47 protein-coding genes and 1 pseudogene (1 of these 48 only partly in view) are annotated in these 57,671 nt (G+C 65.1%); 23 read left to right on the forward strand and 25 right to left on the reverse strand.

The window, feature by feature from the left end:
• The first annotated feature begins 147 nt into the window (after window positions 1–147).
• The 3 genes from rpmB (at window position 148) to nadB (ending at window position 2,313) form a co-directional block, all read left to right on the forward strand.
• A complete protein-coding gene (rpmB, locus tag ACN22W_RS13930; RefSeq protein WP_004186391.1) occupies window positions 148–381 on the forward strand; it encodes a 50S ribosomal protein L28 in 234 nt (77 codons plus the stop codon).
• A gap of 17 nt (window positions 382–398) precedes the next feature.
• The gene (rpmG, locus tag ACN22W_RS13935; RefSeq protein WP_006478046.1) at window positions 399–566 is read left to right on the forward strand and encodes a 50S ribosomal protein L33; all 168 of its coding nucleotides are present in this window, start codon (window positions 399–401) and stop codon (window positions 564–566) included.
• A 160-nt stretch (window positions 567–726) separates the two neighbouring features.
• The gene (gene nadB, locus ACN22W_RS13940) at window positions 727–2,313 is read left to right on the forward strand and encodes an L-aspartate oxidase (RefSeq protein ID WP_129512780.1); all 1,587 of its coding nucleotides are present in this window, start codon (window positions 727–729) and stop codon (window positions 2,311–2,313) included.
• Window positions 2,314–2,410: 97 nt separating this feature from the next.
• On the opposite strand, the gene nadC is transcribed toward nadB, so the two are convergent.
• The 6 genes from nadC to purN form a co-directional block, all read right to left on the reverse strand.
• Window positions 2,411–3,361, reverse strand: a complete 951-nt coding sequence (gene nadC, locus ACN22W_RS13945; RefSeq protein WP_419685051.1) for a carboxylating nicotinate-nucleotide diphosphorylase — start codon at window positions 3,359–3,361, stop codon at window positions 2,411–2,413.
• Window positions 3,361–4,497: a quinolinate synthase NadA gene (gene nadA / locus ACN22W_RS13950; protein WP_419685053.1), complete on the reverse strand. Its 1,137-nt coding sequence runs from the start codon at window positions 4,495–4,497 to the stop codon at window positions 3,361–3,363. The genes nadC and nadA overlap by 1 nt, the downstream gene beginning before the upstream one ends.
• A gap of 211 nt (window positions 4,498–4,708) precedes the next feature.
• Complete coding sequence (locus tag ACN22W_RS13955) at window positions 4,709–5,905, reverse strand: acyl-CoA desaturase (RefSeq protein ID WP_048250301.1); 1,197 nt, start codon at window positions 5,903–5,905, stop codon at window positions 4,709–4,711.
• 216 nt (window positions 5,906–6,121) lie between these two features.
• Window positions 6,122–7,519, reverse strand: coding sequence for a mechanosensitive ion channel family protein (locus ACN22W_RS13960; protein ID WP_419685055.1), 1,398 nt, complete (start codon window positions 7,517–7,519; stop codon window positions 6,122–6,124).
• A gap of 18 nt (window positions 7,520–7,537) precedes the next feature.
• Window positions 7,538–8,800 (reverse strand): RsmB/NOP family class I SAM-dependent RNA methyltransferase, encoded by a 1,263-nt coding sequence (locus ACN22W_RS13965; protein ID WP_343493587.1) that lies wholly within the window; start codon window positions 8,798–8,800, stop codon window positions 7,538–7,540.
• Window positions 8,797–9,459 carry a phosphoribosylglycinamide formyltransferase gene (gene purN / locus ACN22W_RS13970; RefSeq protein ID WP_419685058.1) on the reverse strand — a complete coding sequence of 221 codons (663 nt, stop codon included), beginning with the start codon at window positions 9,457–9,459 and terminating at the stop codon, window positions 8,797–8,799. Before purN ends, ACN22W_RS13965 begins: the two co-directional genes overlap by 4 nt.
• Window positions 9,460–9,581: 122 nt before the next feature.
• On the opposite strand from purN, the gene ACN22W_RS13975 reads away from it, so the two are divergent.
• The 5 genes from ACN22W_RS13975 to dut all read left to right on the forward strand — a co-directional run bounded on the left by ACN22W_RS13975 (window position 9,582) and on the right by dut (window position 15,799).
• Window positions 9,582–10,574 carry a bifunctional riboflavin kinase/FAD synthetase gene (locus ACN22W_RS13975; protein ID WP_129512786.1) on the forward strand — a complete coding sequence of 331 codons (993 nt, stop codon included), beginning with the start codon at window positions 9,582–9,584 and terminating at the stop codon, window positions 10,572–10,574.
• Window positions 10,575–10,677: 103 nt separating this feature from the next.
• Entirely contained in the window at window positions 10,678–13,515 is a 2,838-nt protein-coding gene (gene ileS / locus ACN22W_RS13980) for an isoleucine--tRNA ligase (RefSeq protein WP_419685060.1), read from the forward strand.
• 2 nt (window positions 13,516–13,517) lie between these two features.
• Window positions 13,518–14,018, forward strand: a complete 501-nt coding sequence (lspA, locus tag ACN22W_RS13985; RefSeq protein WP_047898830.1) for a signal peptidase II — start codon at window positions 13,518–13,520, stop codon at window positions 14,016–14,018.
• A 67-nt stretch (window positions 14,019–14,085) separates the two neighbouring features.
• Window positions 14,086–15,297 (forward strand): bifunctional phosphopantothenoylcysteine decarboxylase/phosphopantothenate--cysteine ligase CoaBC, encoded by a 1,212-nt coding sequence (coaBC, locus tag ACN22W_RS13990; protein ID WP_343493584.1) that lies wholly within the window; start codon window positions 14,086–14,088, stop codon window positions 15,295–15,297.
• A gap of 55 nt (window positions 15,298–15,352) precedes the next feature.
• Window positions 15,353–15,799: a dUTP diphosphatase gene (gene dut / locus ACN22W_RS13995; protein WP_419685063.1), complete on the forward strand. Its 447-nt coding sequence runs from the start codon at window positions 15,353–15,355 to the stop codon at window positions 15,797–15,799.
• 54 nt (window positions 15,800–15,853) lie between these two features.
• Here dut and ACN22W_RS14000 read toward each other — a convergent pair whose 3' ends face one another.
• The 4 genes from ACN22W_RS14000 to clpS all read right to left on the reverse strand — a co-directional run bounded on the left by ACN22W_RS14000 (window position 15,854) and on the right by clpS (window position 20,875).
• Window positions 15,854–16,624, reverse strand: a complete 771-nt coding sequence (locus ACN22W_RS14000) for a hypothetical protein (RefSeq protein ID WP_412023165.1) — start codon at window positions 16,622–16,624, stop codon at window positions 15,854–15,856.
• Window positions 16,625–16,780: 156 nt separating this feature from the next.
• On the reverse strand, window positions 16,781–18,160 hold the full coding sequence (locus ACN22W_RS14005) for an amino acid permease (RefSeq protein ID WP_419685065.1): 1,380 nt from the start codon (window positions 18,158–18,160) through the stop codon (window positions 16,781–16,783).
• A gap of 103 nt (window positions 18,161–18,263) precedes the next feature.
• Window positions 18,264–20,564 (reverse strand): ATP-dependent Clp protease ATP-binding subunit ClpA, encoded by a 2,301-nt coding sequence (gene clpA, locus ACN22W_RS14010; RefSeq protein WP_034178825.1) that lies wholly within the window; start codon window positions 20,562–20,564, stop codon window positions 18,264–18,266.
• The gene (clpS, locus tag ACN22W_RS14015) at window positions 20,561–20,875 is read right to left on the reverse strand and encodes an ATP-dependent Clp protease adapter ClpS (protein ID WP_006398529.1); all 315 of its coding nucleotides are present in this window, start codon (window positions 20,873–20,875) and stop codon (window positions 20,561–20,563) included. The genes clpA and clpS overlap by 4 nt, the downstream gene beginning before the upstream one ends.
• Before the next feature lie 289 nt (window positions 20,876–21,164).
• On the opposite strand from clpS, the gene ACN22W_RS14020 reads away from it, so the two are divergent.
• Both ACN22W_RS14020 and ACN22W_RS14025 read left to right on the forward strand, forming a co-directional pair.
• On the forward strand, window positions 21,165–21,332 hold the full coding sequence (locus ACN22W_RS14020) for a hypothetical protein (RefSeq protein WP_164991967.1): 168 nt from the start codon (window positions 21,165–21,167) through the stop codon (window positions 21,330–21,332).
• Window positions 21,333–21,419: 87 nt separating this feature from the next.
• Entirely contained in the window at window positions 21,420–21,623 is a 204-nt protein-coding gene (locus ACN22W_RS14025; protein ID WP_006478030.1) for a cold-shock protein, read from the forward strand.
• A 181-nt stretch (window positions 21,624–21,804) separates the two neighbouring features.
• Here ACN22W_RS14025 and ACN22W_RS14030 read toward each other — a convergent pair whose 3' ends face one another.
• Window positions 21,805–23,412, reverse strand: coding sequence for a multicopper oxidase family protein (locus ACN22W_RS14030; RefSeq protein WP_419685070.1), 1,608 nt, complete (start codon window positions 23,410–23,412; stop codon window positions 21,805–21,807).
• A gap of 668 nt (window positions 23,413–24,080) precedes the next feature.
• Between ACN22W_RS14030 and ACN22W_RS14035 the strand changes: the two genes are divergently transcribed.
• Entirely contained in the window at window positions 24,081–24,305 is a 225-nt protein-coding gene (locus ACN22W_RS14035; protein ID WP_006490888.1) for a hypothetical protein, read from the forward strand.
• A gap of 123 nt (window positions 24,306–24,428) precedes the next feature.
• On the opposite strand, the gene ACN22W_RS14040 is transcribed toward ACN22W_RS14035, so the two are convergent.
• Together ACN22W_RS14040 and icd are read right to left on the reverse strand one after the other, a co-directional pair.
• Window positions 24,429–26,657: an NADP-dependent isocitrate dehydrogenase gene (locus ACN22W_RS14040; protein WP_419685073.1), complete on the reverse strand. Its 2,229-nt coding sequence runs from the start codon at window positions 26,655–26,657 to the stop codon at window positions 24,429–24,431.
• A gap of 279 nt (window positions 26,658–26,936) precedes the next feature.
• On the reverse strand, window positions 26,937–28,193 hold the full coding sequence (gene icd, locus ACN22W_RS14045) for an NADP-dependent isocitrate dehydrogenase (RefSeq protein WP_174390882.1): 1,257 nt from the start codon (window positions 28,191–28,193) through the stop codon (window positions 26,937–26,939).
• A gap of 276 nt (window positions 28,194–28,469) precedes the next feature.
• On the opposite strand from icd, the gene ACN22W_RS14050 reads away from it, so the two are divergent.
• The 6 genes from ACN22W_RS14050 (at window position 28,470) to ACN22W_RS14075 (ending at window position 35,962) form a co-directional block, all read left to right on the forward strand.
• Entirely contained in the window at window positions 28,470–29,048 is a 579-nt protein-coding gene (locus tag ACN22W_RS14050) for a pseudouridine synthase (RefSeq protein ID WP_419685075.1), read from the forward strand.
• A 280-nt stretch (window positions 29,049–29,328) separates the two neighbouring features.
• Window positions 29,329–29,547 carry a hypothetical protein gene (locus ACN22W_RS14055; protein ID WP_129512795.1) on the forward strand — a complete coding sequence of 73 codons (219 nt, stop codon included), beginning with the start codon at window positions 29,329–29,331 and terminating at the stop codon, window positions 29,545–29,547.
• A 159-nt stretch (window positions 29,548–29,706) separates the two neighbouring features.
• A complete protein-coding gene (locus ACN22W_RS14060; protein WP_129512796.1) occupies window positions 29,707–30,207 on the forward strand; it encodes a DUF192 domain-containing protein in 501 nt (166 codons plus the stop codon).
• 220 nt (window positions 30,208–30,427) lie between these two features.
• Complete coding sequence (fusA, locus tag ACN22W_RS14065) at window positions 30,428–32,539, forward strand: elongation factor G (protein ID WP_129512797.1); 2,112 nt, start codon at window positions 30,428–30,430, stop codon at window positions 32,537–32,539.
• A gap of 167 nt (window positions 32,540–32,706) precedes the next feature.
• Window positions 32,707–33,717 (forward strand): HoxN/HupN/NixA family nickel/cobalt transporter, encoded by a 1,011-nt coding sequence (locus ACN22W_RS14070; RefSeq protein WP_419685077.1) that lies wholly within the window; start codon window positions 32,707–32,709, stop codon window positions 33,715–33,717.
• 289 nt (window positions 33,718–34,006) lie between these two features.
• On the forward strand, window positions 34,007–35,962 hold the full coding sequence (locus ACN22W_RS14075) for a hypothetical protein (protein WP_419687425.1): 1,956 nt from the start codon (window positions 34,007–34,009) through the stop codon (window positions 35,960–35,962).
• Window positions 35,963–35,989: 27 nt separating this feature from the next.
• Here the strand turns inward: ACN22W_RS14075 and ACN22W_RS14080 are convergent, their stop codons facing one another.
• Window positions 35,990–36,835, reverse strand: coding sequence for an aldo/keto reductase (locus ACN22W_RS14080; RefSeq protein ID WP_419685078.1), 846 nt, complete (start codon window positions 36,833–36,835; stop codon window positions 35,990–35,992).
• 166 nt (window positions 36,836–37,001) lie between these two features.
• Here ACN22W_RS14080 and ACN22W_RS14085 point away from each other — a divergent pair, with 166 nt between their 5' ends.
• Window positions 37,002–37,748 carry a GntR family transcriptional regulator gene (locus tag ACN22W_RS14085; RefSeq protein WP_047898842.1) on the forward strand — a complete coding sequence of 249 codons (747 nt, stop codon included), beginning with the start codon at window positions 37,002–37,004 and terminating at the stop codon, window positions 37,746–37,748.
• Window positions 37,749–37,769: 21 nt separating this feature from the next.
• Here ACN22W_RS14085 and ACN22W_RS14090 read toward each other — a convergent pair whose 3' ends face one another.
• Window positions 37,770–39,161, reverse strand: a complete 1,392-nt coding sequence (locus ACN22W_RS14090; RefSeq protein ID WP_419685079.1) for a CoA transferase — start codon at window positions 39,159–39,161, stop codon at window positions 37,770–37,772.
• 140 nt (window positions 39,162–39,301) lie between these two features.
• Here ACN22W_RS14090 and ACN22W_RS14095 point away from each other — a divergent pair, with 140 nt between their 5' ends.
• Window positions 39,302–40,534 (forward strand): citrate/2-methylcitrate synthase, encoded by a 1,233-nt coding sequence (locus ACN22W_RS14095; protein ID WP_419685081.1) that lies wholly within the window; start codon window positions 39,302–39,304, stop codon window positions 40,532–40,534.
• Here the strand turns inward: ACN22W_RS14095 and ACN22W_RS14100 are convergent.
• The gene (locus ACN22W_RS14100; protein ID WP_193098909.1) at window positions 40,507–40,830 is read right to left on the reverse strand and encodes a DUF2917 domain-containing protein; all 324 of its coding nucleotides are present in this window, start codon (window positions 40,828–40,830) and stop codon (window positions 40,507–40,509) included. The two genes, ACN22W_RS14095 and ACN22W_RS14100, sit on opposite strands and share 28 nt — an antisense overlap.
• Window positions 40,831–41,049: 219 nt before the next feature.
• On the opposite strand from ACN22W_RS14100, the gene mdtD reads away from it, so the two are divergent.
• Window positions 41,050–42,486 carry a multidrug transporter subunit MdtD gene (gene mdtD, locus ACN22W_RS14105; RefSeq protein ID WP_419685083.1) on the forward strand — a complete coding sequence of 479 codons (1,437 nt, stop codon included), beginning with the start codon at window positions 41,050–41,052 and terminating at the stop codon, window positions 42,484–42,486.
• A gap of 179 nt (window positions 42,487–42,665) precedes the next feature.
• Window positions 42,666–43,940: an EAL domain-containing protein gene (locus tag ACN22W_RS14110; RefSeq protein WP_129512804.1), complete on the forward strand. Its 1,275-nt coding sequence runs from the start codon at window positions 42,666–42,668 to the stop codon at window positions 43,938–43,940.
• A gap of 19 nt (window positions 43,941–43,959) precedes the next feature.
• On the opposite strand, the gene ACN22W_RS14115 is transcribed toward ACN22W_RS14110, so the two are convergent.
• The 3 genes from ACN22W_RS14115 to ACN22W_RS14125 form a co-directional block, all read right to left on the reverse strand.
• Window positions 43,960–44,565: a class I SAM-dependent methyltransferase gene (locus tag ACN22W_RS14115; RefSeq protein ID WP_343494837.1), complete on the reverse strand. Its 606-nt coding sequence runs from the start codon at window positions 44,563–44,565 to the stop codon at window positions 43,960–43,962.
• A gap of 108 nt (window positions 44,566–44,673) precedes the next feature.
• A complete protein-coding gene (locus tag ACN22W_RS14120) occupies window positions 44,674–45,720 on the reverse strand; it encodes a 2-dehydropantoate 2-reductase (RefSeq protein ID WP_419685085.1) in 1,047 nt (348 codons plus the stop codon).
• The gene (locus ACN22W_RS14125) at window positions 45,713–46,237 is read right to left on the reverse strand and encodes a DUF962 domain-containing protein (RefSeq protein ID WP_419685087.1); all 525 of its coding nucleotides are present in this window, start codon (window positions 46,235–46,237) and stop codon (window positions 45,713–45,715) included. The genes ACN22W_RS14120 and ACN22W_RS14125 overlap by 8 nt, the downstream gene beginning before the upstream one ends.
• Before the next feature lie 81 nt (window positions 46,238–46,318).
• Here ACN22W_RS14125 and ACN22W_RS14130 point away from each other — a divergent pair, with 81 nt between their 5' ends.
• Together ACN22W_RS14130 and chrA are read left to right on the forward strand one after the other, a co-directional pair.
• Window positions 46,319–47,026 carry a Crp/Fnr family transcriptional regulator gene (locus tag ACN22W_RS14130; RefSeq protein ID WP_419685089.1) on the forward strand — a complete coding sequence of 236 codons (708 nt, stop codon included), beginning with the start codon at window positions 46,319–46,321 and terminating at the stop codon, window positions 47,024–47,026.
• A gap of 87 nt (window positions 47,027–47,113) precedes the next feature.
• Window positions 47,114–48,325 carry a chromate efflux transporter gene (chrA, locus tag ACN22W_RS14135; protein WP_419685091.1) on the forward strand — a complete coding sequence of 404 codons (1,212 nt, stop codon included), beginning with the start codon at window positions 47,114–47,116 and terminating at the stop codon, window positions 48,323–48,325.
• 419 nt (window positions 48,326–48,744) lie between these two features.
• Here chrA and ACN22W_RS14140 read toward each other — a convergent pair whose 3' ends face one another.
• From ACN22W_RS14140 to ACN22W_RS14165, 6 genes and pseudogenes are all read right to left on the reverse strand, one after another.
• Entirely contained in the window at window positions 48,745–51,714 is a 2,970-nt protein-coding gene (locus tag ACN22W_RS14140) for an NACHT domain-containing protein (protein ID WP_419685093.1), read from the reverse strand.
• A gap of 362 nt (window positions 51,715–52,076) precedes the next feature.
• The gene (locus ACN22W_RS14145) at window positions 52,077–54,290 is read right to left on the reverse strand and encodes a hypothetical protein (RefSeq protein WP_419687437.1); all 2,214 of its coding nucleotides are present in this window, start codon (window positions 54,288–54,290) and stop codon (window positions 52,077–52,079) included.
• A 162-nt stretch (window positions 54,291–54,452) separates the two neighbouring features.
• Window positions 54,453–54,701: pseudogene (locus ACN22W_RS14150) on the reverse strand (hypothetical protein); the annotation flags it as partial.
• A gap of 10 nt (window positions 54,702–54,711) precedes the next feature.
• On the reverse strand, window positions 54,712–55,740 hold the full coding sequence (locus ACN22W_RS14155; protein WP_419685095.1) for a hypothetical protein: 1,029 nt from the start codon (window positions 55,738–55,740) through the stop codon (window positions 54,712–54,714).
• Complete coding sequence (locus ACN22W_RS14160; protein WP_419685097.1) at window positions 55,737–56,792, reverse strand: TRAFAC clade GTPase domain-containing protein; 1,056 nt, start codon at window positions 56,790–56,792, stop codon at window positions 55,737–55,739. Before ACN22W_RS14160 ends, ACN22W_RS14155 begins: the two co-directional genes overlap by 4 nt.
• Window positions 56,789–57,671 carry the 3' portion of a GTPase-associated system all-helical protein GASH gene (locus tag ACN22W_RS14165; protein ID WP_419685099.1) on the reverse strand. Its footprint extends 146 nt past the window's final position, so 883 of the gene's 1,029 nt are visible here — the last part of the coding sequence; the start codon falls outside the window, past its right edge; the stop codon is at window positions 56,789–56,791. The genes ACN22W_RS14160 and ACN22W_RS14165 overlap by 4 nt, the downstream gene beginning before the upstream one ends.

The raw sequence follows: 57,671 nt of genomic DNA on the forward strand, positions 1-57,671 counted from the left end.
CTGTATTTTTTCCAACCAGTTCTAGCCATCGAAGGGCCTTGTCTGTAAGGGCTACGGCGTTCTGAGTGCAGCCATGGATCACGTGGCGGTGCGATGGAACCTTCACCGGCGATCGAACCCCGAATTTAGCGTATTAGGAGTGCTCTCATGGCACGCGTATGCCAAGTAACTGGGAAAGCGCCGATGAGCGGCAACAACGTTTCCCACGCCAACAACAAGACCAAGCGTCGCTTCCTGCCGAACCTGCAAAACCGCCGGTTCTGGGTGGAGAGCGAAAACCGCTGGGTGCGCCTGCGCGTCTCGAACGCCGGCCTGCGCCTGATCGACAAGAACGGCATCGATTCCGTGCTCGCTGACCTGCGCGCACGCGGCGAAGCCTAAGCCCAAGGAGCACAATCATGGCAAAAGGCGCACGCGACAAGATCAAGCTCGAGTCGACCGCTGGCACGGGTCACTTCTACACGACCACGAAGAACAAGCGCAACATGCCGGAAAAGATGGCGATCAAGAAGTTCGATCCCGTCGTCCGCAAGCATGTGGAATACAAAGAAACCAAGATCAAGTAATCTCCGGTTTCTGCCAGCCTGACGGCGAAAGAAAAGCCCCGCACATGCGGGGCTTTTTGTTTTGCGCGCACGCTCGAGCCCGACGCGGTATGCTCTCCCCTTTCCGCGGCCACGGCCGCCGGAACGCACAAGATCAAAAGCGTAATGATGGAGATGCAGCATGAAATTCGACGTGGCGATCGTCGGCAGCGGCCTGGCAGGGCTGTCGGTCGCACTCAATCTGGCCAGCACGCGACGCGTCGCGCTGATCGCGAAACGTTCGATGATGGAGGGCGCAAGCGATAACGCGCAGGGCGGCATCGCGGCCGTCCTCGATTCGGCGGACAGCATCGAGAACCACGTCGACGACACGCTGGTCGCCGGCGGCGGCCTGTGCGACGAAGGCGCGACGCGCTACATCGTCGAACACGGCCGCGAAGCGATCGAATGGCTGATCTCGCAAGGCGTGCCGTTCACGAAGGACGACGCGGCCGAGCTCGGTTTTCATCTGACGCGCGAAGGCGGCCACAGTCACCGCCGGATCATCCACGCGGCCGACGCGACCGGCCATGCGGTGCTCGCGACGCTGTCGGAGCGCGCGCGCCAGCATCCGAACATCACGTTCTTCGAAAACCATCACGCGATCGACCTGATCACGTCGGACCGGCTCGGCCTGCCTGGCCGCCGCTGTCACGGCCTGTATGCACTCGACGTCGACAACGACCGCACGATCACGATCGAGGCGCCGCATACGGTGCTCGCGACGGGCGGCGCCGGCAAGGTCTACCTGTACACGACGAACCCCGACACGGCGACCGGCGACGGCATCGCGATGGCGTGGCGCGCGGGCTGCCGCGTGTCGAACATGGAATTCATCCAGTTCCACCCGACCTGCCTGTTCCATCCGTATGCGAAATCGTTCCTGATTTCCGAGGCCGTGCGCGGCGAAGGCGGCCTGCTGAAGCTGCCGGACGGCACGCGCTTCATGCCCGCGCACGATGCGCGCGCCGAGCTTGCGCCGCGCGACATCGTCGCGCGCGCGATCGACTTCGAGATCAAGAAGCGCGGGATCGACTGCGTGTATCTCGACATCAGCCATCAGCCGGAAGCGTTCCTGCGCGAACACTTCCCGACGATCCACGCGCGCTGCCTCGAATTCGGCATCGACATCGCGAAGCAGCCAATCCCCGTCGTGCCGGCCGCGCACTACACGTGCGGCGGCGTCGTGACCGATCTCGCCGGGCGCACCGATCTCGCGGGCCTGTATGCGGTCGGCGAAACGTCGTACACGGGGCTGCACGGCGCGAACCGGCTCGCGAGCAACTCGCTGCTCGAATGTCTCGTGATCGGCCGCGCGGCGGCCGAGGCGATCGAGGCGGCCGGCTTCGATACCGAAACGCCGGCCACGCTGCCCGCGTGGGACGAAAGCCGTGTGTCGGATGCGGACGAGGAAGTCGTCGTCGCGCACAACTGGGACGAGCTGCGCCGCCTGATGTGGAACTACGTCGGCATCGTGCGTACCGACAAGCGCCTCGAACGCGCCAAGCACCGGCTGTCGCTGCTGCGCGACGAGATCCACGAGTACTACGCGAACTTCCGCGTGACGCGCGACCTGCTCGAACTGCGCAATCTCGTCGACGTCGCGACGCTGATCGTGAAGAGTGCGCACTCGCGCCGCGAAAGCCGCGGATTGCACTACAGCCGCGACTGGCCGCACACGCTGCCGAAGGCGCTGCCGAGCGTGCTCACGCCGCGCGCGCGTCGCTGAGCGGCCCGCCCCGCCCTTCCCGGCTGCGGCCGCACAAGAAAAAAGCCGTTGGCGTTTGCGCGCCAACGGCTTTTTTGTCTGATCGTTTAACGCGCGGTCAGTCGACGATTCGCATCGAATAGTCCGTCGCGCGCACGTCCTTCGTCAGCGCGCCGATCGAGATGCGATCGACGCCCGTCTCCGCGAACGCGCGCACCGTATCGAAATTGACGCCGCCGGACACTTCGAGCACGGCCTTGCCATCCGTCACGCGCACGGCTTCACGCATCATGTCGAGCGTGAAGTTGTCGAGCAGCACCGACTGCGCGCGATGCGCGAGCGCCGTGTCGAGCTGCGCAAGCGTCTCGACCTCGACCTGCACGGGCACGCCCGACTGCAGCGCGAACGCCGCGTCGAGTGCCTCGCCGACGCCGCCCGCCGCTGCGATGTGGTTCTCCTTGATCAGGATGCCGTCGTACAACGCGAGACGCTGGTTCTCGCCGCCGCCGACGCGCACCGCGTATTTCTGCGCGAGCCGCAGGCCCGGCAGCGTCTTGCGCGTATCGAGGATCTTCGCGCGCGTGCCTTCGACGCGATCGACGTAACGGCGCGTCGCGGTCGCGACGCCCGACAGCAGCTGCAGGAAGTTCAGCCCGTTGCGCTCGGCCGTCAGCAGCGCGCGCGCCGGCCCCTCGAGTTCGCAGACGGTCGAATCGGGCATCATCCGGTCGCCTTCCCGATAGCGCCATTGCACGACGATCGCCGGATCGATCCGGCCGATCACGGCCTCGAACCACGGCACGCCGCACAGCACGGCTTCCTCGCGCACGATGATGCGCGCGCGGCGACGCCCGCCGGCCGGCACGAGCCGCCCGGTCTGGTCGCCGGTGCCGACGTCTTCCGCGATCGCATCGGCTACATTGCGCGCGATCGCGTCCTCGAATGCCGCGCCGTATTGGTCGCGGACGATGTCGAACAGCGGGGATACCGCGCTCGTCGTGCCCCGCTCAAGGACGGCGGCCGCCCCCTCGGCGGACAGTGAACGAATGTGAGCGTGCGGGCCGTTCATTACGCCGCCCCCACGTTCGCGAACAGTTGCTGGTCGCGCTGCAGATCGCCACTCGCCTGCACGCGCTTTTTCTGCGCGGCCGCGAAATCGAGCATCCGGTCGATCGGCAGACGCGCGCGCTCGCCGATCGCGGGGTCGACGAAGATCTCGTTGTGACCGCGTTCGAGCACGTCAGCAAGGTTCGCAAGACCGTTCATCGCCATCCACGGGCAGTGCGCGCAGCTCTTGCAGGTCGCGCTGTTGCCGGCCGTCGGCGCCGCGATGAACGTCTTGCCGGGCGCTGCGAGCTGCATCTTGTGCAGGATGCCGAGATCGGTCGCGACGATGAAACGCGTCGCGTCGAACTTGACGGCCGCGTCGATCAGTTGCGTGGTCGAGCCGACGACATCGGCCTGCGCGACGACATTTTCCGGCGATTCGGGATGGACGAGCACCTTCGCGTCCGGATATTCGGCGCGCAGCAGATCGAGCTCGATACCCTTGAACTCGTCGTGCACGAGGCACGAGCCCTGCCACAGCAGCATGTCCGCGCCGGTTTTCTTCTGAATATAGCTGCCGAGATGGCGATCGGGTGCCCAGATGATCTTCTCGCCGCGCGCGTGCAGGTCGGCAACGATCTCGAGGCCGATCGACGACGTGACCATCCAGTCCGCGCGCGCTTTCACGGCTGCGCTGGTGTTCGCGTAGACGACCACCGTGCGGTCGGGATGCGCATCGCAAAACGCCGAGAATTCGTCGACCGGACAGCCGAGGTCGAGCGAACAGGTCGCGTCGATATCGGGCATCAGGATCCGCTTGTTCGGACTCAGGATCTTCGCGGTTTCGCCCATGAAGCGCACGCCGGCGACGACCAGCGTCTGCGCGTCGTGATCGCGGCCGAAACGGGCCATTTCGAGCGAATCGGCAACGCAGCCGCCCGTTTCGTCGGCCAGCTCCTGCAATTCGGCATCCACGTAGTAGTGCGCGACCAGCACGGCCTTTTCACGCACGAGCAACGCCTTGATGCGCGCCTTCAGCGCGGCGCGCTCCTCGGGGGACGGCGTATCGGGTACTTTTGCCCATGCCTGTCCGACACCGCAGACCGCGCCTGCCGCGATCGGACGGTCGTACTCGACGGGTTTGATCGTCGATTGCATCTCCATATCTCCTGTCGGCGGGAGTGGGTGCTCCAGCACTTGCTCCCCCGCCCAATGCTTCGCGGTCGACCGACGTGAGCGCTTCAGCACTGACTCCGGATCCATGCAAAGCTCAACCCTGCCGACGGCCACCTCGAAAACCGCCGGCTCAAATGAAAAAACCCCGCCAACGCGGGGTTTGTGACGTCCTTAGATTCTAATCGATTTCGAATCAGGCGTAGCGACGCAGGCGTGTCGCGAATTCCTGCAGCGCCTTGATGCCGCTTTGTTCTGCGCGATGGCACCAATCCTGCAATTGCGCGAGAAGCTGTTCGCGCGACGCGGTCGAGCGATCCCAGATTGCGGCGAGATCCTGGCGCAACTGGAAGTACGTGTGCAGCTTCTGGCTGTTCGCGAAGATCTCCGGCAGCAGCTTCTTCTGCGGCTCGTCGAGGCCGTCGGCGTCCTTGTGGAACCACTTGCGCGCGCCGCGCATCAGTTGATACTTCTCGCTCGAACCAAGTTCCTTCAGGTGCGCGAGCTCCTGGGCGTACGCACGCTTCACGGCCTTGCCGTAGCGCGCCATCACTTCGTAGCGGTTCGACAGCACGGCCTGCAGCGTTTCCTGGTCGAGCACCGTCTTCGGCTTGTTCAGGCGCGGCGTCGGTGCGACCTTCTTCACCTTCGCGAGACCGAATGCCGACATGATGCGGATGTACATCCAGCCGATGTCGAACTCGTACCACTTGTTCGACAGCTTCGCCGACGTCGCGAACGTGTGGTGGTTGTTGTGCAGCTCTTCGCCGCCGATCACGATGCCCCACGGGAACAGGTTCGTGCTCGCGTCGGCCGAGTTGAAGTTGCGATAACCCCAGAAGTGACCGAAGCCGTTGACGACGCCAGCCGCCCAGAACGGAATCCAGACCATCTGCACGGCCCACACGGTCAGACCGAGCACGCCGAACAGCGCGACGTCGATCACCATCATGATGCTGATGCCGAGGATCGGGTACTTCGAGTAGAGATTGCGTTCGATCCAGTCGCTCGGCGTGCCGTGGCCGAACTTGCGCATCGTCTCTTCGTTCTTCGCTTCCGCGCGATACAGCTCGGCGCCTTCGAGGAACACCTTCCAGATGCCGCGCGTCTGCGGGCTGTGCGGATCTTCCTCGGTCTCGCACTTCGCGTGGTGCTTGCGGTGAATCGCGGCCCACTGGCCCGTCAGCATGCCGGTCGTCATCCACAGCCAGAGGCGGAAGAAGTGGCTCGCGATCGGATGCAGCTCCAGCGCGCGGTGCGCCTGGCAGCGGTGCAGGTAGACCGTCACGCCGATGATCGTGACGTGCGTGACGGCAAGCGCGAACAGCGCAACCTGCCACCACGAGAAATGCAGGAGCCCGTGGGAAAGAAAATCGAGCAGGGAATTCAACAAGGCAGTTACCTGTGATGAGATGAGTGCGACGCCGGCTCGCGCAGGCGTCAGAAAAATGAAAGCATACCGCGTATAGACCTGAATTTTACTTCAACCGTTCCAAGTCTTTGTAAAAAATGAATATTTTCTTGCCCTGACGCAACAACGGCAGTCCAGAGGCGGACTTGGAATGGCCCGCGATCCGGTTCCGACCGCGGGGTCGGTACGATTGCGCGCCTACGCGGCCGGCGCACGCCCGTCCGCCACGCCGTTGCCGGCCGCCGGATCGCCGGCCGCCGCATCCTGCGGGGCCGCGGCACCTGCCGCGGGAAAGCCGTCCGGCAACCCGACGACGCGCACTTCGCGCTGCGGAAACGGAATCGAGATCCCGTGCTCGCTGAACAGCCGCCAGATGTTGCGGTTCACGGTCGAACGCACGCCCGACGTGCCTTTCGCCGAATCCTCGATCCAGAAGCCGAGTTCCAGGTCGATCCCGTCCGCGCCGAAGCTCACCAGATACGGGGTCGGCGCGGGCTCGGCCAGCACGCGCGGCACGCCCTTCGCGGCATCGGCGAGCAACGCGAGCGCGTGCTCGACATCGCTCGTGTACGCGACCTGCACCGCGACCTTCGCATAACCGCGCGTCAGGTACGACGACTGGTTCTGCACGACGTCGGTGATCAGCTTCTCGTTCGGGATCAGCGTCTCGTTGCCGTCGAGGCCGCGCACGACCGTGTAGCGCGTGCGGATCTGCGTGACGACGCCCTGCAGCCCGCCGACGCTGATCGCATCGCCGAGCCGCAGCGAGCGGTCGAGCAGGATGATGAAGCCCGACACGTAGTTGCTCGCGATCTTCTGCAGCCCGAAGCCGAGGCCGACACCCACCGCGCCGCCGAACACGCCGAGCACCGTCACGTCGATGCCGACGAGCGACAGCCCGATCAGGATCGCCGCGAACACGAGCAGCGCGCGGCCGACCCGCGACAGCACGACCTTCAGGTTCGCATCGAGCGTGCTCGCACGCGTGAGGCGATCCTCGAGCACCGAGCCGAGCCACATCGCGACCATCAGCGTCACGCAGACCCACAGCGCGCCGGAGATCAGCGACAGCAGCGTCAGGTGCGCATTGGCGACGCGGAACTGCACGCTGTCGAGCCAGCCGAGCACGTCGCGCTGGATGCCGAGCACGGTCAGCACCATCGCGGCCCACACGACGGTCGACACGATCTTCTCGACGATCGACAGCCACGCATGCGTGTGGCCATCGCGCGCGAACACGCGCCGTGCGAAGAAGAACAGCACGTAGATCAGCCCGATGCCGAACAACGGCACCAGGGCGAGCGACAGCAGCGACGTCGACATGAACGGGTCGAACGCGAGCTGCGCGACGCCCGCGAAGACGCCCCCGAACAACGGGAACAACGCGCGCTTCAGGCTTTGCGCGCCCGCGCCGGGCGCGCGTCCGGCCGCCCGGCGGCGCGCATCGATCCGGCCGTGCACGAAGCGTGCGGCCACCCACGCGAAACACAGCGCGCCGACGAGGATCGCCGCCTGCCAGATCATCACCGGCTGGTGGAAATCGCGAATCACCGACGCCAGCCGGTGCGACAGCAGGCGGCTTTGCAGATTCTCCATCGTCCGTCCGGCCTGTCGTTACTGCGCGCGGCGTTCGAGCACCGCGGCGAAGAAGCCGTCGGTCGCGTGACGATGCGGCCACAGCGACAGGTAGTCGCCGGTCTCGAGCTCGATGCGCTGGTCGGCCAGCACCTTCTGCGCCGGCACCAGCACGAACTCGGGATGGTCGGCCAGGAACTGTTCGACGATGCGCTCGTTCTCGGCGTCGAGCACGCTGCAGGTCGCATAGACGAGCCGGCCGCCCTTCTTCACGAGGCGCGCGGCGCTCGCGAGGATCGACGCCTGCTTCGGCGTCAACTCGTCGATCGCGGTGCGCGACTGGCGCCACTTCAGGTCCGGATTGCGGCGCAGCGTGCCGAGGCCGCTGCACGGCGCGTCGACCAGCACGCGGTCGATCTTGCCGGCGAGCCGCTTGATCTTCGCATCATGCTCGCTGTCGATCAGCACCGGGTTCACGTTCGACAGCCCGCTGCGCGCGAGGCGCGGCTTCAGCTTCGCGAGGCGCTTTTCCGACACGTCGAACGCGTAGAGGCGCCCGGTCGAGCGCATCATCGCGCCCAGCGCGAGCGTCTTGCCGCCGGCGCCCGCGCAGAAATCGACGACCATCTCGCCACGGCGCGGCGCGACGAGCGAGCACAGCAGCTGGCTGCCTTCGTCCTGCACCTCGATCTGGCCTTCCTCGAACAGCTTCAGGCGCGTCAGCGCCGGCTTGCCGACGACGCGCACGCCGAACGGCGCGAACGGCATCGCGCCCGCATCGATACCGTTCGCACGCAGCGCGTCGATCACCTGGTCGCGGGTCGCCTTCTGCGCGTTGGCACGCAGGTCGAGCGGCGCCGGGTAGTTCAGCGCGGCGGCGAGCTGCGCGAGTTCCTCGGCGTCGAATCGGGCCGACAGCGCCTGGTGGATCCAGTCGGGCAGGTTCGTGCGCACGCGCACCGGCAGGCTCGCCGGATCGATCTTCGACACGTGCTCGAGCCACGCGGACTCGGTGTCGGACAAAAACGGCCTCAGCGCGTTACGGCCGGCCGTCTGCATCAGGCCGAGCAGCGTGAGACGCCGCGCGGGCGTGCCCGTGCCGCTCTCGGCCAGGTGCGAAAACTCCATCTTGCGGCGCAGCACCGCGAAGACGGCCTCGGCGATCACGCCGCGCTCGGCATGCCCGAGCTTCGGGTGCGCGCGGAAGAACCGGCTCGTCGTCGCGTCGGCGGGGCCGGCGAACTTCAGCACCTCGGCCAGCAAGGTCTCGGTCTGGCCAATCAGGAATCCGTGCAGCTTCATACACCCTCACTCGTTTCGGTATGCGGTTGATCCGCGAAAATCCAGCGTGCTTCTTCCGGCGCCACGACGGCACGGCCGTTCTCGAGGCGCAAGCGCCCCTCGACGAACCAGCGCACCGCGCGCGGATACAACACGTGCTCGACCGTCAGCACGCGCTGCGCCAGCGCGGCCGCGTCGTCGCCCGCGCGCACGGGCACCGCGCCCTGCGCGACGATCGCGCCGCTGTCGAGTTCGGGAATCACGAAGTGAACGGTCACGCCGTGCAGCGCGACGCCCGCGTCGAGCGCCTGCTGGTGCGTGTGAATGCCCTTGAAGCTCGGCAGCAGCGACGGGTGGACATTCAGCAGCCGACCTTCATATCGTCTGACGAATGCCGACGTGAGGATGCGCATGAAGCCCGCGAGGACGACGAGATCGGGTGCGAAACGGTCGATCTCCGCGGCAAGCGCCGCGTCGAAGCTGTCGCGGCTATCGAAGGAACGGTGGTCGACCACCGCGGTCGCCACCCCGTGCGACGCGGCAAAAGCCAGGCCGGCCGCATCGGGCCGGTTGGCGATCACGGCGGCAACCTCGGCCGGCCAGCATTCCTGCGCGCACGCGCGGACAATGGCCTCCATGTTGCTGCCGCGACCGGAAATCAGGATCACGAGTTTTTTCATCCGCGAATTTTACCATTCGCCCCCGCGTTTCCCGCCTTCTCGGCCGCCGGCCCGCCCGAACGTTTATAATCTTCTGCTTTGCGGCATCCCACCGCCCATTCCCCGACGCTGCATCCGCTATCGTGAAAGTCTTCCGCGGCCTGCCCAACGCCGAGAGCCGCGCCCCGTGCGCGCTGACGATCGGCAACTTCGACGGTGTCCATCGCGGCCACCAGGCCCTGCTCGCGCGCGTGCGCGCGGCAGCGGACGCGCGCGGCCTGCCCGTGTGCGTGATGACTTTCGAGCCGCACCCGCGCGAATTCTTCAACCCGGCCGGCGCGCCGCCGCGCATCGCGATGCTGCGCGACAAGCTCGAGGCGCTGCGTGAACACGGTGTCGACCGCGTCGTCGTCGAGCACTTCAACCACACGTTCGCCAGCCAGTCGCCCGAAGCGTTCGTCGAACGCACGCTCGTCGGCGGGCTGCACACGCGCTGGATGATGGTCGGCGACGATTTCTGCTACGGCGCGAAACGCGCGGGCACCTTCGACACGCTGAAGGCCGCCGGCGAGCAGCACGGCTTCGAGGTCGAGCAGATGGGCACGGTGGCCGGCAGCGACGGCACGCGCATCTCGAGCTCGGGTGTACGCACCGCGCTCGCGGCGGGCGATCTCGACGGCGCCGCGCAGGCGCTCGGCCACGGTTATGCGATCAGCGGGCACGTCGCGCACGGGCTCAAGCTCGGCCGCGACCTCGGCTTCCCGACGCTGAACCTGCCGATCGCGCACAAGCGGCCGGCACTTGCGGGCATCTTCGTCGTGCAGGTGCACGGCCTCGGTCCCGACCCGCTGCCGGGCGTCGCGAGCCTCGGCCTGCGCCCGACCGTCGACGATTCAGGCCGCGTGCTGCTCGAGGTCCACCTGCTCGACTGGCACGGCGATGCGTACGGCAAGCTCATCCGCGTCGAATTCCTGAAGAAGCTGCGCGACGAGGCGAAGTTCGACGATCTCGAGGCGCTGTCGCGCGCGATCGCACTGGACGTCGCGAATGCGCGCGCGTATTTCGTCGAGCGCGACCGTGCGCCGGGCAGCCGCGCGACGGGCTTCGCGACGTCGGCAACCGACCGAATTAGCTGATCCGGACGGCGGCGCCCCGCGCGCCGCACCCTCGCGCCGCTCACTCGCGCGCATCCCCGATTCACGACGCTCGCGCGTCTCCCGATTTGATAGCGATCCCATCATGAGCAACAAGAAAGCCGATTCGAAACCGCAGGCCAAGTATCCGGTCAACCTGCTCGACACGCCGTTCCCGATGCGCGGCGACCTGCCCAAGCGCGAGCCGCAGTGGGTCAAGGAATGGGAAGAGCGCGGCCTCTACGACAAGATCCGCGCGGCCAGCAAGGGCCGGCCGAAGTTCATCCTGCACGACGGCCCCCCGTATGCGAACGGCGACATCCACCTCGGCCACGCCGTCAACAAGATCCTGAAGGACATCGTCGTCAAGTCGCGCAACATGGCCGGCTTCGACGCGCCGTACGTGCCGGGCTGGGACTGCCACGGGATGCCGATCGAGATCCAGATCGAGAAGCAGTTCGGCAAGTCGCTGCCGGCGGCCGAAGTGATGAGCAAGGCGCGCGCGTACGCGACCGAGCAGATCGAGAAACAGAAGGTCGGCTTCAAGCGCCTCGGCGTGCTCGGCGACTGGGCCAACCCGTACAAGACGATGAACTTCGTCAACGAGGCGGAAGAGCTTCGCGCGCTCGGCAAGATCATCGAGAAGGGTTACGTGTATCGCGGGCTGAAGCCGGTGAACTGGTGCTTCGACTGCGGCTCGGCGCTCGCGGAAGCGGAAGTCGAGTACAAGGACCGCACCGACCCGACGATCGACGTGATGTTCGCGTTCGCGGAACCGGAAAAGACCGCGCAGGCGTTCGGCCTGCCGGCGCTGCCGCGCGCCGAAGGCGGCATCGTGATCTGGACCACCACGCCGTGGACGATCCCGGCAAACCAGGCGCTGAACCTCCATCCGGAAATCGTCTACGCGCTGGTCGACACCGAGCGCGGGCTGCTGATCATCGCGGAAGAGCGCGTCGCCGCGTGCATGGAAGAATTCAAGCTGACGGGCCGCGTCGTCGCGACCGCGCCCGGCGTGAAGCTCGCGAACCTGCGTTTCCACCACCCGCTCGCATCGGCCCACCCCGGCTACAAGCGCACCGCGCCCGTCTACCTCGGCGACTACGTGACGACCGACACCGGTACCGGCGTCGTGCACTCGTCGCCCGCGTACGGCATCGAGGACTTCATGTCCTGCAAGGCGCACGGGATGACCGATTCCGACTTCATCAACCCGGTGATGGGCGACGGTCGTTATATCGAATCGCTGCCGCTGTTCGGCGGCCTGTCGATCTGGGATGCGAACCCGAAGATCGTGGAAGCGCTGAACGCGGCCGGCTCGCTGCTGCGCAGCGAGAAGTACACGCACAGCTACATGCACTGCTGGCGCCACAAGACGCCTATCATCTACCGCGCGACGTCGCAGTGGTTCGCCGGCATGGACGTGACGCCGCGCGACGGCAGCAAGACGCTGCGCGAAACGGCGCTCGAAGGCATCGACGCGACCGCGTTCTACCCGTCGTGGGGCAAGCAGCGCCTGTTCAGCATGATCGCGAACCGTCCCGACTGGACGCTGTCGCGCCAGCGCCAGTGGGGCGTGCCGATGGCGTTCTTCGTGCACAAGGAAACCGGCGAGCTGCATCCGCGCACGCTCGAACTGCTCGAGGAAGTCGCGAAGCGCGTCGAGCAGTCGGGCATCGAGGCATGGCAGACGCTCGATCCGCGCGAGCTGCTCGGCGACGACGCGAACCTGTACGAAAAGAACCGCGACACGCTCGACGTGTGGTTCGACTCGGGCACGACGCACTGGCACGTGCTGCGCGGCTCGCACAAGGATCAGCTGCAGTTCCCGGCGGACCTGTACCTCGAAGGTTCGGACCAGCATCGCGGCTGGTTCCACTCGTCGCTGCTGACCGCATCGATGATCGACGGCCGCGCGCCGTACAAGGGCCTGCTCACGCACGGCTTCACGGTCGACGGCGAAGGCCGCAAGATGAGCAAGTCGCTCGGCAACGGCATCGACCCGCATGAAGTCGCGAACCGCCTCGGTGCGGAAATCATCCGCCTGTGGATCGCGTCGACCGACTATTCGGGCGAGCTCGCGATCTCCGAGGAAATCCTGAAGCGCGTGACGGAAGGTTATCGCCGCATCCGCAACACGCTGCGCTTCCTGCTCGCGAACCTGTCGGATTTCGACTTCGCGCAGCACGCGGTGCCCGTCGACGAATGGCTCGAGATCGATCGTTATGCGGTCGCGTTCTCGGCGCAACTGCAGACGGAACTGCTCGGCCACTACGAGAAGTACGAATTCCACCCGGTCGTCGCGAAACTGCAGACGTACTGCTCGGAAGATCTCGGCGGCTTCTACCTCGACGTGCTGAAGGACCGCCTGTACACCAGCGCGGCCGATTCGCGCGCACGCCGCTCCGCGCAGACCGCGCTGTACCACCTGACGCACGGCCTGCTGCGCGTGCTCGCGCCGTTCCTGTCGTTCACGGCGGAAGAAGCATGGAAGGTGTTCCAGCCGGCCGGCGAAACGATCTTCACGGAAACGTATTACGCATACCCGGAAGTCGCCGGCTCGGCCGCGCTGATCGAGAAGTGGGCGCTGCTGCGTGACGTGCGCGGCAACGTGACGAAGGCGCTCGAGGAAGCACGCACCGCGAACCGCATCGGCTCGTCGCTGCAGGCCGAAGTGGCCGTGCACGCGAGCGGCGCGCGCTACGACGCGCTCACGAGCCTCGGCGAAGACCTGAAGTTCGTGCTGATCACGTCGGCCGCAACCGTCGTCAAGGTCGACAACGAAGCGCAGGAAAGCGTCGACGTGGCCGCATCGAAGTACCAGAAGTGCGAACGCTGCTGGCACTACCGCGAGGATGTCGGCGCGCACGCCGATCATCCGACGCTGTGCGGCCGCTGCTTCTCGAACCTGTTTGAAAACGGCGAAATCCGGAGCGCTGCTTAACCATGGCGAAAACCTTGTCGAAACCGGCCAGCGGCGCGCTTGCGCCCTGGCTCGGCATTTCGCTGATCGTGATCCTGTTCGATCAGTTGTCGAAGATCGCAATCCTGAAGACGTTCGCGTATGGCGCGCAGCATGCGCTGACGTCGTTCTTCAACCTCGTGCTGGTGTACAACCGCGGCGCCGCGTTCGGCTTCCTGTCGACCGCGAGCGGCTGGCAGCGCTGGGCGTTCACCGCGCTCGGGATCGGTGCGACGCTCGTGATCTGCTTCCTGCTGAAGCGCCATGGCCACCAGCGGCTGTTCAGCGTGTCGCTTGCGCTGATCCTCGGCGGTGCGCTCGGCAACGTGATCGACCGGCTCGTCTACGGTCACGTGATCGACTTCCTCGATTTCCACCTCGGCGCCTGGCATTTCCCGGCGTTCAACCTCGCCGATTCCGCGATCACGGTCGGCGCGGTGCTGCTGATCTACGACGAACTGCGTCGCGTGCGCGGCTCGCGCTAAGCGCGCATACTCGGCGTCGACGGCCGGCCTCGCGCCGGCCGTCCCGTTTGAACCTTGGAGGCCTGAGTTGGCACACGCAGAACTCGCAGGAAAACACCTCGTTCTCGGCCTGACGGGCGGCATCGCCTGCTACAAGATCGCCGAGCTCACGCGGCTGCTGACCAAAGCCGGCGCGACCGTGCAGGTCGTGATGACGGAAGCCGCCACCCAGTTCATCACGCCCGTCACGATGCAGGCGCTGTCGGGCCGGCCCGTCTTCACGAGCCAGTGGGACGCGCGCATCGACAACAACATGGCGCACATCGACCTGTCGCGCGAAGCCGACGCGATCGTGATCGCGCCCGCGTCGACGGACTTCCTCGCGAAGCTCGCGCACGGGTTCGCGGACGATCTGCTGTCGACGCTGTGCGTCGCGCGCGACTGCCCGTTGCTCGTCGTCCCCGCGATGAACCGCCAGATGTGGCAAAACCCGGCCACGCAGCGCAACGCCGCGCAACTGCGCGCGGACGGCGTGTCGGTGCTCGGCCCGGATTCGGGCGCGCAGGCGTGCGGCGAAGTCGGCGACGGCCGCATGCTCGAGCCCGAGGCGATCTATGAAGCGATCGTCGCGCACTTCGCGCCGAAGGTGCTCGCGCACCGGCGCGTGCTGATCACGGCCGGCCCGACGTTCGAACCGCTCGACCCCGTGCGCGGCCTCACGAACCGCTCGAGCGGCAAGATGGGCTTCGCGCTCGCGCGCGCCGCGCAGCAGGCCGGCGCCGACGTGCATCTGGTCGCGGGGCCGGTGGCGCTCGACACGCCGTGGGGCGTCTACCGCCAGGACGTGCAGACCGCGCAGCAGATGTACGACGCGGTGATGCATGCCGTTGCCGATGCCGACATCTTCATCGCGGTGGCCGCGGTCGCCGACTGGCGCGTCGACCAGCCGGCCGAGCACAAGATGAAGAAGACGGCCGACCGCAAGATGCCGGCGCTCGCGTTCGTCGAGAACCCCGACATCCTCGCGTCGGTCGCGGCACTGCCCGATCCGCCGTTCTGCGTCGGGTTCGCGGCCGAAAGCGGCGACCTCGACGTGCACGGCGACGAGAAGCGCAAACGCAAGAACGTGCCGCTGCTCGTCGGCAACCTCGGCCCGCTGACGTTCGGCCGCGACGACAACGAAGTCGTGCTGTTCGAAGCCGCCGGCCTCACACGCCTGCCGCGTGCGCCGAAAGACGAACTCGCGCATGTGCTCGTCGCGGAAATCGCGAAGCGCCTGCCCGACAACCGCCTGATCTGATCTCCCGCGCGGCGGCCAGCGCCGCCGCGCCCTTCCCGACCGATTCGACGACCGCATGAAACTCGACCTGAAGATTCTCGACGCGCGCATGCGCGACTACTTGCCCGCCTATGCAACCACCGGCAGCGCGGGCCTCGACCTGCGCGCCTGCCTCGACGCGCCGGTGACGCTGCAACCGGGCGAAACGACGCTCGTGCCGACGGGCCTCGCGATCCACCTCGCCGATCCGGGTTATGCGGCGCTGATCCTGCCGCGCTCAGGCCTCGGCCACAAGCACGGCATCGTGCTCGGCAACCTCGTCGGCCTGATCGACTCCGGCTACCAGGGCCAGTTGATGATCTCGACGTGGAACCGCGGCCAGACCGAGTTCGTGCTGAACCCGTTCGAGCGGCTCGCGCAGCTCGTGATCGTGCCGGTCGTGCAGGCGCAGTTCAACATCGTCGACGACTTCGCGGAAAGCGATCGCGGCGCAGGCGGCTTCGGCAGCACCGGCCGCCACTGAGCGACACAGCAAAAAAAGGGGCCTCGCGGCCCCTTTTTCCTGTTCCATTCGCCGTCATTCGCTGACCGGCTGCGCGATCCGCGCGGGTGCCAGTTCGCGTCGCCGCGCCTGCGCGATGCTCGCATAGATCACCAGCGCGACCAGCACGCCGAGCAGCACGGCCGACGAGCCAACCGTACCGAGCGCGAGGCCACCCTTGGCGACCGGCTTCGTCAGCAGGTCGCCCACCGTCGCACCGAACGGCCGAGTGAGCACGAACGCGGCCCAGAACAGCAGCACGCCCGAGATTCGCGTGAAGTAGTGCGCGAGCACGATCACCGCGAGCAGCCCGCCGATCAGCAGCGCGCCGCCGCCGAAACCGAGCCCCGAGCTGTCCGCGAGGAAGTCGCCGAGCGCGGTGCCGAGCGTGTTCGAGAACAGGATCGCGATCCAGTACAGCAACTCGACCTTGCGCGTGCGAATCAGGTCGACCGACAGCGATTCGCCGCTGAGCCGCCAGACCGCGAAGATCGCCAGCAGGATCGCGACGAGGATCGACGAGCCGGCCGCATAACCGAGGCCGAGCGTGCGGTCCATGAAGTCGGACATCGTCGTGCCGGCCGTGCTGGTCGCGACGATCACGGCCCAGTAAATCGCCGGGCGATAGCGCGTCGTCTTGAGCTGCGCGCCCAGCGTCACGAGGAAGAAGCCGAACAGCAGGATCGAGCTCACCGCGTAACCGACGTTCAGCGTCATCGACAGCAGGTCGCCGCCGGTTTCGCCGAGTGTCGTCGCGCAGATCTTCATGATCCAGAACGCAAGCGTGATTTCGGGAAGTTTGTTCATTCGAACCCCTTTTGCAGGATAGCGGCGGGCCGACGCGTGCCGGCCCGCCTTGCAGACAGGATCGAATGTTAGTCGCCGCCGGCTTAACGGAACCTTAGCGAATATGAAGAATGGGGTCGCCGGCAGGCGCGGTCGCGGACGGCCGCGCTGGCGCCGTCAGCGTGCGTGTTCGTGCCGGTAGTGCAGCGCATACGCGAGCGTCAGCAGCACGACGAACACGACGCCGACCACCATCGTCATCCGGAATTCGCGCGTGAACGCGGTCGTGAACAGGATCGCCGCGACGAGCCCCGCACCGAGCAGGCTGCCGAACGGGTGCCCCCACATCCGGAACGCGAGCGCGGGGCCGCGGTACCGCGCACGGAAGCGCAGGTGCGTGACGAAGATCATCAGCCACGTGAACAGCGCGCCGAACATCGCGATCGCCATCATCACGGTGAACGCCGTGTCGGGCGCCAGCGCGACCAGCACGGCCGCTACCGCGACGCCGCTCGTCGAGATCCACAGCGCCGCACGCGGCACGCCGTTCGTGCCGAGCCGGCCGAACGCCGCGGGCGCGAGCCGCGCGCGCGACAGGCTGAACATCATCCGCGTCGTCACATAGAGCTGGCTGTTCATCGCCGACAGCGCCGCGATCAGCAGCACGAAGTTGATCACGCCGGCCGCGTACGGCACATGTGTGGCGGCCATCACCTTCACGAACGGGCTTTCGTCGGTGCCGGCCTGCGTCCACGGCACGATCGCGAGCATCAGCGACAGCGTCATCAGGTAGAACAGCACGAGCCGGAACACCGTCGAGCGGAACGCGCGCGTGACCGCGTGCTGCGGATCGCGCGCCTCGCCGGCCGCGATCGCGACGGCCTCGATGCTCATGTAGCTGAAGATCGCGACGATCACCGCGACCCAGGTGCCCCACGGCCCCTTCGGCATGAAGCCGCCGTGCGCGGTATAGTTCGCGAAACCGATGCCCGATGCGGCCGGCGCCGACCACACGAGGTAGGCGCCGAGCACGATGAACACGACGATCGCGGCGATCTTCAGCAGCGAGAACGCATATTCGACCGAGCCGTACAGCGTGACGCTCGCGAGGTTCACGGCGATCAGCAACGCGGAGAAGCCGATCACCCAGTACCAGCCGGGCACGGCCGGAAACCAGTACTTCATGAACACGGCGATCGCGCTGATCTCGGTGCCGATCGCGAACACGACCGCGAACCAGTACGCATAGCGCACGAGAAAGCCCGCGAGCGGGCCGACGTAGTGCTCGGCATACGCGCCGAACGAGCCGGCCGTCGGATGCGCGACGGTCATTTCCGCGAGCGCGCCCATCAGCAGCAGCGCGATCAGCGCGCCGATCGCATACGAGACCAGCACGCTCGGGCCGGCGAGCCCGATCGCGAACCCGCTGCCGAGGAACAACCCCGTGCCGATCGCGCCGCCGATCGCGATCATCGCCATCTGCCCCGACGTCAGCGCGTGGCGCAACCCTTGTTCTCGCGCGACGATGCTGTCGAACGATCGTTGTTGTTGTGTCACTGCGTTACCACTCCCCTGCACCACCATTGCGCCGCCGGCGCCGGATAAAACGAAACGGCGCGGAGAACTTCCCGCGCCGTTCGCATGAACAACGAATTATCGCTTACTCGACTTCGACCGTCTCTTCGTTCGGCTTGTGCGGCGGATTCGCCAGCTTGTCGAACGACAGCTGCACCTTGTCGTTTTCGTCGACGTCGACCGTCACGTGACCACCGTTGACGAGCTTGCCGAACAGCAGTTCGTCGGCCAGCGCGCGACGGATCGTGTCCTGGATCAGCCGCTGCATCGGCCGCGCGCCCATCAGCGGGTCGAAGCCGTGCTTCGCGAGATGCTTGCGCAACGCGTCGGTGAAGAGCGCGTCGACCTTCTTCTCGTGCAGCTGTTCCTCGAGCTGGATCAGGAACTTGTCGACCACGCGCATGATGATTTCCTCATCGAGCGAGCGGAAGCTGATGATCGAATCCAGACGGTTGCGGAACTCCGGCGTGAACAGGCGCTTGATGTCGGTCATCTCGTCGCCGGTTTCGCGGCGCGTCGTGAAGCCGATCGTCGCCTTCTGCATCGACTCGGCGCCCGCGTTCGTCGTCATGATGATGATGACGTTGCGGAAATCCGCCTTGCGGCCGTTGTTGTCCGTCAGCGTGCCGTGGTCCATCACCTGCAGCAGCACGTTGTAGATGTCCGGATGCGCCTTCTCGATTTCGTCGAGCAGCAGCACGCAATGCGGCTTCTTCGTGACGGCTTCGGTCAGCAGCCCGCCCTGGTCGAACCCGACGTAGCCCGGCGGCGCGCCGATCAGGCGGCTCACCGCGTGACGCTCCATGTACTCCGACATGTCGAAGCGGATCAGCTCGATGCCGAGCGTGAACGCGAGCTGGCGCGCCACTTCGGTCTTGCCGACGCCCGTCGGGCCGGAGAACAGGAACGCGCCGATCGGCTTGTCCATCTTGCCGAGGCCCGCGCGCGCCATCTTGATCGATGCCGCCAGCGCGTCGATCGCCGGATCCTGGCCGAACACGACGCTCTTCAGGTCGCGATCGAGCGTCTGCAGCTTGCTGCGATCGTCCTGCGACACGCTCTGCGGCGGCACGCGCGCGATCTTCGAGATGATTTCCTCGATCTCGCTCTTGCCGATCGTCTTCTTCTGCTTCGACTTCGGCAGGATGCGCTGCGCGGCGCCGGCTTCGTCGATCACGTCGATCGCCTTGTCCGGCAGGTGACGGTCGGTGATGAAGCGCGCCGACAGTTCAGCCGCGGCCGACAGCGCGCCCGACGAATACTTGACGCCGTGGTGTTCCTCGAAGCGCGACTTCAGCCCGCGCAGGATCGCGACCGTCTGCTCGACGGTCGGCTCGCTCACGTCGACCTTCTGGAAGCGCCGCGACAGTGCCGCATCCTTCTCGAAGATGCCGCGATACTCGGTGAACGTGGTCGCGCCGATGCACTTGAGCGTGCCCGACGACAGCGCCGGCTTCAGCAGGTTCGACGCATCGAGCGTGCCGCCCGACGCGGCGCCCGCGCCAATCAGCGTGTGGATTTCGTCGATGAACAGGATCGCGTGCGGACGCTCCTTGAGCTCCTTCAGCACCGTCTTCAGGCGCTGCTCGAAATCGCCGCGATACTTGGTGCCGGCGAGCAACGCGCCCATGTCGAGCGAGTAGACCTGCGCATTCGCGAGGATGTCGGGCACTTCGCCGCGCGTGATGCGATAGGCGAGCCCTTCCGCGATCGCGGTCTTGCCGACGCCGGCCTCGCCGACGAGCAGCGGATTGTTCTTGCGGCGGCGGCACAGGACCTGCACGACGCGCTCGACCTCGGGCTCGCGACCGATCAGCGGATCGATGCGGCCGTCCTTCGCCATCTGGTTCAGGTTCTGCGTGAACTGCGCGAGCGGCGTTTCCTTCTGCGCATTCGCGTCTTCGCTTTCCGCGTTCGCGTCGGTCGACTTCGCGGCTTCGCCGCTGTTCGTCTTCGCGATGCCGTGCGAAATGAAGTTCACGACGTCGAGGCGCGTGACGCCCTGCTGCTGCAGGTAGTACACCGCGTGCGAGTCCTTCTCGCCGAAGATCGCGACCAGCACGTTCGCGCCGGTGACTTCCTTCTTGCCGTTCGACGTCGACTGGACGTGCATGATCGCGCGCTGGATCACGCGCTGGAAACCGAGCGTCGGCTGGGTATCGACATCGTCGGTGCCCGGGACGGTAGGTGTGTTGTCGTGGATGAAATTGCGCAGGTTCTGACGCAGGTCCTCGATGTTTGCCGCGCACGCGCGCAACACCTCGGCTGCCGTCGGATTATCCAGCAGGGCCAGCAGCAGATGCTCGACCGTAATGAACTCATGGCGCGCCTGGCGTGCTTCCATGAACGCCATGTGCAGGCTGACTTCCAATTCCTGGGCAATCATGCTTCCTCCATCACGCACTGCAGCGGATGCCCGGCCTGCCGCGCATGGGTAACGACTTGCTCAACCTTGGTCGACGCGATGTCCCGCGTATAGACCCCACAAACTCCTCGCCCTTCGCGATGGACCTTCAGCATGATCTGCGTGGCCGTCTCGCGATCCTTCTTGAAATACTCCTGGACCACCATCACGACGAACTCCATCGGCGTGAAGTCGTCGTTCAGCAGCACCACCTTGTACATCGAAGGCGGCTTGAGCTTCTGCTGCTTGCGTTCCAGGACGGTACTGTCCTGCTTGTCCGGGATAATCGCCATACACCCATTCTAAACAACTCGGACAGGCCCGCAATCCTGCCATTACCCGACCGACCGGCCGGCGCCCTCCCCGGTATCCCGGAACACGCGATCGTCTTCGCGCCATACGAAAGCCGGCTGCGGTGCCGGCTTTCACGCGTGGCGCGGAACACGAACCGTCAGGGGGAATCGCACCGGAACGTCGTATCCGCATCCAGTATCCCACAAGCCGGGACGACTCGAACGCGTGTCACTCGAGCCTGGTATATGAGCCGATTATGCGGCTTTTCAAGTCCTCGCGCTTGGCCGCATGCTGCAAAGCAAAGCCGGAAAAACCCTGAAAATGGGTTCTTTACAACGGCCCTCTATACGTCTAAAAATTCCTCTTGACACTCCAATAAAGAGCGCCAACAATCAAGCTGGCACTTTTTTCAAATTGCCAGTTGGCGAAATGAAAGAGGCCGAGGTGAGCTTGTGAGGGGGGAACGGCTGCATTTTCCGGTCGTTTAGCTTTTCGAGCGTGCTCGTGGTAAGTAGCAGCGACTGTGTGACAGGGGAAGTAGGTATGGCAACTGGTATCGTTAAGTGGTTCAACGACGCGAAGGGCTTCGGTTTCATCACTCCCGACGAGGGCGGTGAGGATCTGTTTGCGCACTTCTCGGCTATCACCATGAATGGCTTCAAGACGTTGAAGGAAGGCCAGAAGGTGAGCTTTGACGTCGTTCAAGGACCGAAGGGCAAGCAAGCGTCGAACATCCAGGCCGCATAAAGGCATCGGATATCGGACGAAGAAACCCGGCGCATTGCGCCGGGTTTCTTTTTTTTCAGGCCGGCCAATCGATAATCGATTGGCCGGCCTTTTCGTTCAATCCCGATAATCAAACGCGCATTGTCTTGTCACGCACGCAGATCGGATAGCAGTCCGGCTCGTGAAACACTTCACCGTTTCGTTACACGACCTTCAGCGTGCCCATCATGCCGAGATCCTCGTGTTCGAGAATATGGCAATGAAACATGCGCTCGCCGGGCATGTCTTGCGTGACGAGAATCGATACGGTTTCGCCGCTGCGCACGTTCACGGTATCGCGCCATGCGCGGAACGGTTCGCTCGTGCGCGAGCCGCCCGACGCACGCTCGATCACCTGGAACTGCGTGCCGTGCAGGTGGAACGGGTGATCCATGTCGGTGGCATTGCGGATCTCCCAGCGCTCGACGTCGCCACGGCGGCTCGTCAGCGTCGCGCGGTGCGGCGCGTAGGTCTCGCCGTTGATCGTGAAGCGCATGCCCGCCGGGCGGCCGTGCGCCGCGCTTTTCATCATTGCGTCCATGTCCATCTCTTCGCCGAACGCGACCTCCTTGTGCGCGACCGGTTCGCCCAGCGGCGGCACCGCGCGCAGCGTCGCCGGCAGCGCGCGCGCCGCGGCCGGCCCGAACGCGACATCGGCCAGGGCCAGCGCCGGATCGGGCGGCAGGCTGCCGTGACCGTCGTCATGCGACATCGCCATCTTGCGGCGATCGTATTCGGCCGCCTGCAGCACCGCGCGCGACGCGCGATCGCCGGCGCGCACCAGCAGCTCCGCACGCTCGCCCGGCGCGATCAGCAGCGACGTGACGCGGCGCGGCGCGTCGAACAGCCCGCCGTCGGTGCCCGCGTGCTCGAACGGGCGGCCATCGTCGAACGCGACGCGCAGGTAGCGCGCGCTGCATGCGTTCCACACGCGCCAGCGTTCGTCGCCGGCGACGTCGATCCGCGGCCGGCGCGCGCCGTTGACCAGCACGAACTGGCCCTCGCGGCCGTTCATCCAGTCCATCATGTCGTTCGGCGCGATCGTGCCGTCACGCGCGAGCTTCAGGTCCGACACAAACACGTTGCGCTCGGGCCAGCCTGCCAGCGGATCGTCGGCGGCACGCACGATGAACGGGCCGGCCAGCCCGCGAAAGACCTGCTCGGCCGTCATCATGTGCGGATGCGGGTGATACCAGTAGGTGCCGGCGCTCCCCTTCGGCAGCGTGAAACGGTACACGTGCGACGCGCCGGGCGCGACGGGATCGGACGGATTGCCGTCCTGGTCGGGCGGCACCGGCAGGCCGTGCCAGTGGATCGTCGACGGCTGCGGCAGCTTGTTCACGAACCGGATCTCGACCGTGTCGCCCTCGCGCACATCGATCAGCGGACCGACGACGGGCCCCTGCGTGCCCGCACCGAACTGCCAGAACGTGGTCGGCCGCGCACCGCGCAGCAGCGGGCGCGCCACGGGCTGCGCCACCAGCGTGGCCCGGAACGTGCCGGGCTCGCGACTTTCGTTCGCGAGCGTGCGCAACGTCGCGAGCGGCGCACCGGCCGGCAGCGCGTCGGCGGCCGCGAGCGCGGCCGGCGCGGGCTTGCCGTGCTGCCCGTGACCCGACATCCCTGACATGCCCGACATCCCGGGCATGTCGTCCATCTGGTCCATGCCGGCCATGCCCGCATGACCGGCATGCTGCGCCGACGCGGCGCGCGCGAACAGCGATGCGGCCGCGACACCGATCGCGCGCGACAGGAAGGTTCTCCGTATCATCAATCGTTCCTCGTTATCCATGCTGCGACGCGCGACCGCCGCGACGCCCGCGCCGGCCGGCTGAAACGCCGATGCGCGACGCAAAATCTGATGCCCGCGTCATCATAACCGCAGGCCCATGCCGGAAAGCGCCGTCGGCCGGGCGGCGATACGCCGCAGGGCGCGACGCTGCCAGCCGGATCCGATACGCGTCGATCGCCATCTCCGAGCAGCGATGCCTTGCCCTTCGCCGGCCGGTTCAACCCTGACTTATCCATTCCCTTTGCGGCATCCCACCGATCGCCCGACGCCTGCCGTCCGGCCCCGCATCGGCGTCCGGCACGCCGCCGATCCGCGAACCCGCCAATATTTCACGATGCGGAACAAGTCACTGCGTTGTAAAAATTCGTGGTGCAGGGCACAAATTTCCTGTTTCGCGATGCCAAAAATCGTTCCGCAATACAAAATGAAAGAAATAACATCATGTTTTTAAACATGATTTTTTGTTTCGAGAAGCCGCTCTACGCGCACCATCCGATCGGGTCGCGGACGTAGACTTTGTTCCATGCACTGACGCTTCGCCACGACGTTCGATACGGAACCCGGCGCAAGCAGCCAGTCGGGCCACAGCCGGCCGAACCGGCGGGCGGCACAACAGAATCGCTTGTGATCAGAAAGGGAGAACGGAAATGAAGGGATTTCGCTTTGGTTCAGCGCTCGGGTCGTTCTACATACTGCCGGGTAACGGCGGCTGGGAAGCGACGTTCGGCAACGCCCTGCTCGGCGCGTTCTCGTGCCCCGAAGTGGCGGCCGACCACATCTCCCGCGGCGACTGCGAGCAACTGTCCGAACTGGACACGGCGACGCTCGAAGTGCCGCACGAAATCGCCGAGTGGGAAATCGTCCACGTCTGAATGGCAAGCCAGCAACGAAAAACGCCCCGGGCGTCCGGGGCGTTTTTCTTTTGTGTCGGGCGGCGGACGGCAAAACCCGCCGCGCCGACACACGCATTGGCCCGCGCGCTTGCGCGGCCCGCGTCAGGCGACCGCGTCGACGATGCCGTTCAGCGTCGCACTCGGGCGCATCGCCTGGCTCGTCAGGTCGACGTTCGGACGATAGTAGCCACCGATCGCCTGCGCCTTGCCTTGCGCGGACGCCAGTTCCTCGAGGATGCGCGCTTCGCTGTCGGACAGCGCCTTCGCCACGCCTTCGAACTGCGCCTTCAGCGCGGCGTCCTCGGTCTGCTCGGCGAGCGCCTGCGCCCAGTACAGGCACAGGTAGAAGTGGCTGCCGCGGTTGTCGAGGCCGCCGACCTTGCGCGCCGGCGACTTGTTCTCGTCCAGGAACTTGCCGGTCGCCTGGTCGAGCGTCTTCGCGAGCACGACCGCCTTCGGGTTCTGGTAAGCGTGGCCGAGGTGTTCGAGCGACGCGGCCAGCGCGAGGAATTCACCGAGCGAATCCCAGCGCAGGAAGCCTTCCTCGACGAACTGCTGCACGTGCTTCGGCGCGGAGCCGCCCGCACCCGTTTCGAACATCCCGCCGCCGGCCATCAGCGGCACGATCGACAGCATCTTCGCGCTGGTGCCGAGTTCCATGATCGGGAACAGGTCGGTCAGGTAGTCGCGCAGCACGTTGCCGGTGACCGAGATCGTGTCCTTGCCCGCGCGGATGCGCTCGAGCGAGAAACGCGTCGCGTCGACCGGCGTCAGCACGCGGATGTCGAGACCGTTGGTGTCGTGATCCTTCAGGTAGCGTTCGACCTTCGCGATGATCTGCGCATCGTGCGCGCGCGCCGGATCGAGCCAGAACACGGCCGGTGCGCCGGTCGCGCGGGCGCGGTTCACCGCGAGCTTGACCCAGTCCTGCACCGGCGCGTCCTTCGTCTGGCACATGCGCCAGATGTCGCCCGACTCGACCGCGTGCTCGAGCAGCACGTTGCCGGCTTCGTCGGTGACGCGCACGACGCCGTCCGCCGGGATCTGGAACGTCTTGTCGTGCGAACCGTATTCTTCGGCCGCCTGCGCCATCAGGCCGACGTTCGGCACGCTGCCCATCGTGACCGGATCGAATGCGCCGTGCTGCTTGCAGTCTTCGATCACGGCCTGGTACACGCCCGCGTAGCAGCGGTCCGGAATCACGGCCTTCGCGTCGTACAGCGCGCCGTCCGGGCCCCACATGCCGCCCGAATCGCGGATCATCGCCGGCATCGACGCGTCGACGATCACGTCGCTCGGCACGTGCAGGTTCGTGATGCCCTTGTCCGAGTTGACCATCGCGAGGCGCGGGCGCACCGCGTATTCGGCCTTGATGTCGGCTTCGATCGCTTCGCGCGTGTCGGCCGGCAGGTCCTTCAGGCGCGCGTACAGGTCGCCGATCCCGTTGTTCGGGTTGAAACCGGCCTGCGCCAGCACGTCCGCGTGCTTCGCGAGCGCGTCGCGGTAGAACACCGACACGAAATGGCCGAACAGGATCGGATCGGAGACCTTCATCATGGTCGCCTTCAGGTGCACCGAGAACAACACGTCCTGCGCCTTCGCGTCGGCGATCTGCGCTTCGATGAAGCTGCGCAGCGCCTTGCGGCTCATCACCGATGCATCGATGATTTCACCGGCCTTCACGGCCGTCTTTTCCTTCAGGACCTTCTTCACGCCGTCGGCCGTCGTGAGTTCGATCTTCACGCTGCCGGCATCGGCGATCAGCGCCGACTTCTCGCTGCCGTAGAAATCGCCTTCGCTCATGTGCGCGACGTGCGCCTTCGAGGTCGCCTTCCAGGCGCCCATCTTGTGCGGATGCTTGCGTGCGTAGTTCTTGACCGACAGCGGCGCGCGGCGGTCCGAGTTGCCTTCGCGCAGCACCGGGTTCACCGCGCTGCCCTTGATCTTGTCGTAGCGGGCCTTGACGGCCTTCTCTTCGTCCGTCGACGGATCTTCCGGATAGGCCGGCAGCTGGAAGCCCTGCGCCTGCAGTTCGGCGATCGCGGCCTTGAGCTGCGGCACCGATGCGCTGATGTTCGGCAGCTTGATGATGTTCGCTTCCGGCTTCAGCGTGAGCTGGCCCAGTTCGGCCAGATCGTCGGAACCCTTCTGCTCCGACGGCAGGACGTCTGCGAATGCCGCGATGATGCGGCCGGCGAGCGAGATGTCGCGCGTTTCGACGGCGACGCCGGACGAGCGCGTGAAGGCCTTGACGATCGGCAGCAGCGAATAGGTCGCGAGCGCGGGCGCTTCGTCGGTGAGGGTGTAGATGATCTTGGGCGAAGTGGACATGGTCGATGCGTTGCTACGTGAAAATTGTGACTGAGGAGCGCCGGCGGTAACCGGCGGGGAGCGACCGGGTCGGTCGCGAAAGGGGCGCGCCGGCTCAGCCGGGCGGTGGTGTTGCGAGGGCCGTCATGTTCTACCTTGCAGGGCATCCGGGCCGCATCGCGGCGCCGCGGCCCGCATGCCGGACCGCCCTGCCAACTAACCTGCCATCCACGAAACGCCCCGGCGCCGGCAGTAGGCGCCGGGGCGGCCGGAACCGCTCCGGCCCACCCCGCAAGGGGCTTACATGTTCTCGATCAGCACTTCGCCGAAGCCCGAGCACGACACCTGCGTCGCACCTTCCATCAGGCGCGCGAAGTCGTACGTGACGCGCTTCTGCAGGATCGACTTCTCCATCGCGGCGATGATCGTGTCGGCCGCTTCCGTCCAGCCGAGATGGCGCAGCATCATTTCCGCCGACAGGATCTCGGAACCGGGGTTCACGTAATCCTTGCCCGCGTACTTCGGCGCGGTGCCGTGCGTCGCCTCGAACATCGCGACCGAATCCGACAGGTTCGCGCCCGGCGCGATCCCGATGCCGCCGACCTGCGCGGCCAGTGCGTCGGAGATGTAGTCGCCGTTCAGGTTCAGCGTCGCGATCACGTCGTATTCGGCCGGACGCAGCAGGATCTGCTGCAGGAACGCGTCGGCGATCGAATCCTTGATCACGATCTCGTTGCCCGTCCTCGGGTTCTTCACGCGCATCCACGGGCCGCCGTCGATCAGCTCGCCGCCGAATTCCTTCTGCGCGAGCGCGTAACCGGCGTCACGGAACAGGCCTTCCGTGAACTTCATGATGTTGCCCTTGTGCACCAGCGTGACCGACTTGCGATCGTTGTCGATCGCGTACTGGATCGCCTTGCGCACGAGACGCTCGGTGCCTTCGGTCGACACGGGCTTGACGCCGATCCCCGAGGTTTCCGGGAAGCGGATCTTCTTCACGCCCATCTCGTCCTGCAGGAACTTGATCACCTTCTTAGCCTGCTCGGAGCCCGCGGCCCATTCGATGCCCGCGTAGATGTCTTCCGAGTTCTCGCGGAAGATCACCATGTCGATCTTCTGCGGCTCGCGCACCGGCGACGGCACGCCCTTGAAGTACTGGACCGGGCGTAGGCACACGTAGAGATCGAGTTCCTGGCGCAGCGCGACGTTCAGCGAACGGATGCCGCCGCCGACCGGGGTCGTGAGCGGCCCCTTGATCGACACCACGTATTCCTTCAGCACCTGCAGCGTTTCGTCCGGGAGCCACACGTCCGGACCGTACACCTTCGTCGCCTTCTCGCCCGCGAAAATCTCCATCCAGTGAATCTTGCGCTGGCCCTTGTAGGCATGCGCGACCGCCGCATCGACGACCTTGATCATGACCGGCGTGATATCGAAGCCCGTACCGTCGCCTTCGATATAGGGAATGATCGGCTGATCGGAAACGTTGAGCGAGAAGTCCTTGTTAACGGTGATCTTGTCACCGCCTTCCGGAACCTTGATGTGCTGATACGGCATGATCGACTCCAGTGACGTGGCTGAGCAGGTGATGCTGGTCGAAGCTGCGCGCGCGGCGGGGGCGCGGCATGGCCACCCCGTGACGGCAACAGCGAGCCGCTATTCTAGCGCCCCAACCGGGCACTTCGGCACGAAGCGCGGCACTGCGTATCAAGACCTCACTTATGTCTTATATAAGACAGAGGACTTGCCGTTCCGTATTATGCATTAAGATTCCGCCATTTGCCATAGACCGCCCACCCCGCTTCCCGCGGCGCGCCGGGCGGCCGCCCTGCCATGAACCTGATCGCCCTCAACAAGCCGTTCGGCACGATTTGCCAGTTTTCCGCGCACGAGACGCGGCCGTCGCTCGGCGACTGGGTCAAAACGCCCGGCGTCTATGCGGCCGGCCGCCTGGACGCGGACAGCGAGGGGCTGCTGCTGCTCACCGACGACGGCGCGCTGCAGGCGCGCATCGCGGAACCGCGCCACAAACTCGTCAAGCGCTACTGGGCGCAGGTCGAGGGCGCGCCCGGTCCCGCCGACCTGAAGGCGCTCGCGCGCGGCGTCGATCTCGGCGACTACGTGACGCGCCCGTGCCGCGCCGAATTCATCGAACCGCCCGACACGCTGTGGCCGCGCAACCCGCCGATCCGCTACCGCGCGGCGATCCCGACGACGTGGATCGAGCTCGCGATCACCGAAGGCAAGAATCGGCAGGTGCGCCGGATGACGGCGGCCGTCGGCTTCCCGACGTTGCGTCTGGTGCGCGTCGGCATCGGCGCACTCGATATATTCGCGCTCGGCATTGCACCAGGCGAAACAATCGCGCTGCCGCCGCGCGCGCCGTGGGACGGTTTCGCGCACGCCGGATGACGGATTCGGGACGCGCGATTTTTTCGTCATCTTTTTCGTCAACCGCCTGCGAAGATCGCGCGTTAAACCACGCAGATGCCAACCTTAGCTATCCGGCATTGGCAGCCGAACCCGTGTTTGCGTCACGAAAGCGACGTTTTTTTCGAATACGATTCGGCGCCCGCAGCGCAAAGAGAAATTTCTTGGAGCGTCTGTCAACCGAAAGGTGGATGGCACCGTTAGACGTCATGACTCCTATGCCGGGTCATTTGGTTAATTAACTAAAGCTGAGGAACACAACATGAACAAACTGATCGCCGCTCTGGTCGCTGGTCTCTTCGCAACGGCTGCTTTCGCACAAGCTTCGGCTCCGGCCGCTCCGGCTGCTGCTGCTCCGGCAGAAGCTGCTTCGGCACCGGCTAAGAAGGCAACGCACAAGAAGCACCACGCAGCTAAGAAGCACCACGCTTCGAAGAAGGCTGCAAGCGAAGCCGAAGCCCCGGCAGCTGCTTCGAACTAAGCAAGCTAGTTGTAATAACGCAGTCAAGAACACGCAGTCTTGCCGTTCTTACGGCGTTGAAAGGCAGGTCACCGCAAGGCGATCTGCCTTTTTCTTTTTGTGCCCGCCCGCGTGCTTCGCGTACCATGCGGGTCTCGTTTTCCAGATAGGAGCCTTGCTGTGCAATTCTCCCTGCGTTCGTCGCTCGGCCGCCTTGCGCGCGCCGCCGTGTTTCCCGCCGCGCTGGCCGTCCTCGCGCTCGGCATGCAGGCCGCCAGCGCGCAGATGCCGCCCGGCGCCAAGCAGCCGAGCGAGTTTCCGCGCGTGAAGCTGCGCGCCGGCATGTACGTGATCGACGCGGCCGTCGCCGCGAACGACGCAGACCGCGAACAGGGGCTGATGTACCGTTCGCAGCTCGCGCCGAACGAAGGCATGCTGTTTGTGTTCAACGAGAATGCCGTGCACTGCTTCTGGATGAAGAACACGCTGATCCCGCTGTCGATCGCGTTCATCCGCGCGGACGGCACGATCACCGACATCGACGAGATGCGGGCCGAGACGACCGACAACCACTGCCCGCGCAACAACGGTGTTTATGCGCTCGAAATGAGCAAGGGCTGGTTCGCGGCGAAGGGCATCAAGCCCGGCATGAAGCTCGACGGCCTGCCGAACGCCCAGTAACGGCGATCGCCGCGGCCTTGCGCCGCGCACCGACCGAAGCCGGCCGCCCGTTGCGCGCCGGCTTTTTTTTCGCCCTTTCGCGGCGGTGCCCGCCTTGATTCCGCCGGCGCTGGCCGCATCTGCAAAAGCCACGCGCAAGCGCTATGCTTTAAGTCTCGCTTGTTCAAGCCCGGGCCGGCCCAGCCGTCCCGCTTACGATCCGAACCACCAGGAGGTTCACGTGCCCCGCAAAACCCCCATCGAGCGCTATCGCAATATCGGGATCAGCGCTCACATCGATGCCGGCAAAACCACGACTACCGAGCGCATCCTGTTTTATACCGGCGTGAGCCACAAGATCGGGGAAGTGCACGACGGCGCGGCCACGATGGACTGGATGGAGCAGGAGCAGGAACGCGGCATCACGATCACGTCGGCCGCCACCACGGCCTTCTGGAAGGGCATGGCCGGCAACTATCCGGAACACCGGATCAACATCATCGACACGCCCGGGCACGTCGACTTCACGATCGAGGTCGAACGCTCGATGCGCGTGCTCGACGGCGCGTGCATGGTGTACGACTCGGTCGGCGGCGTGCAGCCGCAGTCCGAAACCGTGTGGCGCCAGGCGAACAAGTACAAGGTGCCGCGCATCGCGTTCGTCAACAAGATGGACCGCGTCGGCGCCGACTTCTTCCGCGTGCAGCGGCAGATCGGCGAGCGCCTGAAGGGCGTCGCCGTGCCGATCCAGATTCCGATCGGCGCGGAAGATCATTTCCAGGGCGTCGTCGATCTCGTGAAGATGAAGGCGATCGTGTGGGACGACGAAAGCCAGGGCGTGAAGTTCGCGTACGAGGAGATCCCCGCGAACCTCGTCGAGCTCGCACATGAATGGCGCGAGAAGATGGTCGAGGCCGCGGCGGAAGCCAGCGAGGAACTGCTCGAGAAGTACCTGCACGACCACGAATCGCTGACCGAGGACGAGATCAAGGCCGCGCTGCGCAAGCGCACGGTCGCCAACGAGATCGTGCCGATGCTGTGCGGCAGCGCGTTCAAGAACAAGGGCGTGCAGGCGATGCTCGACGCGGTGATCGACTACCTGCCGTCGCCGGTCGACGTGCCCGCGATCCTCGGCCACGACTTCCACGACCCGGAAAAGCCGGCGGAACGTCATCCGAGCGACGACGAGCCGTTCTCGTCGCTCGCGTTCAAGATCATGACCGACCCGTTCGTCGGCCAGCTGATCTTCTTCCGCGTGTATTCGGGTGTCGTCGAATCCGGCGACACGGTGCTCAACGCGACGAAGGACAAGAAGGAACGGCTCGGCCGGATCCTGCAGATGCATGCGAACGAGCGCAAGGAAATCAAGGAAGTGCGCGCGGGCGACATCGCGGCAGCCGTGGGCCTGAAGGAAGCGACGACGGGCGACACGCTGTGCGATCCGGCCAAGCCGATCATCCTCGAGAAGATGGAATTCCCGGAGCCGGTGATCTCGCAGGCCGTCGAGCCGAAGACGAAGGCCGATCAGGAGAAGATGGGCCTCGCGCTGAACCGCCTCGCCCAGGAAGATCCGTCGTTCCGCGTGCAGACCGACGAAGAGTCCGGCCAGACCATCATCTCGGGGATGGGCGAGCTTCACCTCGAAATCCTGGTCGACCGGATGAAGCGTGAATTCGGCGTGGAAGCGACGGTCGGCAAGCCGCAGGTCGCGTATCGCGAGACGGTGCGCACGACGGCGGCCGATGTCGACGGCAAGTTCGTCAAGCAGTCGGGCGGCCGTGGCCAGTACGGGCACGCAGTGATCACGCTCGAGCCGAATCCGGGCAAGGGCTACGAGTTCCTCGACGAGATCAAGGGCGGCGTGATTCCGCGCGAATTCATCCCGGCCGTCGACAAGGGCATCACCGAAACGCTGAAGAGCGGCGTGCTCGCGGGCTACCCGGTCGTCGACGTGAAGGTGCACCTGACGTTCGGTTCGTACCACGACGTCGACTCGAACGAAAACGCGTTCCGGATGGCCGGCTCGATGGCGTTCAAGGAAGCGATGCGCCGCGCGAAGCCCGTGCTGCTCGAGCCGATGATGGCCGTCGAGGTCGAGACGCCCGAGGATTTCATGGGCAACGTGATGGGCGACCTGTCCAGCCGGCGCGGCATCGTGCAGGGGATGGAAGACATCGCGGGCGGCGGCGGCAAGCTCGTGCGCGCCGAAGTGCCGCTCGCCGAGATGTTCGGTTATTCGACGTCGCTGCGTTCGGCGACGCAGGGCCGCGCGACCTACTCGATGGAGTTCAAGCACTACGCGGAAACACCGGCCAACGTATCGGAAGGCGTGATCAACGCGAAGACGAAGTAAGCGCCGGGCGTTCGCGCCCAGCCACAGGCCCGTCCGGTTCCGGACGGGCTTTTTTTTCGTCCTCCGGACGGACCGATGCGGGCCACGCGCGGCATTTTTGATCGGCACGCCAGGCGTTTTTTTCGCATGCCACAATGCGTCGCGATTCGTCAGATGGAACCGTCCCGATGCCGCCCACCCCTGCCCTGCGCCGCCTGCTGACCCTCTATGCCGGCCTGATCGCCGCGAACGTCGCCGTCTGGCTGTGGGCGCTCGCGGTGCTGCACGACCATCCGCTACTGCTCGGCACCGCGGCGATCGCATACGGGCTCGGGCTGCGTCACGCGGTCGACGCCGACCACATCGCCGCGATCGACGTCGCGACGCGCAAGCTGATGCAGGACGGCCAGCGTCCGGTGTCCGTCGGCCTGTTCTTCTCGCTCGGCCATTCGACGATCGTGATCGCCGCGACGCTCGGCATCGCGCTGACCGCGTTCGCGCTGCGCGACCGGTTCGATACGTTCCGCGAGATTGGCGGCACGATCGGCACGGCGGTGTCGGCGACCTTCCTGCTCGTGCTCGCGTGCGTGAACCTGATGATCCTGCGCGACGTATGGCGGCGTTATCGCGACGCGCCGGCGCACGCGCACGACGACATGCATGCGCACCGCCCGGCCGGACTCGTGTCGCGACTGCTGCGCCCGCTGTTCCGGTTCGTGTCGAAGAGCTGGCACATGTATCCGGTGGGCGTGCTGTTCGGCCTCGGTTTCGATACTGCAACCGAAATCGGCCTGCTCGCGATTGCCGCCGCGCAGGCGAGCCAGGGGCTGCCGGTGTATACGGTCATGCTGTTTCCCGCGTTGTTCACCGCCGGCATGACGCTGATCGACTCGACCGACAACGTGCTGATGATTCACGCGTACGGCTGGGCGATGGACGATCCGCAGCGCAAGCTGCTCTACAACGCGAGCATCACGTTCGTGTCGGCGGCCGTCGCGCTTGCGATCGGCGGGATCGAGGCGGCCGGCCTGCTGGCCGACAAGCTGGCGCTGACGGGCCCCGTGCGCGACGCGCTCGACGCACTCGGCGAACGCTTCGGCTCGATCGGCTACGGCATCGTCGCGCTGTTTCTCGTCTGCTGGATCGCATCGATCCTGTTCCACCGCTGGCAACGCGCGGCCGACGCGCCCGCACGCTGAGCATCGTTCAGACGTTTCAATTCGGAAACAAAACACCCGCGACGACGTTGCATGCGCCGTCGCGGGCATGCGCTCGCCTTGCGCCACGGGCATAAGCGGCCGGTGGCACGAATCTCGCTGATAGGGATTCGCACGGCGGGCCCGCGTGCCGATCCGCGTTCGCGGCTGGCTTCACGTGCCAGTCCGAAGGCAATCGGCCGCCGACAGGACAACGAATCTTTGCTGGCCCCCTGCACCACACGTAGTTAGCCGCGCGGCTACGAGGCATCGCGCGCATGGGGAGGCCATGATGCTCAAGACAAGACAGCCGTTCCGCGCGGCGGGACGGTGCTATCGCGCGACCTTGATGGCCGCAGCCGCGTTCGCGTGCTGCTGCTCGTATGCCGTCGCGCAGGACGCGGCACCTGACGCCGCAACCAATGCGGACACCAGCGCGGACGCCATCATGATGGTGGTCGAAGACGCTTCGTCGTGCGCCGCCAATCCGGCTGCGTGCGCGGCGCACGTCTATGCGGGCGGTGGTGGCGGCGGTAACGGAGCCGGTGCGAGCGGCAGTGGTGGCGGGACGGGTAACGGCAGCGGCAGCGGCAACAGCAATGGCAACGGCAGCGGCGGAAACAGCGGGAACGGTGCTGTCGGACCTGCTGGCGTCGGCGGATCGACCGGCGCAACGTCCGGCGGTACCAGCGGCACCGGCCGCGGAGGGAACGGTGGCTCCGGTGGTGGTACTTCAGGGGGCGGCACCTCGGGCGGCGGCACTTCAGGTGGCGGTACCTCGGGTGGCGGTACCTCGGGTGGCGGGACTTCGGGTGGCGGCACCTCAGGTGGCGGCACCTCAGGTGGCGGGACTTCGGGTGGCGGCACTTCAGGCGGCGGCACTTCAGGCGGCGGTACTTCCGGTGGCGGTACTTCAGGTGGCGGCACTTCCGGTGGCGGCACTTCAGGCGGCGGCACTTCCGGTGGCGGCACTTCAGGTGGCGGCACTTCAGGCGGCGGTACTTCAGGTGGCGGCACTTCCGGTGGCGGCACTTCAGGCGGCGGCACTTCCGGTGGCGGCACTTCAGGTGGCGGCACTTCCGGTGGCGGCACTTCCGGTGGCGGCACTTCGGGCGGCGGCACTTCGGGCGGCGGCACTTCGGGCGGCGGCACTTCGGGCGGCGGCACTTCGGGCGGCGGCACTTCGGGCGGCGGCACTTCGGGCGGCGGCACTTCGGGCGGCGGTACTTCCGGTGGTGGCACTTCGGGTGGCAGTACTTCGGGCAGCGGAGGCCATGGCGGACATGGTGGCCACGGCGGCGACGGTGATGGTGGTGGTCACGGCAATGGCGGTGGCCACGGCGATGGTGACGGCAGTGGCGGCGGTCACGGCGACGGTGATGGCAACGGCCACGGCAACGGCGGCAGCCACGGCGACGGCGACGGTGATGGCAGCGGCCACGGCAACGGCGGCAGCCACGGCGACGGTGATGGCAACGGCCACGGCAACGGCGGCAGCCATGGCGACGGTGATGGCAACGGCCACGGTAACGGCGGCAGCCACGGCGACGGTGATGGCAGCGGCCACGGCAACGGCGGCAGCCACGGCAACGGTGATGGCAACGGCCACGGCAACGCCGGCAGTCATGGCGACGGTGATGGCAATGGCCACGGCAACGCCGGCAGCCATGGCAACGGTGATGGCAACGGCCACGGCAACGGCGGCAGCCATGGCGACGGTGATGGCAGCGGCCACGGCAACGGCGGCAGCCACGGCGACGGTGATGGCAACGGCCACGGTAACGGCGGCAGCCATGGCAACGGTGATGGCAATGGCCATGGCAACGCCGGCAGTCATGGCGACGGTGATGGCAACGGCCACGGTAACGGCGGCAGCCATGGCAACGGTGATGGCAATGGCCACGGCAACGGCGGCAGCCACGGCGACGGTGATGGCAATGGCCACGGCAACGCCGGCAGCCATGGCAACGGTGATGGAAACGGGCACGGCAACACCGGCAGCCAAGGCAAAGGTGACGGTAATGGCCACGGTGACAGCGGTGGCAACAGCAACGGCGGTCACGGCAATGGCAGTGGTGCCGGCGGCAACGGTGGCCACGGTAACGGCGGTGGCAACGGCAATGGCAATGGCAACGGCAGTGGCGGCGCCGGCAATGGCGGTGCCAACGGTGTCGGCAATGGCAACGGCGCTGGCCACGGCAATGGCGGCGGCCACGGCAACAGCGGATCGTCCGGAGGCAACCACTGACCTGGCGCGTTGCCAGGCCACGAGCGGTCAGAGCATCTCGAGCGCGCGCTTGCTGCGCGGCGGACGGAAGTACGCGTCCAGCTGCGCGCGCTCGTCATCGCTCAACACGAAATCGAGCGCGGCGCGGTTGTCGCGCACATGTTCGATTCGCGACGCCTTCGGGATCGCGAAGACACCCGGTTGCGCAAGCACCCACGCCAGCGCGACGCGCATCACCGACACGCCGCGCTGCCGCGCGATCTCGTCGAGCGGAGAGCGCTTCGGCAGCCGCCCGTGATCGACCGGGCTGTATGCCATCGCCGGCATCCGGTGCTCACCGAGCCACGGCAGCAGATCGAATTCCGGGCCGCGCCGCGCGATGTTGTAGAGGATCTGGTTGGTCGCGCACGCGTCGCCGCCCGCTTCATCGACGAGCTCGGCCATGTCGGCCGTATCGAAGTTGCTGACGCCCCAGTGACGGATCTTGCCCGCGCGCCGCAACGTCTCGAAGCCTTCGACCGTCTCCGCGAGCGGCACCGAGCCGCGCCAGTGCAGCAGGTACAGGTCGAGGCGATCGGTACGCAGCCGCTTGAGGCTCGCTTCGCACGCGGCGACGACACCGCGTCGGCTCGCATGGTGCGGATAGACCTTACTGACGAGGAACACGTCGTCGCGCAAACCCGTAAGCGCCTCGCCGACGAGCGTCTCGGTCGCGCCGTCGCCGTACATTTCGGCGGTGTCGACCAGCGTCATCCCGAGTTCAATGCCCTCGCGCAGCGCAGCGATCTCGTCCGCGCGGCGGGCCGGCCGCTCGCCCATTTCCCAGGTGCCCTGGCCGAGCTTCGGAATCGTCTCGCCGTCCGGCAGGACGACCGTGGCGATCGTGTCTGTCATGCGTTCCTCGTTGCGGATTCGTGGCCGCGTACCGCGGCCGAAGCATGGAATACGACGCATCAGTGTAGTCAATCGGCACCGCGGCCGCCTATTGCACGGCAAAAACCGGCTATAACGGCGCCGCATGATGACTTAGAATGGCCGCAACCTGATCGATACCCACCCCATGAAGTCACCCACGGACGACCGCTGGCAGGACCTGCGCCCCGACCCCGACAACGACACGCCGCTCTACCTGCAGCTCGCCCGCAAGCTCGGTGACGCGATCCACGACAACCGCTGGACGGCTGGCGAGGCGCTGCCTTCGGAACGCGTGTTGTCCGACGCGCTCGGCGTGTCGCGCATCACCGCGCGCAAGGCGATCGCGCTGCTGGTCGAACAGGGCTTGATCCGCCGCACGCAGGGCGCAGGCAACTTCATCCAGCCGCGCTACGAGGATCCGCTGTCGCGGCTGTCGAGCTTCAGCGAAATGCTCGAACGCCGCGGCTTCAAGCCGAGCTCGCAGTGGATTGCGCGCGAGATCCAGCCCGCGAACCGCGACGAGGTCATCCAGCTCGGGCTGTCGCCCGCCGCATCGGTTACACGCCTGAAACGCCTGCGCCTCGCCGACGGCATCGTGATGGCCGTCGAGAACTCGACGTTCCCCGCCACGCTGATTCCCGATCCGCAGGCGATCGGCGGTTCGCTGTACAGCTATCTCGAAGCGCGCGGCACGCCGATCGTGCGCGCGCTCCAGCATTTCCGCGCGGTCAACGCGACCGACGAGATCGCCGAACAGATGGGCATCGCGCCGCACGACGCGCTGCTGCTGATCACGCGGATCGGCTATACGTCGGACCAGCGCGCGATCGAACTGACCGATACGTACTGCCGCAACGACTACTACGACTTCGTCGTCGAGCTGCGCAAGTAACGGTCGCCGCGCCACCGGCGCTCACAGCCAGCGCGCCTCGTCGGTGCCGAGCGGCACGGGCGGAAACGCAAACGACGGCGGCGTCACCGACAACCGCTCGGCCGGCCGCACGGCGTCGATCATGCCGAACGGCGACGCCGTGCGGTCGATCCGGTCGCGCACGTCGGCGGCCGCGAGATCGGGTGCATGCAGGCCGTCCGCCACCGCACCGAACGACTGCAGCCAGCGCCCCGTCTGTGCGAGCGACAGCCGCACATGCCAGCTCCCCCCTTCGCGTGCCCGGCGCGCGAGCGCGATCATCGCGCCGAACGCCGCGAGATAGCCCGTCGCATGATCGAGCGCCTGGCACGGCAGATGGCGCGGCCCGTCCGCATGCGCGCCCTGCTGCTCCTGCCACGCGATCCCGCTCGCCGACTGCACGAGGCTGTCGAAGCCGCGCCGCTTCGCCCACGGCCCCGCGTGCCCGTACGCAGACACCGACACGCACACGATGCCGGGCCGCAGTTGCGCCAGCGCCTGCGGCGCGAAACCGCGCGCCGCGAGCGCGCCGGGCCGGTACGACTGCAGGAATACATCCGCGTCGCGCGAGAGCGCGTGCAGCGTATCGACACCCGTCGCGTCGCGCAGGTCGATCCATGTCGAACGCTTGCCGCGCCCGTTGTCGATCACGAGCGGCGCGATGTTCGGCAGGTGCGGGCCGTTGACGAGCAGCGTCTGCGCACCGTGCGACGCCAGCGTGCGCCCCGCGACCGGCCCCGCGATGATGCGCGTGAGATCGAGCACGCGCACGCCGGCAAGCGGCTGGCCGGCTTCGCCGCGGCCGATCGGCTCGACCGGCGCGTCGCCGATCCGCTCGATCTCGAACAGCGGCAGTGACGCGATGGCATGCGCCTGTTCGTGCGCCGCCCATTCTTCAGGTGTTCTGATCAATGCCGCGCACAGGCCGGCCTCGGCCAGCGCGGTATCGAGTGCCACGCCGTCCCACGTGCGGATCGCCGCCGCGACGTCGGCCGGCTGCGCGCCGCAGCCGAGCACGTCGAGGATCCCGTGCAGGTGATGCGGGAAGTTCGCGTGCAGTTGAATCCAGCGCCCGTCGCCCGTCTCGAAGAAACCCGTCACCGGATGACGCAGCTCCGGCGGCGGGCCGTCGTCCACACGCAGGTAACGTTCGCTGCGGAACGCGACCAGCGCGTCGCGCACCGATACGTCGACGGATTGCGCGACGCCCGTGCGAAGCCGATGGCATTCGGCCGCCGCGAGCCCGGCTGCCGCGATCGTCGCGGCAGCGAGCGTGCCGACGTGGAACGTCGACGGCAGTGTCGGGTCCTGCCCCCTCACGGTCACGCGAGCGAGCGCGTCGGGGTCGCCGTGCGCGAGTTGCCACAGATGCGTCAATGCGAGTTCGGGTGTCATGGCGGGATGCATGCGGTAGTGGAGACTAAATCGAGTCTAGAATTCGCGACAGGCGCGATCAATCTTGATTGCGCGAATCAATACATAACGAATAGTTGTAGCGGAGCCGCCCTTCATGCGCTCCGACAGGAGCGATCGGCATGACCTCCCTCAGCGCGCAGGAAGCCTCCGGCATCCTCGGTATCAGCGTGAGCACCCTTTATGCGTATGTGAGCCGCGGCCTGCTGCGCTCGCTGCCCGACGGCACGACCAAGCGCCGCTGCTACGACGCGGACGAGGTGCGCCTGCTCGCGCGCCGACGCGCCGACGCGAAACGCGCGGGCGGCGTCGCCGAGCGTTCGCTCGACTGGGGCGTGCCGGTGCTCGAATCGCGCATCACGCAGATCGCCGACGGCCGCCTGCGCTACCGCGGCGCCGATGCGATCGCGCTGGCCGACGATGCGACGCTCGAAGAAACGGCCGCGAGGCTCTGGGACTGTCCGCCCGCACGGCTTGCTGGCGCGTCGCTCGCGTCGACCGGGTTCGACGCCGCGCAGTGGGACGACTGGGCGCGCCGCTGGGCGCATCTCGCGCCGCTCGAACGCACGCTGGTGCTGCTGCCCGCGGCGGCCGCATCACTGCCGCGCCTGTGGGCGCAGGGGCGCGACGCGCAGCTCGATTCGGCCACGCTGCTGCTGCGTGTCGCCACGGCCGCGCTCGCCGGCATCGCGCCGGGCGACGCGCCCGTGCACCGGCAGCTCGCCACCGCGTGGCGCGTGCGGCGGCGTGCCGACGTCGACTTGCTGCGCCGTGCGCTCGTGCTGTGCGCCGATCACGAACTGAATCCGTCGACCTTTGCGGTGCGTTGCATCGCATCGACCGGCACGCACCTGTTCGGCGCGATCGCGGGCGGACTCGCGGCGCTGTCGGGGCCGCGCCACGGCGGCGAGACGTTCCGCGCGGGCACGCTGCTCGACGAAGCGGCCCGCGCCGCCGACCTCGACCGCTACCTCGCGCTGCGGCTTGCGCACGACGAACGTGCGGACGGCGGCCGCACGGCACTGTCCGGCTTCGCGCACCCGCTCTATCCCGACGGCGACCCGCGCGCAGTGGCGCTGCTGAACGCGCTGCACGCCGCGGCGCCCGACCGCCCCGCTCTGCAAGCGGCACGCGCGCTCGCCTCACGCGTCGAAGCGGCGACGGGCCTGCGGCCGGCGATCGATTTCGCGCTCGCGGTGCTGGAGCGTACGCTCGCGCTGCCAGACGGCGCGGCGTTCACGCTGTTCGCGGCCGGCCGCACGGCCGGCTGGATCGCACACGCGCTCGAGCAGTACGCGGACGGGAAGCTGATCCGGCCCCGCGCCCGCTACGTCGGCAGCGACGCGGCCGCGTGACGGCGGCCGTCGCGCCACGCGACGAGCGGCCGCCACCACGCCTGCGCGGCGCGCGTGGCCGGCACCGCGAGCGGACCGAACGCGAACGTCGCGCCGTGCGGCCCCGCGCTGACCCACACGCGCATGCCGGGCATGAACGTCAGCGAATCGCCGACACCGAGCCAGTGATCGTCGGGCCGGCCCTCGATCGTCACCCATGCTTCGCCCTCGGCCACCTGCAGTGCGGTGCGATCGACGATCCGCCACCGCCCGGCCGGCTCGTCGCCTTCGATCACGTAAAGTCGCAGTTCACGCATGGCAGCCTCCTGGTCGCACGGGTTCGATGACACCAGTATTTCGGACAGTGGCAGCACACGGACAGATACGCCTGCAGACACTTTCGGCTGAACTGTACTGGTCAGTGGACGGACGGGCATCCGCCGGCCGGCGGGCCGGGTGCCGCACCCCGCGCCGAACCTGCACGGCGCGGCGGCTTTCCCTACAATGTCGGCTGTCCCGCGCCACCGCCCGCCTACATGTTCCAACGCCCGCCCGCCGTCGCCCCCGGCGAAAAGAACCTCACCGTGATGCTCTGGCTCGTTGCGACGGGCTTCTTCATGCAAACGCTCGATTCGACCATCGTCAACACGGCGCTGCCGTCGATGGCCGCGAGCCTCGGCGAATCGCCGCTGCGGATGCAGTCGGTCGTGATCGCGTACTCGCTGACGATGGCGGTGATGATCCCCGTGTCGGGCTGGCTCGCCGATACGTTCGGCACGCGACGCGTGTTCTTCAGCGCGATCCTGGTGTTCTCGCTCGGCTCGCTGCTGTGCGCGAACGCGCATACGCTGACGCAGCTCGTCGCGTTCCGCGTCGTGCAGGGGGTCGGCGGCGCGATGCTGCTGCCGGTCGGACGGCTCGCGGTGCTGCGTACCTTTCCGGCCGAACGCTACCTGTCCGCGCTGTCGTTCGTCGCGATTCCCGGCCTGATCGGCCCGCTGATCGGGCCGACGCTCGGCGGCTGGCTCGTGAAGATCGCGTCGTGGCACTGGATCTTCCTGATCAACGTGCCGGTCGGCGTCGCGGGCTGCATCGCGACCTTCTATTCGATGCCCGATTCGCGCAACCCGGCCGTCGGCCGCTTCGACCTGAAGGGCTATCTGCTGCTGACGATCGGCATGATCGCGATCTCGCTGTCGCTCGACGGGCTCGCCGATCTCGGGATGCAGCACGCGGCCGTGCTCGTGCTGCTGATCCTGAGCCTCGCGTGCTTCGTCGCGTACGGGCTGTATGCGGTGCGCGCGCCGCAACCGATCTTCTCGCTCGAACTGTTCAGGATCCACACGTTCAGCGTCGGGCTGCTCGGCAACCTGTTCGCGCGGATCGGCAGCGGCGCGATGCCGTACCTGATCCCGCTGCTGCTGCAGGTGAGCCTCGGCTACTCGGCGTTCGAGGCCGGGCTGATGATGCTGCCGGTGGCGGCGGCCGGGATGTTCTCGAAGCGGATCATCACGCGCCTGATCACGCAGCACGGCTACCGCAAGGTGCTGCTCGCGAACACGATCATGGTCGGGGTAATGATGGCGAGCTTCGCGCTGATGCGCGACTCGGTGCCCGTCTGGGTGAAGGTCGTGCATCTCGCGCTGTTCGGCGGTTTCAACTCGATGCAGTTCACCGCGATGAACACGCTGACGCTGAAGGATCTCGGCACGGGCGGCGCGAGCAGCGGCAACAGCCTGTTCTCGCTCGTGCAGATGCTGTCGATGAGCCTCGGCGTCACGGTCGCGGGCGCGCTGCTCGCGACGTTCACCGGCATGCTGCGCACCGTGACGCCGAGCAACACGCTGCCCGCGTTCCACGCGACGTTCATCTGCGTCGGGATCATCACGGCCGCATCCGCGTGGATCTTCGCGCAGCTCGCGCCCGAGATCCGCGGCACCGCGCGCAAGACCGACCCGTCCGAACGCGCGTGACGCGCGGCACGCGCCGAACCGGGACGGTGCGCACCATGACGGTGCAACGCGCCCCTGCAATGCACCCGCCGTGCGCCGCGTGGCGGCCGCGACGGGCTGCCGCACGGGGCACGATGTCGTGCATGCTTCTTGCTCGCCTATTCTCTAGGTAAACTGGCAGTCTTCCTTCGGCCGACATCATGAGCATGATCGACATCGATCCCCCTGGCTTTCAGCCGCCCCGCCCCGTCGCCGGCGACGACGGGAACCGGCGCACCGTGCTGTACGGCAGCTACACGGTGTTCAGCGTGTTCCAGCCCGTTTTTTCCGTGTCGCACCGCCGCGCGATCGGCTATCACGCATCGCTGCGCGCGCACGACGAGGAAAGCCGCCAGGTGGCCTCGCACGAGGTGTTCACGCAAGCGGCACGGCGCGGCGACCTGCTCGAGCTCGGCCGGCTCGCCGAATCGCTGCATCTCGGCAACTTCCATGCGTTCGACAGCCACGACGAATGGCTCTTCCTGAGCCTGCATCCGGCCGCGCTGATGGACACCGTCTACGGCGACGCGCTGCTCGCGAACCTGAAGGCGCTCGGGCTGCCGCCGCACCGCGTGGTGCTCGAGGTGCCGGAACAGGCGGGCGGCGAGACGCCGCGCTACGCGGCGATCGTCGACGGGCTGCGCAAGGCCGGTTTCCTGATCGCGCTCGTCGGCTTCGGCGCGAAGCATTCGAACATCGACCGCGTGTGGCACCTGCATCCGGACATCGTCACGCTCGATCGCGGCATCCTCGCGCAAGCGAGTGAGCACTCGCATCTCGAACGCGTGCTGCCGGGGCTCGTGTCGCTGCTGCACGAATCCGGCCAGCTCGTGCTGATGGGCGGGCTCGCGACCGAGCGCGACGCGCTGATCGCGCTCGAGTGCGACGTCGACTTCGTGCAGGGCCAGTATTTCGCGGGGCCGAGCGTCGACCCCGTGCAGCCGCAGGCCGCCGCGGGCTGCATGGATACGCTGTCGGCCGCGCTGCGGCTGCGCGTCGCACAGCGCGAGCGCACCCAGGCGGAACGGCTGGCGCCGTACGTCGCCGCGCTCGAGGAAGCGAGCCAGAAGCTCAGCGCGGGCGCGCCGCTCACCGATGCGGCCGCCGCCGTGCTCGGGCTGCCCGAGACCGCGCGCTGCTTCCTGCTCGACGCGTCGGGCCGCCAGATCGGCGACAACGTGCTGGCGCGCGGCAGCGTCTCGCAGCGCGCCAAACGCTTCCGTCCGCTGCTGCATTCCGAGGGTGCGAGCTGGGAGCGCCGCCCGTACTTCATCGACGCGATGCGCGCGCCGGGCCGCGTGCACCTGACGTCGCCCTACCTGTCGATCAACGAGGCGCACCTGTGCGTGACCGCGTCGATCGCGGCGCCCGTCGCGACCGGCATGCAGGTGCTTTGCGTCGACATCAACTGGGAAGCGGCGCTCAACCGCGAATGAACGCGCCGGCGCGCCGCATTCACGCGGCGCCGGCCACCTTGCGCACGATCAGCCGGTGTACGCGCTTGCCGGACGAAGCGCTGACGACCTCATGCTCGTCGATCACGCGTATGCCGGCGCCGAGCGCCGCATGCATCCGCGCCGAGTCGAGCGGCGTATAGAGGCGGCCGCGCTCGTCGCGCAACACGCCGTTTCCGGCCACCCGCCAGCTCAGGTACAACGTGCCGCCCGGCATCAGCAGATCGGCCAGCCGCGCCGCGGCCGCCGACGCGTCGGCCTGTTCGAGGTGCATGACGACCGTTTCGCACAGCACGTTGCGAAACGCGCCGGACGGCACGCCGGCCAGCGCCGGCAGCGCGGACAGTTCGAAGGTCAGGTCCGGATGGTGCCGCCGCGCCTCGTCGAGCAGCGCGGCGCTCGCGTCGTAGCCGCGCACGTCGAAGCCGCGCGAAGCGAGCCACGCCGTGTCGCGCCCCGCTCCGCAGCCGACGTCCGCGGTCGGTCCGGGCGAGAAATGCTGTTCGAGCAGCGCGTACATGTCGTCGGGTGCGGCTTGGTCGAGCCAGTCCTGCGCGTATTGCGCGGCGTGGGCATCGTAGGCGTCGAGAGTCGGGCGATCCACCATGGTGATTGCTCCGCATAGGCGTCGTATGGCGCACCTCGCATCTTAGCCGTTGCGCGGCTGATGTGACGTCGCACGCCCGACCCGCGCGACGGGTGATCAATTCCGCCGCTATGCGGCCCGCACGTCGCCCGTGCGCGGCGCCTGCTCGGTCAGCTCGGCCCACAGTGCATCACCGCGCCAGGCCGGGCGCGCCGCGGCGCTTTCCGCGTCGTGGACCAGCGCGCACAGCCGCGCATTGACGGGCGCCTGCGCACCGAAGCGCGCGGCCAGCCGCACGACCTCGCCGTTGATCCACTCGACTTCCGTCGCACGGCGCGCCGCGAGATCGTCGGACATCGACGACCGCGCGAGCGGATCGATCGCGAGCATCCGGCCGCCAAGCACGCGGAACGCGGCATCGGGAAGCTCGAGCACGGCCGGGATCCACGCGGCCGGCAACGGCGTCAGCCGCGCGGGCCGGATCGCGGCACGTGCCAGCCAGTGCAGCGCTTCGCGCTGTGCGAGCGCGACGCAGCGCCGGTACGCGCGTTGCGCGAGTTCGTCGCGCAGCGGCAGGTTCGCGAGCGCATTGACCGCGTTGTTCAGGTTGAGCAGCAACTTCGCCCACTGCACGGCCGGCATGTCGCGATGCAGCGCGAGCGGCAGCCCGGCGCGCGCGAATGCGCCGGCGAACGGTTGCAGCGCGGGCGACACGTCGGCCGCGAGCGCACCGGCCGAACCCTGGTGGAATGCGCCGGGCTCGCGCTCGATCACGTTGAACGGCACCATGCCGGCCAGTACGGTCGCTTGTGGCAGCGCGTCGCGCAGCACGTCGGCGTTGTGCAGGCCGTTCTGGAAACTGATCACGACCGTGCCGGGCCGCAGCACGCCGGCAAGCTGCGCCGCGGCATCGCGCGTCGCGGCCGATTTCACCGCGACGAGCACGAGCCGCGCGGTAGCCGCGGCCGCCGGATCGGTCGCGAACGCGACATCGGCCGGCGCGAGCGTCGCGCGATAGCCGCGCTGGTCGGTCAGCGTGAGCCCGTGCAAATGAATCGCGTCGCCAATCCGCGCGCGGCCGACGAGCGTGACGTCCGCGCCGGCCGCCGCGAGCCGGCCGCCGATATAACAACCGACGGCGCCCGCGCCGAACACGCAGACCGGCGCGTCAGACATGCGAGTGCGCGCCGCCGTGCACGGGGCCGGCCCGCCGCTCGACTTCGCGGCGCACGTCACCGCGCAGGCCCGCGAAGAACGCGACTTCGGCGACGACGAACAGCGGCCCGACCATCAGGCCGACCAGGTCGTCGACGAATGCGGGCTTGCGCCCTTCGAACCAGTGCCCGACGAACTGCACGATCCAGCCGACGACGAACGCGCCGATGCCGATCGCGAGCCATTGCGCGGTCGGCAGCAATGCGAGCGCCTGCGCGGCCCACAGGCCGAGCGCGAACAGCACGGTCATCACGATCCCGAACCGCAGGTCGAGACGCAGGTAGAACGCCGCGAACGCGACCGCAAGCAGCAGCGCCGGCGACAGCGCGACGCCGGCCAGCATCCCGATCGCCGGCCGCGACAGCAGCACCTCGACCGCGAACACGATCATCGGGATCCCGACCAGATGCGTCGCGATGTTGCGCGCGTCGCGATGGTAGGCCGCATACTGGGAAAGGTGGTCTTCGAGCGTCTTCATGGCGTCTCCTGGTCGGTCGTTGAGCGCTATGATGCGCGTCACGCCCGAGAACCTCTGTCAGCTACCCGACATCGCGTGCCCATGCCCTCGTCGCTCGCCCCCTACCTGCCGCAGATCGAAGCGAACCCGTGGTTCGCCGCGCTGCCGCCCGCGTTGCGCGCGGACCTGCTCGCCAGTGCGGCGCTGCGCCGCCTGCCGGCCGGCCACGCGCTGTTCCGGCGCGGCGACCCGCCGTGCGGGCTGTACGCGGTACTGGCCGGTTCACTCACGATAGGTGCGGTCGACCCGCAGGGCAAGGAAGCACTGCTGACGGTGGCCGAGCCGGTCACCTGGTTCGGCGAGATCGCGCTGTTCGACGGCCAGCCGCGCACGCACGACGCGATCGCGCTCGACGATGCGCTGCTGCTGCACGTTCCGCAGGCCGCGCTGCTCGCGATTCTCGACGCGACGCCGCAATACTGGCGGCAATTCGCGCTGCTGATGGCGCAAAAGCTGCGCCTGAGCTTCCTGACCGTCGAAGCGATGAGCGTGATGCCGGCCGCGCAGCGGCTCGCCGCCCGCCTGCTGATGATCGCCGACGGCTACGGCGGCATCAGCGCCGGGCGCACGCGCATCCGGCTGTCGCAGGAAACCCTCGCGTCGATGCTGTCGCTGACGCGACAGACCACCAACCAGTTGCTGAAGGCACTGCAGGCCGACGGCGTCGTGCGCTTGCATGTCGGGGAAATCGAGCTCGTCGACGTCGACGCGCTGCGCCGCGCGAGCGGGCTGGGAAACGGTTCGCACTGAACGCCACGCAGCGGCCGCACCGAGACACCCCGCCGTCGCCGCGTTGCGCTATCGTGGCGGCTCGTTCCGTCCATCCCGCACGCCGTCTTGAACACGTCGACCCTCCCCGCCCCCTCCCGTGACCCCTGGCCCGTGTTCGTCACGTTCCTGCGGCTCGGCCTCACGTCGTTCGGCGGCCCGGTCGCGCATCTCGGCTATTTCCGCGCCGAATTCGTCACGCGGCGCGGCTGGCTCAGCGAACGCACGTATGCGGATCTCGTCGGGTTATGCCAGTTTCTGCCGGGGCCTGCGAGCAGCCAGGTCGGGATGGCGATCGGCCTCGCCCGCGCCGGCTATGCGGGAATGTTCGCTGTGTGGCTCGGCTTCACGATGCCGTCGGCGCTGCTGATGATCCTGTTCGGGCTCGGCGTTCATGCGACAGGCGCACCGATCGAAGCCGGCGCGCTGCACGGGCTGCGCATCGTGTCGGTCGCGGTGATCGCGCAAGCGGTCTGGGGCATGGCACGCACGCTGTGCCCGGATGCGCGCCGCGTCACGCTGATGGCCGCGGCGGCGTGCGTCGCGCTGCTTGCGCCGGCCTCATGGACACAGGTCGCGGTGATCGGCACGGCCGGTGCGGTCGGCCTCGTGCTGCTGCCGCAACCGGCACGCGACGCCCACGATCCGTTGCCGCTGCACGTGTCGCGCCGTGTAGGCGTGCTGTGGCTTGCGCTGTTCGCTGCGCTGCTCGTCGCGCTGCCGTTCGCGGCACGTGCGCTCCGCTCGGATACGCTCGCCGTCGTCGAGGCGTTCTTCCGCACGGGCGCGCTCGTGTTCGGCGGCGGGCACGTGGTGCTGCCGCTGCTGCAGGCGGCCGTGGTCGCGCCCGGCTGGGTCGACGATTCGGCGTTCCTCGCCGGTTACGGGCTCGCACAGGCCGTACCGGGGCCGCTGTTCACGTTCGCGGCATTCCTCGGCGCTTCGCTGCGCGACGCGCCGAACGGCTGGCTCGGCGGCACGATCGCGCTCGTCTCGATCTTCGCGCCGTCGTTCCTGCTCGTTGCCGGTACGGCGCCGTTCTGGGAACGCCTGCGCGGAAGCACACGCATGCAGGCTGCGCTCGCGGGCGTGAACGCGGCCGTCGTCGGGCTGCTGCTCGCCGCGCTCTATCACCCGGTCTGGACCGACACGATCATGTCGCCGCGCGATCTGGCCGCGGCGCTCGTCGCGTTCGTCGCGCTGTCGTTCTGGCGCGTGCCACCGTGGGCCGTCGTGATCGCGAGCGCGGCGCTCGGCTGGGTGCTCGGCCTGGTCGCCTGATCCGGCAGTAACGCCACGATCCTGCCGCACAAAAACAAAAAAGCCCTCGTTTCGAGGGCTTTTTCTGGGTACCGCGCGCCATGGCGGCGCGCAGGTTGTTCCGTAACAATAAAGACGGGGACATTCGGCAATAAAGTTAGGAACACAAGATCGCCCGCCAACAAACGGCTCACGCGATAGGAATCACATCCATATACATTTTACATATAAAAAATGGCCACAACATTTCCGATCGGAATATAAGACTCATCACAAAGGGGGCAGAGCCCATCTGAAAGCAATTCGCAAGAATATTTCTTAACTTTATTGCAAATCTGAGGTGCGCCTACGACGTCTCTCCCAACTATCGCAGCTCGAACTCGATGTTGGTCAACGACACTTGCAGAAGTTCATCCGTGCTGCTCAAACGCTTGGTCTAACTATTCGTCGTACCGCGCAAGCCTAGCTGCCCGAACGGCCAGCTCAGTCTCGCTCCAAGCGAATCGGCGAAGGCCCTCTGTCGTCGGTCGTTGCGTCCAACCCTCCCGCGTCGACGGGCGCAGAAGCCAACCGATGAAGGAACGTCGCGTATGTTCATCGCGCAGCAATTCTTCGCGTGCTACTTCTAACCACCACCTTACCTCACGCAAATTTTTTGCCTGGAGCAACAATCCACTGCAATCTCCGCCATTTGTGTTCGCTGCCGCCAACAGAACGCGAAATTTACTCAGGCTTCGTCGCTTCGTTACTAGACTAACAAGCCAGAGCACACCACCCAACGCTGCCAACAATGAATAGATCCACACGAATACCGGCAGTACGGGCGCACCAGTCAGGTACAAGCAATATCCCCCAGCGGCAACAAGGAGAGCTGCAACGGCCGTCCATTTTAAAAATGAAGCAATCACTCGTGGATAATTTTTCCAATGGATGAGATTCCAATCTAGGGCCCGGCGTATGAGTTCTTTCAGATTGAGTCTTACTCCAGCGCCGCGGAACCAGAAGCTAATGCATGATCGAATAAGATATATCCACACAAAAACTAGAAGCAGCGCACCAAATGTGCTGGGAAGGCGACCTTTTTCAAAGTAGACAACTATGAAGGCTAACGTGAGAGTTGATGTCGAAACAAACAGCGAGAACATCACGAGCTTGAAGATACTCCGGTTCAATGTTCGGTCGGTTTCGAATCCAACGTCGCCAGCATCAGATTTCCGTAAGATCAAGGACTGGGCCGTTCGCGCAACAAACTGATATGCGTGAGCAAGCGGCCGAACCAGGAAAGACACAAGCGTCACCGGGCGACGGAGCCGCAGACAGCGCTCTCGAACAATGTCGGCGCCCGTTTTGGAAGACAGCCGAGCAACTGCAGCCTCGAGGCGCCAAAGGTCTGAGAGCCCTCTAGCCTCAATCAAGCGATTCGCGAGCGTATTCCGGAGCCACGACGCGAGATCCGAAGACATCTCGCGCAGATAACTCAGTTTCGTGAAGGCTTCCTGCTGGATCACTCCAGACGGTTCGCCGATCACGCTTCTGATCCGAGCTTCCAATACCGCTGGTGCGGCAAGACCTGACGTGTTCAGAACCGTATATTGATTAATCAAATCGCCTTGCGACCAGAACTCCGTTAGCACCTCTGACACCGACTCTGTCAAATTTTTGGGACGGATGTCATAGCGGTTCTGCAACCCTTCCTGTAGCAGACTTAGCAGCGAAAACAACGATGACCCTTCGAATTCAAAGTACCCGACATCTGCCACTCCGAACTTATCCTTCACATATCGAACATGCGTTGCCCTCTCTCCCAGAAGACGTACTGCCTCGTTAAGCACCGGCTGGATGACTTCTTCCCTTTGAGACTGGAGAAACGTAACAACGTACTCGCGCCAACGGTCGTCCTCCAAGAGTGTCGACGCCGGCACTGGCAGTTCCCCACTAGCAAGTTGACCTACAACAAACGCTTCCTGATATCGGCGATGCGCGAACGTGAATCGTTTTTCACCACTTTTAGGCTGAGCAACATCCGAGCGAAGGATTTTTATGTATTCAAGTGCATCTAGTATTTGCCGCAGGCGATCAGAATCCAAGAATTGCGTGCACAAGCATCGACTCAACTGATTAAATGTTGGCGCCAGTCCCAGCTCATCGTGAAGCGCCAGCGCTCTAGCCATTCCTTTGGCGACACGGCTTAATTCCACTTCCGTGACGGAAAGTCTCTCCCCGAACCTATCTGCCCCAATATCGATAAGATTTTCGAGATGACGATTAAGAAGATCAAATTCACTTTCTGGAAGCCTCTTCTCTCGCTCGATATCCTCACACAACAACGTAAGAAACATCGGATTCTTGAAAACAGGACTATCGGCTGCCGCGATGTATTTGCGAACCAATTCACGAGAGTCCCTGGACTCGATCAACGACCTGTTGATCAGTTGCTCCTGTCGCTCAGCCGACAGCGCAAGCACTTTGAAACGCTCCCAGAAAAATCGAGGTGCCTTGTACTCTCGTGACGCAACCACTGCACGGCAATGGCTCACTCCCTCCAAAAATCCACGAATCGCATCAGCATATTGATCGATAATCTTTGATTTCGCTCCAGCATGCATCACCGCCGGAATTTCATCAAATGAATCCAAGAGAAAAAACCACTTTCCTTCCTCAATATATTTATCCCAGTGGCGCATGATATAACTATCCGTCCACATCCCGCGGATTGCATTTTCTTGTACGAATTTTGCAATGAACTCCGGTGTCGGCCCATCCGGCGGGGTGTTGGTGAGTTCCCGAAGATTGACGTAGAGGGGAATCTGATATGAGCGACGGGCATGACGGGCACGTACGGCGAGTTGAGTTGCGAGATGTCGCATGGCGACACTTTTCCCACTACCCGGCTCCCCTATCAGAAGTATTCTCGTCTCAGCGCTATTTTTAATTGCGTCGATCAATCGGCTCTCTTTGCGGATTGCAGATGTTGGCATCCTGAGTAGCCTGGCAACCACCGAACCATAGGACCGCCCCTCTGCTTGAACTTCTGCCTCAAGCTCGGCGAAATGCCGATCACTCCACGCCTCGAGACCATCGAGATTTCCAATATGGTGACGAATTGCATCACAGAACGCGTGTCTACTTCTCCTTACTGGTCGCCGCTCTACAAGATAGATATCCCATCGCTCCGACAATTTATCGATCCATTCCGTGGTTTTCACGAGCATCCCCAACAACCACTGAAATGCATAAAGACCAACCCCGATAAGCAGCATCCCAACGAGTATTTTCGAGACCATCGGCGTTGCGCTTCCCGTGAGAATCGACACGGCATTCCCGGATGATTTGATCACGGCACCTAGTGACCACTCATGCGGAATTACATCACCCAAATTGACCGGTAACTCATTATTCTGCGCCGACATATATTATCCGCCGATTTATTGATTCCTGCCATATTCGCCACCCAGACGCCAAGCAACGAAAATATAAAATTACCCATGATGCGCCGATTAAAATGATAACATCAGCAAGCAACGCTTGCGCATCACAAAGAATGAGAACAACAAAATTTTGAAGCGAGAATTAATCCAAGCCAGCCACAAGTGACACTTAGGTACAGCAACCTCGATATTGAAAATTAATATTGCCAGAAATAGCCAGATGCCGGAAATCAGGAGAGGTATCTAATTAGTAGTTTCGAAGCAGTGAAATCTCGTACCCCTCCAACAATCGATTCCCGCATAACGGTCAAAATTGACAGGCAGCCCCTGAATGGATCTATACCTCACTCGCCGAGCGTTTTACGTATCTCAGCAAGTGCGACCTGTACGGTTTGACGCCACGGCGGTTGAATGGCCTCAATATCACGCTCAATCTCCAATATGGTCGATCGGCCAGTGGATGTGCGGGTGACAACCCTGAGGATACGGACTGCATCGCCAGCCCGCGCAGCAGCCAATGCTATGTCCGTGGCAAGCCATTCGGAGCCGGAGAATCTGGTGGCCAGTTCCCGACGAGCGATCTTGCAACGGTCCCAATCCAAGAAAGGAAACATGAGCGAAAGAAAATCCGGCGTACGATCCTGTTGCAGCTCACGATATACTGCGGGAAAAACTGCGGCGATTAGTGCCGATGCTGGCTGGCAGTGCTCACGCATGGCAAACGACAAGAGCAGTGCGGCCGACCGTGCGAAACCCGCGCGATTTCCTTTGCTCGCATCCCATAGCAAATGTCCTGCCGCATTCGCTCCCTCGTAGGACAAGTCGAGGACCGTCCTTCCAATGATTCCGTCAGCGATCGCTTCCGGGGCCTCGACGAACTGAGCTCTGGCCGCTGGCGGAGCACTTTCGAAAAGAATGAGGTTCTGACTGGCGATATCGGACGGCACCCCCGCGGATAAGCCCGCACGGATGGCTGTTACTCCATCTAGGCTCTCTCCCGCTGTTTTGAGCAGAAGTTGCACCGCAGTTTCCCGAGACGCTCCTGCCTCCCGCCCGAGCACTGCGTATAGGCAGTGAGCGGCAAGTTTTGCTGCACGCCGTTCTTCAAGGCGAGGGAGAATTGCGAGCAAAAAGGCTAAGCCTTCTTCCGTTACCAACGGTACATTTTCGGCGATGTTCGCCAGAGATCTCGCCTCTGTGTCATCGAACTCTCCGACTACCGCTCGGACCCGCAACAGCAGTCCGGAATCCGAGAAGATGCGCGCCAAGGCAGGGGCTGGTGCAGTATCAATTAGCTTTAACAGGAGTGACCGTCGACGTGCGTCGCCGATATAGGTCTGATCGAACAGCCACCGAACGCCCTCTTCCGTCGTCTCAATGAGACCTGTAAGCATCTCGTCGCTCGCTTTTGACGGCCGAAGCGAAGCAACGAATTCGCGTACGAGAGGCACCGCGGCAGCACGCCTTGCCTCGTCTACGAGAACGTCATTGAGTCCCGATGACCGGAGCCCAGCAGCGTCATCCAATCGCTTGATTTGGGCGACAATTTCCGCGCCGCTCATACCGGATACAAGGATTCGGAAAACTTCTGCGTGTCGCTCACCCGTCATATGTCGCAGGAAACGTCGACGCGCGCTTGCCAGCATCTCCGAATCTGCATTCTCGAGACCAGCTATAACCTTCGTGTCGAGATCAGTGCCCTTACTTAGGATTTCGTCTGCAAGGGATGCGCTGGCGATCATGAGCTTCACGAGTTCGGTAGGCTCGAGTTCGACCAACTTCAGAACGACGTCGTGTGTAGCCGAGACAGCCAAACCATCCCCAAGCGCACCCAGAAGCAGCTCTCGACCATCTTTGGCAAGAATCATCGGAACTACTGCGACTGCGTCGTTGGGATTTTGACGTGCGAGAGATATGGCCGATGACCTTATAGATTTGGCAACGGACAAGCGTAGCTTTGAGTCTCCAACCTTATCAGTCAAGGTCTGCAGAAACCCCCATGCATCTCGCGGAGGCATCGTCGCGACCGCAGTAGCGGCAGCCGAGGCAAGTGCAGGTCCCAAGCCGCTAACGAGGTAGGCACTTTTGATCGTTCTAGTGTTGGCTATGTCGAGCAAACCTAGCGCAGCGAGAGGCTCGGAAGTCACCTTCTGATATAGCTCGTCCCAGAGCAGAGAAACTCGTAAGGCATCCTCACTTCCTTGCTCATCTCCGGCCATCTCACCCAAGACGTCAAGTCCACTAAGTGATGGGTTTGGTGCGCGAAAAATTCGGTCAACGATAGACGTCGACCATCGATGTCGCGCTGGGGAGGTGCGGCGTCCATCGATGCGGCGTCCCTTCCAATCAGAGAAACGCGACCTTGCCTCAACTGGAGCAAATACAAGGTCGAAACTCTTTTTTGCTATCGAACGTGGTGAATTGCAGAACGTCGATAGCGTAATATTTCGACGATAGGACGGCCAGACGGCCGTCAGCAATCGAAGGGCGATGACCTCGGGCATCTCCGCTCCGAAGACCGCTACCGGCAACCGCTCTTCGAGGAATAACGCTTCCAACAGCTCTGTGCCTACTCCTTCAACCGGCGGAAGTCGCTTGACCGATGCGCGAGGAACAGAAATTGGTTCCGTCGGGCCCGTCGGCCCTCCGGCTGAAACGGCTTCGGCGAGCGCAACGGGTTCATCCAAGGTCACCCAAGCCTGCATCGGAATCAGCAGAGACCTTGTTCGCACACAGCCGGCACGAGGCGCACTAAGATCCTGCCACGTCCGGGCGAGCACGTAGTGAGAACCACTCGGTAGCGGATAGCAGGTCAGGTAAGGCAAAAAGCGCTCGCCAGGCCCCAAGGGCCCTGCGACGTCAGATAGTCTGTCCAACAGGTCTTGATCCCGCGCAGGAAGACGCACGGACGCGGACAGGAGCTCATGCCCATGTCGGTATCCATGTAGTTGCTGTTCGATGACGATCACGAACGGTGCCTCAGTCCCCAAGAGCCCAAGCGAGGGGTAATGTCACGTCCGGATCCTCAGCCATAACACCACTCTTCATCACAGCGGTATAGCCAACCTCCGACAGATCTCGCCCCTTCAAAGACTCTCTAAATTCCGGCCTTCCTTTCAGGTTGCCACCAACGATCGACATCCCGAAAAGCTCGATGTCCAAACGGCCTGGTGTCTGAACTCGACCCGCGAAAAGCGGGAATTCTTTCTTGAGATACTGCATCGGACCAGCCCTTTTTGCCTCATCGTCAAGCATATCCCACGCAGTCACCACCACCGCCACTCTCGGCCTAGAACCATCAGGCCGATCCGTGAGCAACAGTTCTAGGTAACGCAGTAACTCGCAGAAACCGACTTGTGCCGGGAGCTTGGGTGCTTTTGGTTGTATGTGAGACACTGATTCACCCTGCTCTGTCGCTGCCGCCTCTGCGCCTGGTTCCGCGGCAACAACCGCAGGGCCGGAAATTGACCTAGCAGCAACGCTTCCCTTTTCACCTTCTGCTTCGTCGTCTTCGTCTTCCTCGTCATAGTCATCGCCAAGCTCGTCGTCCACCACAGCCGCGTGCATTTGCAGCATGTCGCGGGCAGTGACCCAGTCCATCGGTTGCGCGTTAAGCTTGGTGTGCGCACGAAGAAAGAGAATCGCAGAAGATGAGCCTTTGAACTCATCAATCCACTCTTGGGGCAACTCGTAGGTCTCGACTGCTCGCTTCCAGAGCTCACCAGTAATATCGGGAACTGAGATCTTCTTCGGTACACCCGCCCCCCCATTCCCGCGAACCTCGATCACGAAATCGCGACGCCCATCCTCTATATTCCGCTCCGACCTAGGCGCAAACTTACGCGCCATAAGATGACGCACTGCGTCGTCGACATAGTGGATGTTCGTGGGCAGACGCTCAGCGCGCAATGCTCCTTTTCTCGCCTTGAAGGCGAGCCAAAGTCGGGCGATGTAGTTTGTCTTACCAGACCCTGGGCCACCAACCAGCATTACCGATCCGGAATTCATTGCCGCCCCCTAAACATAAGCAGCGCGCGATCATCCTGCTCAGCCTCAGTCGCAGGCCAGAATGCATGGGCCCGTTTGGGCGGGCAAATCGACCGTTCCATCAGCTCAGCAACCCCATCACCTGGTGAAATGGCGTCGTTCGATGAGAAGGACGCAATGGGCGCCATCTCGAACTCGAAGCCGAGTCGGATCGCCGTCTCGGCAAGCCCTGTGACTTCAGCCGCAGGGAAAACGTCTGCGTCCCTCCATGTCGGCACGAGCAGTATGCCCGGTCTATGCTCACCGAGTAGGTCTGCTAGACGCTCGATGAGAAGGCTAGCCCTGTACCGCGCATATGCAACGGTTTCGTCATTTGCGAACTGACGGCCGTCGACCATTAACCAGATCACGCTTGATGATTTCAAAAACGCCAAGCGCGTGACGTTGTTGAGATCAATGAGTTCTTTCGACCACTCACCGGGCAAATCAGGCAAAAGAAGATCGAAGAGCCTGCCATCTCTATCGCGTCGTAACCGTAGGTGCAGAAACCCAGCCTCCCGATCGTCGGTGAGCGTCGTATGGGCAGTAATCTGTTCAGGTGGGTTGCCCTTCACCCACATTCGACTTCCACGCGCGATTTCTTCGAATGCTCTTAACGTCATGCTGTCGGCGAAACTGAACCCTTCGAACTCACCTTTCGCCAGCAACAGGTAAGCACTGACGAGACACGCTGTCTTACCAGCACCGGGCAGGCCGACGATACCTATCATGCACGTCTGCCTCGCCCCCATCATGGCGTTTGCCTTGTCGAGATTTAGCGTCCGACTGGGAGGTAGCGTAGGAAGTTCGGTCGGTGCATCAAGAACCGCTCCCCCCACCTCGAGACGCCGCGCAACGTCCAACGACGATCCGGCGCCGTCAGAGTCCGCCTGCTCGCGTTCCTCCTCGTCATCCGCAAGGTCGTCTTCAGTCAACAACGGCCGGTGCGGACATTCATCGGGCGGATTACCACGGACGCACGCCTTCGTCAGATTGAAAGTACAGTTTGCGTCTTTGCAGGAACCTCGCGTCATGTTTTACCGCCCAGCTTATCCTCAAGATGGATAATCGCAGCCTCCAGCAAAGCACGAGTGCCCCAGTCCCTAGCATCGAGTGACACCGACGATTCACGCAGCTGTGCGTCGACCGGCAGCGCATTGATCAGCGGGAAAATAGAAGGGAGCGCCATCGCCCACGTACCTGCGAAGCTACGCGCTAACTGAGCCTTGTCTTCACCGAGCTTCCCGACGAGCCCCTCCAAGGTAAGCGATTCGGACTCGCCGATCTGCCGAAGAACAACATGGCGATGTCCATCGCTCGGCAACCTGCGAAGCTTCGACGCCCCCTCGATTCCAACCGCTATCGCACGACTGAAGGGTGCCTTCTTACCCAGCGGACAGTCGAAGAGACCACTATGATCGCCGAGCGCCCACCACAAGAAGTCGATTTCTTCGCGGTCGAGTTCAGCATTTTCCTTGAGCGCTTTGATGACAGGCTCCGTCGCTCGCTTATATGCAGTCTGCGCTCTTGCTCCCACGGGCTCGTTTTCGGAAATTGTGAGCTTGCCAACGTCAGGCACGTCCTGCCTCTCCCTTGCCTGCCTTGAGACGGCACGAACCCGATCCCGGCAGGCATCGTGCAGTTCCCTACGCAAAGCTTCGACAAAAGCGTTTTCGAGAGGGGATTGCAACGCGAGGCCAGACCATAGTGCGGCGGCCATTGCATCGGCAGACGTCCATCCGCGCGCAGTCAAAGGAGCCTCGCGAGCGAAATCCAGCGCCGCGACAGCAGCACAGACTGCACCCTGTAATTCGTGGCCGGACATCTGGAACGCAGGACTTTCGTCACTGATTGCCTTCTCGACGGTCTTGGACAAATCGACAGGAAGCTCAGCGCCGGCGAGGGCGTCAACC

Source organism: Burkholderia theae (assembly GCF_048565265.1).
Lineage (GTDB): Bacteria > Pseudomonadota > Gammaproteobacteria > Burkholderiales > Burkholderiaceae > Burkholderia > Burkholderia theae.

What these genes read in the sequence shown, in the direction of transcription:
- ACN22W_RS14040 (WP_419685073.1), bottom strand. Translation starts at nt 26,657, where the DNA reads ATGTCCACTTCGCCCAAGATCATCTACACCCTCACCGACGAAGCGCCC.
- ACN22W_RS14070 (WP_419685077.1), top strand. Translation starts at nt 32,707, where the DNA reads ATGCCGCCCACCCCTGCCCTGCGCCGCCTGCTGACCCTCTATGCCGGC.
- ACN22W_RS14130 (WP_419685089.1), top strand. Translation starts at nt 46,319, where the DNA reads ATGCCCTCGTCGCTCGCCCCCTACCTGCCGCAGATCGAAGCGAACCCG.
- ACN22W_RS14000 (WP_412023165.1), bottom strand. Translation starts at nt 16,624, where the DNA reads ATGAACAAACTTCCCGAAATCACGCTTGCGTTCTGGATCATGAAGATC.
- ACN22W_RS13960 (WP_419685055.1), bottom strand. Translation starts at nt 7,519, where the DNA reads ATGGAGAATCTGCAAAGCCGCCTGCTGTCGCACCGGCTGGCGTCGGTG.
- clpA (WP_034178825.1), bottom strand. Translation starts at nt 20,564, where the DNA reads ATGATTGCCCAGGAATTGGAAGTCAGCCTGCACATGGCGTTCATGGAA.
- ACN22W_RS14090 (WP_419685079.1), bottom strand. Translation starts at nt 39,161, where the DNA reads ATGACACCCGAACTCGCATTGACGCATCTGTGGCAACTCGCGCACGGC.
- ACN22W_RS14110 (WP_129512804.1), top strand. Translation starts at nt 42,666, where the DNA reads ATGAGCATGATCGACATCGATCCCCCTGGCTTTCAGCCGCCCCGCCCC.
- ACN22W_RS14035 (WP_006490888.1), top strand. Translation starts at nt 24,081, where the DNA reads ATGAAGGGATTTCGCTTTGGTTCAGCGCTCGGGTCGTTCTACATACTG.
- ACN22W_RS13965 (WP_343493587.1), bottom strand. Translation starts at nt 8,800, where the DNA reads ATGAAGCTGCACGGATTCCTGATTGGCCAGACCGAGACCTTGCTGGCC.
- nadA (WP_419685053.1), bottom strand. Translation starts at nt 4,497, where the DNA reads ATGCAATCGACGATCAAACCCGTCGAGTACGACCGTCCGATCGCGGCA.
- purN (WP_419685058.1), bottom strand. Translation starts at nt 9,459, where the DNA reads ATGAAAAAACTCGTGATCCTGATTTCCGGTCGCGGCAGCAACATGGAG.
- ACN22W_RS14160 (WP_419685097.1), bottom strand. Translation starts at nt 56,792, where the DNA reads ATGACGCGAGGTTCCTGCAAAGACGCAAACTGTACTTTCAATCTGACG.
- ACN22W_RS14055 (WP_129512795.1), top strand. Translation starts at nt 29,329, where the DNA reads ATGAACAAACTGATCGCCGCTCTGGTCGCTGGTCTCTTCGCAACGGCT.
- ACN22W_RS14155 (WP_419685095.1), bottom strand. Translation starts at nt 55,740, where the DNA reads ATGAATTCCGGATCGGTAATGCTGGTTGGTGGCCCAGGGTCTGGTAAG.
- dut (WP_419685063.1), top strand. Translation starts at nt 15,353, where the DNA reads ATGAAACTCGACCTGAAGATTCTCGACGCGCGCATGCGCGACTACTTG.
- ileS (WP_419685060.1), top strand. Translation starts at nt 10,678, where the DNA reads ATGAGCAACAAGAAAGCCGATTCGAAACCGCAGGCCAAGTATCCGGTC.
- ACN22W_RS14125 (WP_419685087.1), bottom strand. Translation starts at nt 46,237, where the DNA reads ATGAAGACGCTCGAAGACCACCTTTCCCAGTATGCGGCCTACCATCGC.
- rpmG (WP_006478046.1), top strand. Translation starts at nt 399, where the DNA reads ATGGCAAAAGGCGCACGCGACAAGATCAAGCTCGAGTCGACCGCTGGC.
- ACN22W_RS14030 (WP_419685070.1), bottom strand. Translation starts at nt 23,412, where the DNA reads ATGATACGGAGAACCTTCCTGTCGCGCGCGATCGGTGTCGCGGCCGCA.
- ACN22W_RS14050 (WP_419685075.1), top strand. Translation starts at nt 28,470, where the DNA reads ATGAACCTGATCGCCCTCAACAAGCCGTTCGGCACGATTTGCCAGTTT.
- ACN22W_RS14020 (WP_164991967.1), top strand. Translation starts at nt 21,165, where the DNA reads ATGCTGCAAAGCAAAGCCGGAAAAACCCTGAAAATGGGTTCTTTACAA.
- nadC (WP_419685051.1), bottom strand. Translation starts at nt 3,361, where the DNA reads ATGAACGGCCCGCACGCTCACATTCGTTCACTGTCCGCCGAGGGGGCG.
- ACN22W_RS14120 (WP_419685085.1), bottom strand. Translation starts at nt 45,720, where the DNA reads ATGTCTGACGCGCCGGTCTGCGTGTTCGGCGCGGGCGCCGTCGGTTGT.
- ACN22W_RS14095 (WP_419685081.1), top strand. Translation starts at nt 39,302, where the DNA reads ATGACCTCCCTCAGCGCGCAGGAAGCCTCCGGCATCCTCGGTATCAGC.
- ACN22W_RS14115 (WP_343494837.1), bottom strand. Translation starts at nt 44,565, where the DNA reads ATGGTGGATCGCCCGACTCTCGACGCCTACGATGCCCACGCCGCGCAA.
- rpmB (WP_004186391.1), top strand. Translation starts at nt 148, where the DNA reads ATGGCACGCGTATGCCAAGTAACTGGGAAAGCGCCGATGAGCGGCAAC.
- ACN22W_RS14075 (WP_419687425.1), top strand. Translation starts at nt 34,007, where the DNA reads ATGCTCAAGACAAGACAGCCGTTCCGCGCGGCGGGACGGTGCTATCGC.
- ACN22W_RS14100 (WP_193098909.1), bottom strand. Translation starts at nt 40,830, where the DNA reads ATGCGTGAACTGCGACTTTACGTGATCGAAGGCGACGAGCCGGCCGGG.
- icd (WP_174390882.1), bottom strand. Translation starts at nt 28,193, where the DNA reads ATGCCGTATCAGCACATCAAGGTTCCGGAAGGCGGTGACAAGATCACC.
- nadB (WP_129512780.1), top strand. Translation starts at nt 727, where the DNA reads ATGAAATTCGACGTGGCGATCGTCGGCAGCGGCCTGGCAGGGCTGTCG.
- ACN22W_RS14140 (WP_419685093.1), bottom strand. Translation starts at nt 51,714, where the DNA reads ATGTCGGCGCAGAATAATGAGTTACCGGTCAATTTGGGTGATGTAATT.
- ACN22W_RS14080 (WP_419685078.1), bottom strand. Translation starts at nt 36,835, where the DNA reads ATGACAGACACGATCGCCACGGTCGTCCTGCCGGACGGCGAGACGATT.
- ACN22W_RS14025 (WP_006478030.1), top strand. Translation starts at nt 21,420, where the DNA reads ATGGCAACTGGTATCGTTAAGTGGTTCAACGACGCGAAGGGCTTCGGT.
- clpS (WP_006398529.1), bottom strand. Translation starts at nt 20,875, where the DNA reads ATGGCGATTATCCCGGACAAGCAGGACAGTACCGTCCTGGAACGCAAG.
- lspA (WP_047898830.1), top strand. Translation starts at nt 13,518, where the DNA reads ATGGCGAAAACCTTGTCGAAACCGGCCAGCGGCGCGCTTGCGCCCTGG.
- ACN22W_RS14085 (WP_047898842.1), top strand. Translation starts at nt 37,002, where the DNA reads ATGAAGTCACCCACGGACGACCGCTGGCAGGACCTGCGCCCCGACCCC.
- mdtD (WP_419685083.1), top strand. Translation starts at nt 41,050, where the DNA reads ATGTTCCAACGCCCGCCCGCCGTCGCCCCCGGCGAAAAGAACCTCACC.